This is a genomic window from Micromonospora sp. CNZ297, from assembly GCF_007827625.1.
Genome location: NZ_VISU01000016.1, coordinates 1 through 57,362, shown reverse-complemented (window position 1 = coordinate 57,362; position 57,362 = coordinate 1). Strand labels below are relative to the sequence as shown.

Sequence of the window (57,362 nt, the reverse complement as noted above, 5' to 3'; positions counted from 1 at the left end):
GTGGTCGTGGGGGAAGTAGTCCCACGCCGTGCCGTGTTCGCTGTAGTCCTCCCGGACCGTCCCCCACGCCCGCTCGGACAGATAGGGGCCCCATGCGCGCCAGTCCTGCTCCCCGGCGTCGGCCTGGGCGAGCCGGTGCCGCTCGGGGTCGGGGGACGCGGAGGTCGACCGGTCGGTGATCACTGGCACATCTTCGACGCCGCCGGGGTACATCTCCACAGCGGCCATTGTCGCCGTGGCATGTCACACCTCGCTGCCGGTGGAGGAAAGTTGATCGACATCCGTTTCGGGCCGCGGGTCTGCGGCGAGCTGTCCGCCGCCGCCGTGCGGGAATGGCTGGTCACGGACGGGCGCGGCGGGTACGCCATGGGCACCGTCGCCGGACTGCGTACCCGCCGGTATCACGGGCTGCTCGTGGTGGCCGGTGACACGCCGGCGTCCCGCAAGGTGGGACTCGTGAGCCTCGACCCGGCGGTCACACTGCCGTCGGGGCGGCAGGTCCGCCTCGGCGCGCACGAGTGGTCCTCCGGCGTGGTCGACCCGCGCGGCTTCGAGCTGCTGGAGCGCTTCGACCTGGCCGACGGGGTGCCCCGCTGGCGCTGGCGCATCGGCGACGTGGTGATCGAGCGGGAGATCGCCATGACGTACGGCCGTTCCTGCGTGGCGGTGGTGCACCGGCTGATCTCCGGCGGCCCGGTGCGGCTGGACCTGGCCGCGGCCTGCACCTGGCGCGACGCGCACGGCGAGCGGCGCGCCGACGGCCCGGCGCCCCGGCTGGAACCGGCGGCCGGCGGCGCGGTGATCGACGGCGCGTACCGCCTGGCCGGGCCGGACTGGACCCCGGAGGGGCAGTGGTGGCACGGGGTGCGCCACCGGACCGAGGCCGAGCGCGGCCTGCACCCGGACGAGGACCTCTGGTACGCGGGCCGGTTCACCGGCGCGCTCGACGAGCCGGGCGCGACCGTGTCGGTGCTGGCCTGGGCGGACGAGCTGGCCGAGGAGCCGCCACCGGCGACCGCCGTGGTCGAGGCGGCCCGGCGGCGCAGCCGTGCGGTGGTCGCGGCGGCGGAACCCGGCGACGCGGTCGAGGCGACGCTCGCGCTGGCCGCCGACGCGTTCGTGGTACGCACCGCCACCGGCCCGGACGTGGTCGCCGGCTACCCCTGGTTCGGGGCCTGGTCGCGGGACACGATGATCTCCTACGAGGGCCTGTTCCTGTGCACGAACCGGGCCGACGAGGGCCGGGACCTGCTGCGGGCGTACGCGGCCACGCTGAACGAGGGCATGCTGGCGAACACGGCCGACACCGGCCGGGTCGAGTACAACACCGTCGACGCGACGCTGTGGTTCCTGCACGCGGTGCACCGGCACGTCACAGTCACCGGCGACACCGACCTGGGCGACGAGCTGCTGCCCGCGCTGCACGGCGTGGTCGAGGCGCACGTGGCGGGCACCCGGTACGGCATCGGCGTCGACCCGGCCGACGGGCTGCTGGCCCAGGGCGGCCCGCCGGACGTGGCGCTCACCTGGATGGACGCCCGGGTGTACGGGGTGCCGGTGACCCCGCGTACCGGCAAGCCGGTCGAGGTCAACGCGCTGTGGATCAACGGGCTGGCCGGGCTCGCCGAGCTGACCGAGCTGGCCGGACGTGACGCCGCCGCGCTGCACGCCCTGCACCGCCGGGCCACCACCGCGTTCCGGGAGCGGTTCCCCGCCCCGGCCGGCTGGCTGCACGACGTGGTCGACGCCCCGGCGCCCGCGTACCCGCTCGGCGGGGCCGCGCACCACGACGACGACCTGCTGCGTCCCAACCAGCTGCTCGCCTGGTCGCTTCCGCACGCCCCGCTGGAGCCGGACGAGGCCACGCTACGACGGATCACCGAGGCGCTGTTCACCCCGCTCGGACCGCGCAGCCTCGCCCCGGACTCCCCCGGCTACACCGGACGGCACCGGGGCGGGCCCGCCGAGCGGGACTCCGCGTACCACCAGGGCACCGTCTGGCCGTGGCTGACCGGGCCGCTGCTGGACGCGTACCGCCGGGCCGGGCTGCCCACCGACGACCTGCTGGTGGGGCTCGTGGGCCACCTCGCCGAGGACGGCCTGGGCTCGGTGAGCGAGACAGCCGACGGCGCGGCGCCGCACGCGGCCACCGGATGCCCGTTCCAGGCGTGGTCGGTGGCCGAGCTGCTACGCGCCCGGCGGATGCGCCGGTAACGCGTTACAGACCGGCAACCGGCGCGTCGCCGCCGGTTATCGACCCCTCGGCAGGATGGGCGGCGACCCCACCCGGCACCGCGGCGACGCCGCCGGGGTGGGGACGCCACAACTCAAAGGGGGCCGCGTGTCAGCTGACGCCGAAGTGATCGACATCCAGCCCGCCCGGCGCCTGCGGGTGCTGCTGCTCTCCTGGGAGTACCCGCCGGTGCTCGTCGGTGGCCTCGGCCGCCACGTCCACGCGCTGTCAGTGGCGCTTGCCGCCGCCGGGCACGAGGTCACGGTCGTCACCCGCCACGCCGAGGGCGCTCCCCTGGAGGAGTACGCCGACGGCGTCCGCATCGTCCGGGCCGCCGAGGATCCGGTCCGGTTCCCGCTCGCCACCGATTCGCTGCTGGCCTGGACGATGGCGTTCAACCACACGCTGACCCGGGCCGCGCTGCGCGCCGCCTCGTCCGGCACCTACGACGTGATCCACGCCCACGACTGGCTGGTCGCGCACACCGCCGTCACGCTGGCCGAGCACCTGGACGTGCCGCTGGTGACCACCATCCACGCCACCGAGGCGGGCCGGCACCAGGGCTGGCTGCCGGAGGAGATGAACCGCACCATCCACGGCGTCGAGCACTGGCTGAGCAACGCCTCCGGCCGGGTGATCGCCTGCTCCGGGTACATGCGTGACCAGGTGGCCCGGCTGTTCGGCGTGCCGGCCGGACGCATCGACGTGGTCGCCAACGGCGTCGACGACCGGGCCTGGCGGGCGCGGCCGCACGCGGTCGCCTCCGCCAGGGCACGCTTCGCCGCGGGCGGGCCGCTCGTCGGGTACGCCGGCCGGCTGGTCTACGAGAAGGGCGTGCAGCACCTCGTGCACGCCGTGCCGCACCTGGCGAAGCGGCACCCCGGCCTGCGGGTGGTGATCGCCGGCGACGGGCCGTACCGCGACGAGCTGGTCGACCAGGCGCGGCGGCTGCACGTGGGAGACACGGTCCGGTTCGCCGGTTTCATGGACGCCACCCAGCTTCCCGCGGTGCTCGCCGCCACCGACGCCACGGTGATCCCCAGCCTCTACGAGCCGTTCGGCATGATCGCGCTGGAGGCGGCTGCGGCCGGAGCGCCGCTCGCTGTGGCGCGTACCGGCGGGCTGGCCGAGATCGTCGAGCCCGGTGTCACCGGGGTGACGTTCCCGCACGGCGACCCGGACGCGCTGGCCGGCGCCGTCGACCGGCTGCTCGGCGACGAGGTGTTCGCCCGGCGGGTGGCGCGTAAGGCGCGCAGCATGGTCAGCCGGCGCTACACCTGGTCGGCGATCGCCGCCCGGACCGCCGCCGCCTACGCCACCGCCCGCCGCGACCACGACGCGTTCCAGACCCGCCGGGCCACCGCCCTGCTGGCCGGTGACCGGTCCCCGATCGCCGTCCCGGAGGGGAACCTGCTCGCCGGCGCGGCGAGTTAGGAGCAGGACGCGCTGACATGCGATAGGTACCGTCCGATCCGTTGGCTATTGTGGACCACTGACCAGCGGTGAGGAGTGCGGTGCAGGAGGTAGTGATCGCCGGGCGGTACCGCCTGCTCGAACTGGTCGGCCGCGGCGGGATGGGCCAGGTCTGGCGGGCGCGCGACGAGGAGCTGCAACGCGAGGTCGCGGTGAAGCAGGTCGTGCCGCCGAACTGGCTCGCCGAGAACGAGCAGGACGAGCTGCGCGCCCGTACGCTGCGCGAGGCGCGGACGTCCGCGCGGCTCAACCACCCCAACGTGGTGCGGGTCTACGACGTGGTCCGGGTCCAGGGCGAACCCTGGCTGATCATGGAGTACGTCCCGTCCCGCTCGCTCCAGGAGATCATCGAGACCGACGGGCCGCTGCCGCCCGGCCGCGCCGCCGAGATCGGCCTGTCGGTGCTCGCCGCGCTGCGCGCCGCACACGACGCCGGGGTGCTGCACCGGGACGTGAAGCCCGCGAACGTGCTGCTGGCCCGGGACGGGCGGGTGCTGCTCACCGACTTCGGGCTGGCCGTGTTCCAGGGCGGTGACGGCGCGATGACCCGGCCCGGCCTGGTCCTCGGCTCCCCCCAGTACGTCGCACCGGAGCGGGCCGCCGAGGGCGTGTCGAGCGTCGAGGCGGACATGTGGTCGCTCGGCGCCACGCTGCACGCCGCGGTGGAGGGCCGCTCCCCGTACGCCCGCAGCACCGCGATGGCCACGCTCGCCGCACTCGCCACCCGGCCGCCCGACCCAGCGCCGCACGCCGGCCCGCTGGCGCCGGTGCTGGCCGGGCTGCTGCGGCGCGATCCGCGTACCCGCCTGGGGCACCGCGAGACGGCCCGCCTGCTCGGCGTCGCCGCGGTGTCGGAGGCCGACGCGGAGGCCGCCGGCTCTGCGGGCCGTACCACCGCTGCGTCGTCCGACCGGCCGGCCGGCGGCCGCGATGCCGACGTCCCGGCGGGTGACGAGCCGGGGTCACCGGGGAACCCGGCGGCTCCGGGCGGCATCTACCCGGACCTGATGCCGCCGGCCGCCGCCGCCCGCGCGTGGAGCCGGGCGGCGAAGCGCAGCGAGTGGGCCCCGCCCGCCGAGGGCGACCGCGCGCCACCATCCGGGGACGCGGCCGGCGCGGCTGGTCCGGCCGGTCCCTCCGGTACAGCCGGGCGCTCCGTCCCGGCCGCCCGCGCGGAAGCAGGGAGTCCGTCGTCCCCGGCCGGCGGCTCGGGGGCGGTCGGGCGCGCGGGCGCAGGCGGTCCCCCGTCCCCGGGCAGCCGGTCGGATGCGATCAGCCGTCCGGACGCGAACGGCGGCTCGGGTGCGGTCGGCGGCTCGGGTGTCATCGGCGGCCCGGCCGCGGCCGATGGCTCGGGTGCGGTCGGCGGCTCGGGTGCGGCCGGCGGCTCGGGTGCGGCCGGCGGCTCGGGTGCGGTCGGTCGCTCGGCAGCGGTGGGCCGGGCGGCGCCACCGGGCCGCGCCCGGACCGGTGACCCGGAGCGGAGCCGGACCGGTGACCCGGAGCGAGGCCGCACGGGTGAGCCGGAGCAGGGCGCCCCGGACGCGACCCCGGACCCGCCCCGCAGCGGGCCGGCCCGCCCAGGTCCGATCAGCCTCGGCCCCACCGTCCTCACCAGCTTCGTCGACCCGGGCAGCCCGGCCGGCCCCGAGTCGGCGCCCCGCGCCGACGCCCTCAGCCCGGTGCACATCGTCGGCCACGGCGCCGCGCCGGTCGCCAAGCCTCCGCCGGTCGCCCACAGCGGACCGGTCGACAGCGGCGCGGTACATCCCGCCCCGCCCCGGCCCGCCGGGGTTCCCCGCCCCGCCGATCCCCCGCTCACCTCCGGGGACGGGAACCCGCTGCACCGCTGGGGACTGGTGCTGGGAGCCGTGCTGCTGGCCGTGGTGACGGGTGTGGGCACCGCGCTGGCGATCACCAGTGGTCGCGACGAGACGCCGCAGGCGGGCAGTTCCACCGAGGCCGTCGCCCGCCCCTGGGACCGCCCGCCCGGGCCGGGCGTGCCGCCTCCGCCGTTCCCCTGCGTCCGGCCCGACGTGGCCGGCACGCCGGTCCGCAAGGGGCCGCCACCGGACGACCCGCCGGTGACCGTTCCGACCGGCTGGGTCTGGCCCGCCGACACCGGCGGCTTCCGCATCGCCCTGCCCGCCGGCTGGCTGCAACTGCGCTCCGGCGACACCACCTGCTTCCAGGACCCGGAGACGCGGCGCATCCTGGGCGTCGAGCCGTACCCGGGCGGTGATCCGGTGGGCCGGCTGAAGTCGTCCGAGCGGGATCTGACCTCGGCCGGCCGGCTGCCGCATTACCAGAAGGTCCGGCTGGAGTCCGACGGTCCCGGCGCGGCGTGGGAGTGCCGCTGGACCGCGCCCTACGGGGAACGGATGCGCGCGTTGCGTGTCCTGCCCGGCGAACGGGCCGGCTGGACGCTCGGCTGGACCACCTCCGACGCCGACTGGCCCGCCGCCTCGAAACAGTTCGCCGTCATCCGCGCGAGCCTCGGCACGGTCCGGCCCACCCGTACCGCGGGCTGATGCGGCGGCCGCGGCGCCCCTTCCCCAGTGGACCGTCCGGCTGATGCCCCGCTGTCACACGGGCTGACTACAGTGGCGTAGTTTTCTGGATCAAGATCTTCGGGAAGGGCGAGCCGAGATGATGGGACCGTCCCACGCGCTCTCGGGCGCGGCGGCGTGGCTGACCGGCTCCTGGGCGATGGCCCAGTTCGCGGACTACCACCAGACACCGCTGGCCCTGGCGGTGGGCACCGCGGTCTGCGCCGGTGGGGCGCTCTTCCCCGACCTCGACCTGTCCGGGAAGGTCACCCGCAACCAGGGCGGCGCCACCGTGGCACGCACGTTCGGCGTGGTCAGCCTCTTCGTCGCCGAGGTGATGGAGAAGATCTCGCTCGGCGTCTACTACGCCACCAAGCTCAGCAAGGATCCCCGCCGCAACAACGGGCACCGCACGCTGACCCACACCATCCCGTTCACCGTGCTCGTCGGCTGGGGCACCACCGCGCTCTGCGCCCACTACGGCAAGTGGGCGGTGGTCGGCATCCTCTTCTTCATGATCGGCCTGGCGCTGCGCGGGCTGTTCGACCAGTGGGCCGAGCGCGCCGGCTGGGTGGTGGTCACGCTGGTGTCCGCCGCCGCGGCCTGGTTCACGTTCGCCAACCTGCCCGGCGACCGGGGCTATCCGATGATCGGGCTCGCCGTCGGCGTGGGCTGTTTCGTGCACATCCTCGGCGACATGATCACCCGGGCCGGGGTGCCGATCCTGTGGCCCATCCCGATCAAACGCCGGATGTGGACGATGATCGGCCTGCCCAACAAGATCGCCCTGCGTACCGGCAGCAAGGCCGAGACGGTGGTGCTGCGCACCGCGATGACGATCCTGGCCGTGCTGGCCGCGGTGGGGCTGGTCGCCCCGTCGGTGCTGCAGCGCTTCGACATCCAGGTGTAGGTCAGCCCGCCTCGGCGCGTACCGGGCGGGCGGTGGCCGTCCGGCGCCGGATCAGGCGGGCGGTCCAGCCCACGCCGCGGGCGGTAAGCGCGTACGCCGCCGTCGGCGGGAGGGCCAGCAGCGCGGCGATCCCGGCCACCAGCGGCACCCGGGCGCCGGGCACGTCCGTGGCGACCGCCGTCGCGGCGGCGTACCCGGCGGCCAGCACGACCGCGACGAGCCCGGCGAACGCGAGCGCCGGACCGGTCCGCCGCCTGCCCGCCGCCTCACCGAGCGCGACGGCCGGCGCGAACAGCAGCGGCAGCGCGGCCACGCCGAGCAGCGCCGCGATCAGCACCAGCAGCGGCCCGGCCAGCGGGCCACCCGGGTCGGCGCCGGTGAGCAGCGCGTACGCCAGCAGGCCGAGGTAACCGGCGACCGCCTCCGCGACGACGACGAGCCAGGCCGCCGTGGCTCCCGCGAGATGACGAGCGACAGTGGTGCCCACGTTGTCCCCTCCCCCGTGCGGACGGCGCCACGACCGTCCCATGGGAACGGTAGCGCCCGGGGTGACAGCAGGAAGGGGCCACCCAGCATCACTCTGGGTAGGGAAGCAGGCATCGTCGATCGCCCGAGCGGACGATCGACGACACGCTAATGCGCATTAGTGCCGAGGTCCGCCTACTGTCGCTCGCCCGGTCGACCCTTGTCAAGATCCCCGCCCGAACAGCCGCCGGAGAGAGTCGAGCGCGGCTACTAATGCGCATTACTCCAGGGAGTTCATCGAACGGAAATCTTCCGGCCACCCCTTGACAGGACGCCGGGACAGCAGAGAGGCTCCATCCCGACCCGATCGCTAATACGCATTAGCGGAAGTGGAAGGACCGACGTGACCCCTCCCCCCAGGCGTGTCACCCAGCGTGACATCGCGCGAATGGCCGGCGTCAGCCAGGCGACCGTGTCGCTGGTGCTCAACAACCGCACCGACGCCGACGTCCGGATCGCGCCGGAGACACGGGACCGGGTGTTGCAGGTCATCGCCGAGACGGGGTACGCCGCCGACCCGGCCGCCCGCCGCCTCGCCTCCGGGTTCAACCGGATCATCGGCGTCTTCACCTACGAGCCGGCCTTCCCCAGCGGCAGCCGGGACTTCTTCCACCCGTTCCTGCTCGGCATCGAGGAGTACGCCGAACGGGTCGGCTGCGACCTGCTGCTGTTCACCAGCGCCCCGGTGGTGGACGGCCGGCGGCGCATCTTCCACCAGGACAACCGGCTGCGGCTGGCCGACGGATGCATCCTGCTCGGCCGGGAGATCGACGGCGCGGAGCTGCTCCGGCTCAACCGCGACGGGTTCCCCTACGTCGCCGTCGGGCGCCGCGACGACGCCGGCGGGCCGGTGCCCTACGTCGGCGCCGACTACGCCAGCGCGGTCCACCGGCTGGCGGAGCGGGCGCTGGACCTGGGGCACCGGCGCCTGACGTACGTGGGCATGGGCACCGCGGCCGAGTCCTCGCACGACCGGCGCAGCGGTTTCCACGCCGGCGCGGCCGGCGCGGAGAGCGCCCGCCAGATCACCGCGACGGCGGAGACCGCCGACGCCACAGTGGACGACCTGCGGGCCGACGGCAGCACCGTCGCCTTCGTGGAGGACTTCGCCACCGCTGTCGCGCTGGAGTCGGCCGCCCGCCGCAAGGGACTGACGGTGCCCGGTGGCCTGTCCGTCGTGACACTCGGCGACCCGACCGTCCCGGTGCCCACCGACATCACGTTCACCGGGTTCCGCATCCCGCGCGAGGAGATGGGCCGCCAGGCCGTCGAGGTGCTGACCGGCGTCATCGACGGCAGCGCCGGCGGCCTCCAGCAACGGCTCCTGCCCTGCGAACTCGTCGAGGGCGACACCCTCGGCGTCCCTGGATCGGCGGCCGACCGGCGCTGACACGCCCGGCCGCGCAACTGGAAGGAAGCAAGTGGTACTAATGCGTGCGGACGTCCTCGTCGTCGGGGGCGGACTGGGCGGTGTCGCCGCGGCGCTGGCCGCGGCCCGTGCCGGCCGGTCCGTCATCCTGACCGAGGAGTTCGACTGGCTCGGCGGGCAGCTCACCAGCCAGGCGGTCCCGCCGGACGAGCACTCCTGGATCGAGCAGTTCGGCGCCACCGCGAGCTACCGGGAGCTGCGCGACGGCATCCGCGACTACTACCGCCGCCACTACCCGCTGACCGAGCGGTCCCGGGCGTGGACCGACCTGAACCCGGGCGCCGGCTGGGTGAGCCGGCTCTGCCACGAGCCCCGCGTCGCGGTCGCCGTCCTGGAGCAGATGCTCGCGCCGTACCGGGGGTCCGGGCGGCTGACGGTGCTGCAGCCGTACCGGCCGGTCGCGGCCGAGACCGACGGCGACCGGGTCACCGGCGTGACGCTCGTCCACCGGGACCGCGACGAGCGGATCGAGGTGGAGGCGCCGTACGTCCTGGACGCCACCGAGACCGGTGAGCTGCTGCCGCTGACCGGCACCGAGTACGTGACCGGGTTCGAGTCGCAGGCGCAGACCGGTGAGCCGAGCGCGCCCGCCGAGGCGCAGCCGCTGAACATGCAGGCGGTGTCCGTCTGCTTCGCGCTGGACCACGTCGACGGCGACCACACCATCGACCGTCCCGCCGGATACGACTTCTGGCGCGACTACAAGCCGGACTTCTGGGGCGACCGGCTGCTGTCCTGGCGGTCGCCGCACCCGCGCACGCTGGAGATCGTGGAGCGCAGCTTCACGCCGAACCCGGACGACGACCCGCTGGGCGTCAACGCCGACCAGCGGCTCAACCCGGGCGACGGCAACCTGTGGACGTTCCGGCGCATCGCGGCGCGGCGCAACTTCGTCGACGGCGCGTACGGCAGCGACATCACGCTCGTCAACTGGCCGATGATCGACTACTTCGAGGGCCCGGTCATCGACGTGCCGAACGCGTCCTGGCACCTGTCCCAGGCGCGTGAGCTGTCGTACTCCGTCCTGTACTGGCTCCAGACCGAGGCGCCCCGCCCCGACGGCGGCACCGGCTACCCGGGGCTGCGGCTGCGCGGCGACGTGACCGGCAGCCCCGACGGGCTGGCGCAGGCGCCCTACATCCGGGAGTCGCGCCGCATCCGCGCCGAGTACACGGTGGTCGAGCAGGACCTCTCCCTCGCGGTACGCGGCGAGCACGGCGCGGTGAGCTACCCCGACTCGGTCGGCGTCGGCATGTACCGCATCGACCTGCACCCGTCGACCGGCGGTGACAACTACATCGACGTCGGCTCCTGCCCGTTCGAGATCCCGCTCGGCGCGCTCATCCCGCAGCGGATGGAGAACCTGCTGCCGGCCGGCAAGAACATCGGCACCACGCACGTCACCAACGGCAGCTACCGACTGCACCCGGTCGAGTGGAACGTCGGTGAGGTCGCCGGCCTGCTGGCCGACTTCTGCCTTGCGCGGGGCGAGTCCCCGCGCGCGGTCCGCGGCACCCCCCGCCTGCTGGCCGAATTCACGGACCGCATCTCGGCCGCCGGCGTGGAATGCCGCTGGCCGCAGATCGCGGGCTACTGAACCCCCGGTGAGGAGAAGAAAGTGAGATACGGAAGACTGTCCGGCCTGGTCGCGGCGACCATGACCGGTGTGCTCGCCCTGACCGCCTGCGGCGGTGGCGGCGACGCGAAGGACGACGGTCCGGCGAGCCTGCGGATGACCGTCTGGTCGGCGAACGAGGCGCACCTCAAGCTGTTCAACGAGATCGCCGACGAGTACCGCAAGAACAACCCGGACGTCGCGGAGATCAAGTTCGACCCGCTGCCGTTCGAGAACTACACCACGACGCTGACCACGCAGATCGCCGGCGGCAACGCGCCGGACCTCGCGTGGATCTTCGAGAACTCGGCTCCGGACTTCGTCGCCTCCGGCGCGCTGCGCCCGCTCGACGACACGCTGAAGAAGGCCGACGGCTACCAGTACGACGACCTCTCCCCCGCCACGCTGAAGCTCTGGCGAAACGACGGGAAGCTCTTCGCGTACCCGTTCTCGACCTCGCCGTTCGGCGTGTTCGTCAACAACGACATGCTCAAGAAGGCCGGGCAGAAGACCCCGGCCGAGCTGATCGCGGCCGGGCAGTGGAACTGGGACACCGCGCTCGCCGCGGCCGGCGCCACAGCGGCGAAGTCGGGCAAGGCCGGGCTCGTGGTCCGCGACTTCGACTACAAGGGCTGGGACAACCTGGCCACGTTCTGGACCGGCTGGGGCGCCCAGGCGTGGAGCGAGGACGGCCGCAGCTGCGGGTTCAACAGCCCGGAGATGGTCGAGGCGATGACCACGCTGCACAAGGCGATCTTCACCGGCAAGGCGCTGCCCGGTCCGGGCACGACCGCCGACTTCTTCGCCGGTGACGCCGCCATGACCGTCACCCAGATCTCCCGCGCCTCGCTGCTGAAGGAGAACGGCTTCGACTGGGACCTGGTCCCGCTGCCGGCCGGCCCGAAGGGCCCGTACGCGGTGGTCGGCCAGGCCGGCATCGGCGTGATGAAGAAGAGCCCGCACGCCGAGCAGGCCGCCGACTTCCTGGCCTTCTTCACCAACCCCGCCAACTCGGCGAAGCTGGCCCAGTTCTTCCCGCCGCCGCGGCAGTCCCAGCTGACCGCCGAGACGCTGGCCAAGACGAACCCGAAGCTCAAGCCGGAGCAGCTGCAGAAGGTCGTCATCGACGGCATCACCAACGGCACTGTCAAGCCCAGCCACTCCGGGCAGGCCGAGCTGAGCCAGCAGGTGCGCGCCGCGCTCGACCCGCTGTGGAAGGCGGACGCGGACGTCAAGGGCGTACTCGACGGCGTCTGCTCCAAGATCCAGCCGCTGCTGGCGAAGTAGGGCCGAGGATCATGACCCAGACGGACACCAGGGTGGGCCCGGCTGCTGCCGGGCCCGCCCCGGGCCGGGCCCGGCCGTTCTGGACCACCCGCCGCCGGGACCAGCTCACCGGATACCTGTTCATCACCCCGCAGCTGCTCGGCAGCGTGGTCTTCGTGATCCTGCCGCTGGTCCTCGTGGTCTGGTACAGCCTGCACGAGTGGAACGTGCTGGCCGGCAGCTTCGACTACATCGGCACCGACAACTACGCCGCGCTGGCCGACGACCCCAACCTGGGCCCGGTGCTGCGGTCGACCGGCCTGTTCTCGGTCGGCCTGGTCGTGTTCAACCTCGGCCTGGCGTTGCTGCTGGCCGTCCTGCTCAACCAGAAGCTGCGCGGGACCATCGTGTTCCGCACCCTGTTCTTCTCCCCCGTGGTGGTCTCGCTGGTCGCGTGGACCATCGTCTGGGGCTTCCTGCTGCAGGACAACGGCGGCATCAACGGCCTGCTCGACACCATCGGCGTCGACGGCCCCAACTGGCTGCGCGGCGAGGGCACGGCGATGCTGTCGGTGATCGTCGTGCAGGTGTTCAAGAACGTCGGCCTGAACATGGTGCTGTTCCTGGCCGCCCTCCAGGGCGTGCCGGCCGATCTGTACGAGGCCGCCGAGGTCGACGGCGCGAGCCGGATGCGCCAGTTCTGGCGCATCACCGTGCCCCTGATCAGCCCCACGATCATGCTCACGTCGATCATCACGGTGGTCGGCTCGCTGCAGGTCTTCGCGCAGATCGCGGTGCTCACCCAGGGTGGGCCCGGCACCTCGACCACTGTGCTCGTCTACTACCTCTACCAGCAGGCCTTCCAGTTCCATCACTTCGGCTACGGCGCGACGCTGTCGATCCTGCTGTTCGTCATCGTGCTCGCGCTGACAGTGCTGCAGTGGCAGATGCGCAAGAGGTGGGTCTTCCATGAATCGTGACCTGTCCCGGCGGACCAAGCTGGTGCTCTACGGGGTGCTGATGGTCCTGGCCGTCCCGTTCGTGTTCCCCACCTGGTGGATGGTCACCTCGTCGCTGAAGCCGGTGGCGGACATCTTCTCCTTCCCGCCGCAGCTGCTGCCGACCGATCCGCGGCTGGACGCGTACCAGCGGGTGTTCGAACTGCAGCCGTTCGGGCAGCAGTACCTGAACAGCCTCTACATCGCGCTGCTGGTCACCGTCGGCACGCTGGCCGTGGCGTCGCTGGCCGGGTACGCGTTCGCGCGGATCCGGTTCCGGGGACAGAACGTGCTGTTCCTGGTCGTCCTCGCGGGCCTGCTCATCCCGAGCGAGGTGACGATCGTGCCGCTGTTCCAGATGTTCTTCAAGCTCGGCCTGATCGACACCCACTGGCCGCTGATCCTGGTGCCGATCTTCGGGGCGCCGAGCGTGCTGGCGACGTTCATCATGCGGCAGTTCTTCATCAGCCTCCCCGGTGAGCTGGAGGAGGCGGCGCGGGTCGACGGGCTGGGACGCTTCGCCACGTTCTGGAAGATCGCGCTGCCGCTGTCCCGGCCCGCGCTCGGCGCGGTGGCCATCTTCACGTTCCTGCACAGCTGGAACCTGTACCTGGAACCGATCGTGTTCCTCTCCTCGCCGGACAAGTTCACCCTGCCGCAGGCGCTCACCCAGTTCGTCGACGCGTACGGCGGTCCGATGTGGGACGTCCAGCTCGCGGCGGCGTCGATGACCGCGCTGCCGGTGCTGGCGGTGTTCGTCATCGCGCAGAAGCAGTTCGTCGAGGGCCTCGCGCACACCGGTCTGAAGGGATGACCGGTCCGGTCGTCGGGATCGACATCGGCGGCACCAAGACCGCCGCCGCCCTCGTCGGTCCCGGTGCGCGGGTGCTCGGCCGCCGCGAGGCGCCCACCCCCGCGCGCGGCGGGCCGGCCGCGGTGCTGGACACCGCCGCCGGCCTGGCCGCGGACCTGCTCGCCGCCGCCGGCCCCGGGCCGGTCGGGGTGGGCACCGCGGGCACCGTCGACCCGGCGACCGGCGCCATCCGGTACGCGACCGACAGCCTGCCCGGATGGGCCGGCACCCCGGTCGCCGACGAGCTGGCCGCGCGGCTGGGCCGGCCGGTGCGCGTCACCAACGACGTCGCCGCGGCGGCGCTCGGCGAGTGCTGGGCCGGCGCCGGACAGGGCCTGGGGCACGTGCTGCTGGCCGCCGTCGGCACCGGCCTGGGCGGCGCGATCGTCAACGACGGGCGGGTCGAGGGCGGCGCCCGGGGCGCGGCCGGCCAGCTCGGGCACCTGCCGGCACCGGGCGCACAGCGGCTGCGCTGCGGCTGCGGCCGGTACGGGCACCTGGAGGCGATCGCCTCCGGCACCGGCCTGGCCGCCGCGTACGCGCTCGCCGGCGGTGACCCGGTCACCGGCCGGGAGGTGGCGCGGCGCGCGGCGGCCGGTGACGCGACCGCCCGGCAGGTCGTCGACCGGGCCGGCGCCGCGCTCGGCGCGGCCCTGGCCGGGCTCGTCGCCCTGCTCGACCCGGACGCGGTGGTGGTCGCCGGCGGCGCCGCCGCCACAGTGCTTCCCGCCGCGACGGCCGCCTACCGGGCGGAGCTACCAGGCGGCTGGGCGCACGTGCCGCTGCTTCCCGCGGCGCTGGGCGCCGACGCGGTGGTGGTCGGCGCCGCCCGGCTCGCCACCGCACCGATCCACCACGACGGAGGAACAAGCACGTGAGTGTCCTGGACGAACTGGCCGGCGGGCTGGTCGTGTCCTGTCAGCCCCTGCCCGACGACCCGGACGACCCGATGCGCGACCCGTACGTCCAGGCCCGCTTGGCGGCCGCCGTGGTCCGCGGCGGCGCGGTGGCGGTCCGGGTCAACGATCCCGACGACGTGCGGGCGGTACGCGCCGCCGTCGACGTGCCGGTGATCGGGTTGTACAAGCACGGCACGCAGGGCGTGTTCATCACCCCGACCGCCGGGCACGCGCTGGAGGCGGTGCGGGCCGGGTCGCACGTCGTCGCGGTGGACGCCACCGACCGCCCCCGGCCCGACGGGCGGACCTTCGCCGACACCGTCCGCGCGGTGCACGAGCAGAGCGACGCGCTGGTCCTGGCCGACGTCTCCACAGTGGCCGAGGGCGTCGCCGCCGTCGAGGCCGGCGCGGACGCGGTCGCCACCACGCTGTCCGGCTACACGCCGGCCGGCCCACCGATCGACGGGCCCGACCTCGGGCTCGTGGCGCGACTCGCCGCGCTGCTGCCCGTACCGGTGATCGCCGAAGGGCGCTACCGGACCACGGAGCAGATCAGCCGGGCCTTCGAGGCGGGCGCCCACGCGGTGGTGATGGGCAACGCCGTCACCTCGCCGCTGTGGATCACCCGCCGGCTGGTTCCGGCCACCCCCCGGGCGGCGAGCGCGCCGGAGAAAAGGGAGCATCGATGAAGAGAAGAACCCTTCTTGCGGCCACCGGCGCGGCCGGCCTGGCCACCGTCGCCCTCGGCGGCCCCGCCTTCGCCCGGCCCGCCGGCCGGCGACCGAGCGTGGCGCTGGTGCCGCTGGACGACCGGCCGGTCAACACGTACTGCGCCGAGATGACCGGTGCGAGCGCCGACGCCGAGGTGCTGCTGCCGCCGCGGAACCTGCTGGGCCGTTTCTTCACCCCCGGTGACGGCGCCGGCATCGCCCGCTGGCTCGACGGCACCGACGGCACCGACGGGTACGTGATCTCGGTGAGCATGCTCGCGTACGGAGGGCTGATCGCCTCGCGTACCGCCGCACCGGCCCTGGCCGACGCGTTGCGCAACCTGGAGGCGATCCGGCGGCTGCGCGCACGCCGGTCCGACGCGGTGATCGAGGTGCACGACACGATCCAGCGGCTCGCCATCACCAGCACCGGCACCGACCTGGACAACTACCGTGACCTGCTGGTCCAGTGGGCCAAGCTGTACGACCAGGTGGTCAACCTGGGCCAGGAGTCGCTGCGCGGCCAGCTCGACGCCGTGCGGGCGCGCATCCCGGACGCCGTGGTCGAGGACTACCTGGCCGCGCGGGCACGCAACCACCAGGTCAACCGGCTGATGGTGGAGTGGGTCGCGGACGGGACGATCAGCCACCTGGTGCTCTCCGAGGACGACACCGCGCCGGTCGGCCTGGCCCGCGCCGAGCGGGTCGAGCTGGAGGCGCTCGTGGCGCGGCTCGGCGTCGGCGACCGGGTGGAGATCTTCCCCGGCGCCGACGAGGTCAACGCGCTGCTCGTCGCGCGGGTCGTCGCCGCCGGCGCCACGCCCACCTACCGGGTGGAGTACGCCGGGGTGTCCGGCGAGGGCTGGACCGCAGCGCTGGAGGGCATCCCGTTCGCGGAGAACATCCGCCGGCACGTCACCTCGGTGGGCGGCCGGATGGTGACCGGCGACGCGGACATCGTCCTCGCGGTGAACACCCCCTCGGCGGCGGCCGGACAGCGGGCCGCCGACCTGGACGCCTTCGTCGGCCGCATCGGTGAGCTGCTGGCCGCCGGCACCCCGGTGATCGTGGTGGACCCGCTGATCGTCAACAAGGGCGACCACGACCTGGTGTCCCGGATGGAGGCCCGCCTGGACCTGCCGGCGCTGCTGTCGTACTCGGGATGGAACACCGGCGGCAACGCGCTCGGGCTGGCGCTCGCGCACGGCACCGCGCGGTGGGCGTACCTGCGCTCGTCCGGCAGCGGCTTCGGCGTGCCGGAGCTGCGCGGACCGGCCCAGGCGCACGCCGAGTACCTGCTCTACCGGTTCGTCAAGGACGACCCGTGGAAGAACGTGGTGCAGGTCGAGGCGTACGCGCACGCCCGCGCGCAGGGCTGGGATCCGCTGGCGCTGACCGCCGAGCAGAAGCGCTACTTCGACGGCTGGGTACGTGACCGGCTGGTACCGCTGACCGAACGGTACTTCGCCGACCACTTCGCCGGGCGCGAGCTGGTGCTCGGGGTACGCGGACGCAGGACGTTCACCGCGACGCTGGACCGGGTCACCGCGGTGCGGGTCGAGCTGCCGTGGGACCGGCTGTTCGAGGTCACGCTGGAGCCGAGCCTGCGACTGCGCTGATCGGTGCGGGTGCGGTCCCCCGGGGCCGCACCCGCCTCAGCGGGGCGTCAGGAGGCAGAACTCGGTGCCGTCCGGGTCGGCCAGCACCACGTCGTCAGCGGTGTGTTCTCCCGTACCGACCCGGGCCGCGCCGAGCGCCAGCAGCCGGTCGACCTCCGCGTCCCGGTCACCGTCCGCGACCAGATCCAGGTGTACGCGGTCCCGCCCGCCGCTGGGCATCAGCGGCGGGCCGCTCCAGGTGACCTTCGCGCCCCCGCGCGGCGACTGGATCGCTGTCTCCTCGTCCTGGTCCCAGACCAGCGGCCAGCCCAGCGCCTCGCTCCAGAAGAGGCCTGCCGCCCGGGTGCCGTCGCAGTTGACAGCGCCGACCGGGCCGCAGCCGGCGAGGAAGTTGTTGCCCGCCTCGATGACGCAGAACTCGTTGCCCTCCGGGTCGGCGAGCACCACCTGGTCGTCGTCCGGCCCCTGGCCGATGTCGATGTGCTGCCCGCCCAGCGTCAGCGCCCGGTCGACGGTGTCCCGCTGGGCCTGCGGCGACGCGCTGGTCAGGTCGAAGTGGATCCGGTTCTGCACTGTCTTCGGCGCAGTGCTGGGCAGGAACCGGATGCGGAAGTCGCTGTGGGCGTCGCCGCCCAGCGCCACGCCTTCGCGCGGGTCGTCGAGGATCTCCCGGCCGAGCACCCCGGACCAGAACCGCGCGAGCCGCCGCGGGTCGCCCGCGTCGAGGCTGACCGCGTAGAGGTGAACCGCCATCCGCCCGTCTCCGATCCGCCGCCGTCGTCGGCGGCAGGTCAGGAGCGTAGGCCGGGCGGCCCGGCCGCGCAGCCGGATTTCCCCGCTGTCGCGCTACTTCGCCGGGAGGGTGCGCGCGAAGCGGACGCCCCTGCCGACCCAGCGGGTCAGGTCCGGGTCGCGCTCGCAGGCATCGGGCGACACGGTGACCCAGCCCCGCATCTCCCGGCCCCGCATGACTGTCGCCTCGGCGCCGGGCTCGGCCAGCGCACGCTCGGCCTCGGCCGGGTCGACCCGGACCATCAGGCCGCCCGCGCCGCGCACGACCACCGCCATGTTGCCGCGCAGCATCATCGCCAGGCCGCCGAACATGCGCCGCTCGGTGATGCCGGGCTCGTGCCCGAGGGCTTCCCGTACCCGGTTCGCCAGGTCCTCGTCGTAGGCCATGACGGCATCGTGGCATCCGGGTCCGACAGCGGGGCGCGCCTCAGGCGCCCACGCGCTGTTCGGGGATGGACAGGCCGTACAGCGCCATCAGCTCCGGGCTGTCGATCCGGCTGCCGTCGGCCACCGCGTCGCAGGCGATGTCGACGATCTGGTCCTTGTGCGCCAGCAGGTACGGCCGCGCCCCCACGTCCGCGCTGGCCAGCGTGGCGATGCCGGACCAGTGCCGGCGGCCGAACAGCATCGGGTAGCCGCGCAGCCCGTCGTAGGTGGCGCAGACCAGCACGTCCGGGTACGGCAGCGCGGTGACCCGGCGGACCGCCGCCGCGGTGAGCCCGGGCATGTCCACAGGCACCACGACGACTGCCTCGATGTCGTCGTCGGTGAGCGCGGCGAGCCCGGCCCGGATCGAGGAGCCCACCCCGGTGCCCCAGGCGCGGTTGACCACCACAGTGGCGCCGGTCAGGTCGGTGGTCTGCCGCACCTGCTCGGCCGCCGCGCCCAGGACGACCACGACCTGTGCGCAGCCCGCCTCGGCCATCGTGTCGATCATCTGGCTGACCAGCGGCTTCTCGCCCTGGTGCAGCAGCGCTTCGGGTCCGCCGATGCGGCGGCCGCCACCGGCGGCGATGATCATTGCAGCGATCCGGTTCAGCGGTGCCCCCTCGATCAGGGGACGGACCGGGCACAGCCGCCCGGTCCGTCCCGTCGTACGCACACCGGGCCCAACGAGCGCGGCCGGGGGCGGGTAGCGGGGCAAAACGGAAAATTGCGTGACTATGCCGCGTCCGCGTAGCAGTCCACTGTCGACAGATCGAGCGGGAACCGGACCGGGGTGTCGCCGAACAGCAGCCGGGTGGCCCGCCCGCCGGCGGCGGTGACCGCCTCGGCGACGGTTGCCGCCTGCCCGGCCGGGCAGTGCACCATCACCTCGTCGTGCTGGAAGAAGACCAGCTCCGCCTCCGTGCCGGCCAGCTCGGTGCGCAACGTGGCCAGCAGCGTCGAGGCCCACTCGGCAGCAGTGGCCTGGATGACGAAGTTGCGGGTGAAGCGCCCCCGCGAGCGGGCCGCCCGGGCCGACGGGCTGTGCGGATCGGCCCCGCCGTCGGACATCGCCTCCTCCCCCTCGGCGAACCCCGCCGACCCGGGCGGGCAGGTGCGGCCCAGCCAGGACCGGACCAGCCCGCCCGCCTCACCGGTGCGCGCCGCCGCCTCGACGTAGCCGAACGCGGTCGGATAGTTCTTCCGCAGCACCGCCAGCGCCGGCACGGCCGCCCCGCCGGTCTGCCCGTACATCGCCCCGAGCAGGGCCACCTTGGCCTTCGCCCGGTCACCGGCGAACGCGTCCCGGGCCAGCGCGGCGTACAGGTCACCGGCGCCGCCCGCCGCCGCCAGCCGCTCGTCCTCGGAGACCGCCGCGAGCACACGCGGTTCGAGCTGACCCGCGTCTGCGACCACGAACGTCCAGCCCGGGTCCGCCACCACTGCCTGCCGGATCACCTTCGGGATCTGCAACGCCCCGCCGCCCCGGGTCGCCCACCGGCCGGACACCACGCCGCCCGGTACGTACTCCGGGTGGAACCGGCCGCCGGAGACCCAGGCGTCGCGCCAGGCCCAGCCGTGCGCCGTCCAGATCCGGTACAACTCCTTGTATTCGAGGACCAGCGGCGCCGCCGGGTGCTCCACCCCGCGCAGCACCCAGGCGCGCGTGTTCGGCAGGTCCACGCCCGCGCGGGCGAACGCCCGCAACAGCTCCGCGGGCGAGTCGGCGTGCACCTGGCGTACGCCGAACGCGTCAGCGATCCGGGCCTGCAACTCGGCCAGCCGGCGCGGTGGCCCGCCGACCGGGGACGGCTCGCCGAGCAGGTCGGCCAGGATGGCGTCGTGCACGTCGGCGCGCCAGGGCAGCCCGGCCGCGCCCATCTCGGCCGCCACCAGCGCGCCCGCCGACTCGGCGGCCACCAGGAGCCGGAACCGGCCGGGATGGGTGGTCGCGGCGATCCGGGCGAGCTGGTCTGCGTACACCCGGGTCAACGCCGTGATGCCCGGACCGGGCGGGCCCGACGGCGGCTCGAAGAGCGCGGCCTGGGCGTGGCCGGGCGGCTCGGGCGGGCGGGGCGCCGGGTCCGGCGGGACCGGCGCGCCGGTGACCCGGGCCCAGGCGGCTGGTAGCGCGCGGGGCTCGCCCCACCGGCCCGCGTGCCCGAGCAGCAGCGCCTCGGTCAGCTCGACGTCGTGGCAGCGGTCGAGGCGCACCCCGGCGCGCAGCAGCGCCGGGTAGACGCCCGCCCAGGCGGCCCAGACCCAGCGGGGGTGCCCGGCGGCCTCCCGGGCGGCCACGGCGGCGGCCAGGTCGGTGACCTCCTCGGCCGGGCCGGACGGGGTGCCGTCGGCGTGCAGCGGTTGCAGCACGCCGCCGCCCCGCTCGTCCGCCACCACCGCCACCAGCACGGACGCATTCTGCCCCCTCCCCCTGACACGCTCCGCGTGGAAGGAAGGGCCCCCTCTTAACGCCTGCGGTAGAGGAAGGGCCCCTTGTTAACGCTGCGCGTTAACAAGGGGCCCTTCCTTACACCCCGGAGGGTTACTTGCTGACGCCGGCGGTGAGGCCGGACTGCACCTGGCGCTGGAAGACGATGTACACGATCAGCACCGGAAGCATCGCCATGGTGACACCGGCGAAGAGTCCGCTCCAGTCGGACTTGTAGCCCTGGTTGACCGACAGCTCGATCAGCCCCTGGGCGATCACCTGGTTCTTCGGCTCGCCGGACACCGACTGCATGAGCAGCGTCGGCAGGTACCACTGGTTCCACTGGCCGAGCACGTTGAAGATGCCGATGCTGATCAGGCCCGGCTTGGCCATCGGCAGCATCACGCTGAAGAACGTGCGGGTGTGCGAGGCCCCGTCGACCTGGGCCGCCTCGGCGATCGAGTCGGGCAGCGTCCGGAAGAACGAGTGCATGAAGAAGATCGTGAACGACAGCGACCAGGCCACGTAGACCAGGATCAGCATGAGGTGCTTGTTCGGGCCGAGCAGCGGGAGGCTGACCCCGGTGTTGTAGACGCCCTTGAACAGCGGCACAGCGGCCAGGTAGATCGGCAGCGTAAGCCCGGACAGGAACATCCAGTAGATCAGCCGGTTGCCGCGGAACTCGTAGCGCGCCAGGGCGTACGCGGCCATCGAGCCCAGCAGCATCGTCAGCGTCACGCTGAACACGAGCACGAGCAGCGTGTTCAGGAAGAAGCTGTCGATCCCGGCGGTCCAGGCGCGGGCGAAGTTGTCCCACTGCAGGGCGTCGGGGATCAGCGACAGCGGCTCGCGGATCACCTCGGAGTCGGTCTTGAGCGCCGACATCACCACCCACAGCAGCGGGTAGACCACCATGATCGCCCAGACCGCGAGGAACAGGTGCGAGAAGCCGTTGAAGATCCGGCCGCCGAAGCCGTTGCCGACGTCCTTCGCGCGCCGGTCCGCCGGCGGCCGGTCCGGCGGCGCCGTGTCGGACCGGGCCGGGCCGGAGGTGTGGGTCACAGTACTCATCGTCCAGACCTCCTCAGTACTCGATCCGCTCACGGCGGGTGATCCTCAGCTGGAGCGCGGCCAGCAGGATGGTGAAGATGGCCAGCGCGACGGCGATCGCGCAGGCGTAACCGAACTGGCCCTTCTGGAACGCGTTGAACTGGATCACCGAGGCGAAGATCTCGCTGGCGTGGTTCGGCCCGCCCTGGCTCGGCGTCATGACGAAGACCAGCGCGTACATGTCCAGCGCGATGAAGCCCAGATAGACCCAGGCGACCGAGATGCTGTCCCGCAGCAGCGGCAGGGTCACCCGGAAGAACGTGTGGAACCGGCCCGCGCCGTCGAGGATCGCGGCCTCGTAGATGTCCTTCGGGATGGACTGCATCGCGGCGGAGAACAGCACCATGTAGAAGCCGGCGCCGCTCCACACCGCGATGAACAGCAGCCACCAGAGCACCGCCGGCACGCCGAGGAACGGCTCCGGATCGGCGGTGAAGGCGATCGGGTTGTCCGCGTCGACCAGCCCGATCTTGATGAGCAGGCCGTTGATCAGGCCCTGCCCGTCGGTGCGGTAGATCTGCTGCCACATGACGGCGATAACCACCAGCGACAGCACCTGCGGGAAGAAGAAAATGACCTTGTAGAGCCCGGAGCCGAACACCCCGCGGATGCCGGCCCTGTCCTCGCGTCCGCCCACGTTGAGCAGGAACGCGAGGAACAGGGCCAGCGCGATCGTGAACAGCGGCACGGTGACCAGGAAGAACACGTTGTGCCAGAACGCCTTCCGGATCAGCTCGTCGGAGAACAGCCGGACGTAGTTGTCCAGCCCGACGAAGCGCTGGGAATCGGAGTACCCGCCCCAGTCGGTCAGCGAGTACCCCGCCGCCTGGGCGAACGGCCACACCACGTAGAACAGGTACAGCGCGACGGGCAGGGCCAGGAAGCCCGTGACGAAACGCGCGACTCCGTGCCGCATTGGACTCACTTCCTCGCGGTGATCAGGCGGTGCGGGTCTGCTTCTTGATCGACGAGTCCTTGGCGACCTTGTCGGCGGCCGCCTGCATCTTGTCGACGAACTGCTGCGCGGTCAGGCGGCCGGCCATCAGCTCCTCAGAGAGGTTCTGGCTCTCCTTGTCCAGGTCGGCGTAGAAGTCCGGGAACTTCACCGAGATCAGGTCCGAGCTGCCGTTCTTCATCAGCGAGTTCGCCGACGCCAGCGCGGTGTCCTGGACGTTGTCGCCGGAGCCCTTGGTGGAGGCCAGCGACTTGGTCAGCTCGGCGAACTTCGCCGAACCGGCCTTGGAGAGGATGGCCCGCAGGAACTCCTTCGCGGCCTCCTTGTTCGGCGCCTTGCTCGGCACCACGAAGCCCTCGCCGGAGGAGGCGAAGACGTCCTTGGCGGCCTTGTCCCCGCTCTTGCTCCAGTAGTCGGAGATGGTCATCTCGAAGCCCGGCGGGATGGTCGCGGCCATCTCGTTCTTCAGCCAGGTGCCGACCTGGATGAAGGCCGCCTTGCCGTCCAGGAACGCCTGCTGCGACTGGGTGTGGTCGAGCTTGCCCGGCAGCAGCAGCTTGTCCTTGACCAGCTTCTCCCACGGCTCCAGCGCCGCGACGATGCCGTCGGCCTTCCAGGCGCCGTCCTTCAGGTTGTCGATGTCGACGACGGCCTGCTTGCCGACCGCCTTCCAGATGCTGGCGAACAGCGCCCAGCGCGGGTAGTAGCCGTGCACCGCGTCGTGCACGTACGGCGCCATGCCCTTGGCCTTGATCTTCGGCGCGAGCGCGAAGAACTCGTCCCAGGTGGTCGGCGCCGTCCAGCCCTCCTTCTTGAACAGCGCGGCGTTGTACCAGTTGCCCCACACCGTGTACGCGACGTTCACGACGTAGAACTTGCCGTTCTGCGTACCGTCGGCGACGGTGCCCGGCAGCAGGCTGTCGGCCACAGTCCCCTCGCTGTCCCAGGCCGGCGCGGTGAGCAGGTCGTCCAGCGGCTCGATCGCGCCCTCGTTGATCAGCGTGCTGCGGTCCATCATGTCGGCGCCCGAGTTCATCACCAGATCGCTCGGCTGCGTCGCCATCTTGGGCTGCTCTTCGGTCTTGATCTTCTGGGTCGAAGACATGTTGACCGTGATGTTCGGGTGCTTGGCGTTGAAGATGACCTTGTCTTCCTTGGCCCACTGGTCACCCAGGCCACCGTTGAAGACGACCACCTTGACCGCGCTGCCGTCCTTGACGCCGAACGGGTTGTCCTTGCTCTTGGCCGCGCCGCCGCCGTCGGACTTGCTCGGCTCGCTGCCGGCGCACGCGCTCAGCAGACCCGCCGCCGGTACGGCCAGCAGACCGGCCGCCGCGGCGCGCCGCAGCAGGGTCCGACGGCTGACGTCGCCGAACTTCTCGGGGGAAACCGACATCTTGTCTCTCCTTGTGGGTCGGGTCAGGCGGTCCGCCGGAGACGCCCGGCGTACCGCGACTCGAGGGCGAGGTTGTGCTCGTCCCCACCGGGGACGTTGGCGGAGAGGTAGACAGGGGGTACCTCTCCGGCCTGGTGGAACCGTCGTACGACCTCGGCGGTCAGCAGCTGCGCCAGCAGCGCCGCGGTGACCGACGAGACCGCACAGACCGCGCCGCCGCCCTCGAGCGGCAGCAGTGCGTCGCCGTACGGCGCGCCGTTGTCCAGCACGACGTCGGCGAGGTCGGCGAGCCGGTGCCCGGAGGGGTGCCGAGGAGCTACCCGGGCGGTGTGCTCGACCGAGGTGACAGCGATCAACGGATGGCCGCCGCGCTTGACCAGCGTCGCCAGCTCGACCACCGAGCCGTTGATGCCGGACTGCGAGGCGACCACGAACACGTCCCCCGGCTGCGGCGCCGCCAGGGCGTAGAGCTGGTGCGCCACGGCCGGGTCGCGTTCCAGCTTCGGGTCGGCGAGCACGTCGCGGGGCGCGTCGCCGTGCAACACGAGGTCGTGCAGGGAGAGCCGGTTGGCGGGGACCAGGCCACCGGCCCGGGCGACCAGCTCGGCGGCGAACGCCTCCGAGTGGCCGGCGCCGAACGCCTGGAGCACGCATCCTGCGCGCAGCCCGGAGGCGATCAGGTCGGCCGCGCGATCCACCGCCACGGCCTGGCTGTCCACCAGCCGGTCGAGCACCGGGCGGACCGCGTCGGCGTACCGCTGGGCACTGATCATGAGAGGGCCCCCTTCGCGGCCTTGTGCCCGTCGACGGCCTGGGCGGTACGCCGGAAGGCCGCGTGGGCGCGGTCGTGGGTGCGCTGCGCCACCGCGATGTAGAGCAGGTCGAGCACGACGAGCTGCGGGTGCCGGGCGGAGAGCGCGTCCGGCCGGAACGTGGTGGCCTGGCTCGCGGTCACCAGCACGATGTCGGCCAGCTCGGCCAGCGGCGAGCGGGGGAAGCCGGTCAGCGCGACTGTGGTGGCCCCGCGACTGCCGGCCTCGGCGAGCAGCTCGATCGTCTCCCGGGTCTGCCCGGTGTGCGAGATGCCGAGCGCCACGTCCCCGGCGCCCAGCAGCGCGGCACTGGCGAGTCCCTCGTGCACGTCGCTCCAGGCCCACGCGGCGACGCCGATGCGGTGCAGGCTGAACTGCATCTCCTCGCCGACGAGCGCGCTGCCGCTGGCCCCGAAGATGTTCACCCGGCTGGCCCCGGCGATGGCGACCGCCGCGCGTTCCACCTCGGCCAGGTCGAGCAGCGCGGCGGTGTCGTGCATGGCCCGCGTGTCGGCGGCCATGATCTGGTCGAGCACCCGGGACAGCGGGTCGCCGGGCTGGATCTCCCGTCCGATGTCGACGGTCCAGCCGGCCGAGCGGGCCCGCCCGGTCTCGGCGGCGATGCCGAGCCGCAGGTCGGCGTAGCCCTCGAAGCCCATCGCCCGGCAGAACCGGGTGATGGTCGCCGGTGACGTGCCGCTGCGCTCGGCCAGCTCGACGATGGTGGCCCGGGCCGCCGCCTCCGGGTCGCTGAGCACGTGCTCGGCGACCCGGCGCAGCGCCCCGGTCAACTCCCCCGTGCCGGCCCGGACCCTGGCCAGCACCCCGTCGGCGCCCAGCCGGTCGGCCGGACCGGCATCGACCACCGCGGTCGCCGCGGAAGTCTCCACCTCGTGCTCGACCATCGGCGGAAGCCTTTCGGAAAAGAGTGTTAACTGTTAGTGGTAAAAGTTCTTACTGAAGGGCCCTCCGTGTCAAGGGCGTGGGCGAAGTTTTCAAACTGTTACCTGGCGCACCGGCGCGATCTTGCGCCCGGCGACGCGGCCGACCAGCATGAGGACCATGTCGGACACCGTCGTGCTCGGCCTCGATGTCGGGGGCACGTCCACCCGCGCGACCGCGCTGAGCCTCGACGGCACGCGTCTGGGCGCCGGCCGGGCCGGCGGCGGCAACCCCACCAGCCACGGCGCCGAGCGGGCCGCCGCCGAACTGCTCGCCGCCCTGCGCGCGGCGCTCGCCGACATCGACCCCCATCGGGTACGCGCCGGCGTCATCGGCCTCGCGGGGGCCGGCCGCCTCCTGGCCGACCCGCGCGGCCGGGACGCGTTCGACCACGCGTGGGCCGAGGCGGGGCTGCGATGCCCGTACGCCGTGCACGGCGACGCGCTCGTCGCCTACGCCTCCGGCACCGCCGCCCCGGACGGCACGGTGCTCGTCGCCGGCACCGGCGCCATCGCCGCCCAGGTACGCGACCTGCGGCTGGACCGCACCGCCGACGGCCACGGCTGGCTGCTCGGCGACGCGGGTTCCGGGTTCTGGCTCGGCCGCGAGGCGGTCCGGCGGCTGCTGACCGACCTGGACCGCGCGGAGACCCCCGGTGAGCTGGGACGCCGGGTGCTGGCCGAGCTGACCGGCACGACCGCTGTGGACGCTCAGCCGCGCGCGACGGCCGGAGCCGTGGTGCAGGCGGTGACCCGGCGGCCGCCTGTGGAACTGGCCCGGCTCGCGCCGCTCGTGGTGTCGTCGGCACGGGACGGGGAGCCGGCAGCCGCCGCGCTGATCGCCGAGGCCGCCGCGCTGCTGGCGGAGAGCGTGTCCCGCATCCGCCCGCCGGGCGCGGCCGATCCGGTGGTGCTCGGCGGCGGGCTGCTCACCGGTGACACCCCGCTGGCCGGCGCGGTACGCGCGGAACTGGCCGAACGGTGGCCCGGCGCACCGTTGCACGGCGCCGGGGACGGCGCGGCCGCCGCGGCCTGGCTCGCCGCCCGCGACCTGCCCGAGGTGACCGACCCGGCGGCACTGCACACCCGCCTGGTGCCCCCGCCCACCTGACCCGCCCTGCTGGCCGCCCCGCCGCGCTGGCCCTGCCGCGCTGGCCGCCGCGCTGCGGCGGCCGCTGTTGGGTGGAACGTCATGGGTGTCAAAACGGCGGTTTGACACCCATGACGTTCCACTCGCGGCTTCCGGCAGTTCTCGGCGTGAGCCGGGGCGCTCCGGCTGATCAGTATCGGTCCTGCGAACCCGGCTGAGCCTGGTGCCAGCCCTGCGGCGCGGGCTGACCCGGGTGCCCCTGCGGCGCGGGGCCGTACTGCGTGGGCTGACCAGGGCGGCCCTGGGGCGCGCTGCCCTGAGGCGCGGGCGGATTCGGGTACCAGCCCTGCGGGGCGGGCTGACCCGGGTGCCCCTGCGGCGCGGCGCCGTACGGTGCGGGCTGACCCGGGGCGTGCTGGCCCTGGGCGGGCGGGAACGCCGGGGCGGGCTGACCGTGCCCCGCCGCCGGGTACGTGCCGGGCTGCTGCTGCCCACCCGGGTACTGCGGCGCGCCCGCGAACTGCTGCTGCCCGCCCGGGTGCTGCTGACCACCCGGGAACGACGGTCCGCCCGGGTACTGCTGGCCGCCCGCGAACTGCGGTCCGCCCGCGAACTGCTGCGCGGCGGCCTGCTCGCGGGCTTCCTTGCGTGCCTTCACCGCGCGCACGATCAGCAGGATCGGCAGCACGAAGACGTAGAAAAAAATCCGGTAGCTGTCGCCGTCGAAGAGGAACAGCAGATAGAAGCCGTACCCGAAGAAGGCCAGGCCGATCACCACGTTGAGGATCCGGGAGCCGGTCCCCTGTTCCTTGACCGCCACACCGACGGCGATCATCGCGATGCCACCGAGCAGCAGCAACAGCGTGTAGAGGAGGAAGAACATGAAATTCCTGTCGATAGATGAGCGTGCCGGCCCACCCTAGGTCAGCTCGATCTTCCCCACTGTCCCGTTGCCTGTGGCAACCACCTCACTTGAGCTGCCCGGCGGTCAGTCCGGACTGGACCTGACGCTGGAACGCGACGTACACCACGAGCACCGGCAGCACCGCGATGGTGAGGCCGGCGAACAACTGGGCGTAGTCACCGGCGTAGCCCTGGCTCACCGCGAGCGAACTCAGCCCCTGGGCGAGCATCCGGTCCTGGCCGTCGCCGGGCAGGAGCACCTGCGGCAGCAGGAACTGGTTCCAGTGGCTGAGGAAGTTGAAGATCCCGACACTGATCAGTCCCGGTCTCGCCATCGGCAGCATCACCCGGAAGAACAGCCGGAAGTGCCCGCATCCGTCGATCAGCGCGGCCTCCGCCACCGACGTCGGCAGCGTCCGGAAGAACGCGGTCAGGAAGAACACGGTGAACGGCAGCGAGTACGCGGTGTAGACCAGGATCAGGCCCGGCCAGGTGCCGAGCAGACCGACGCTGCGGACCACGAAGAACAGCGGCACCAACGCCAGGAAGACCGGGAACATCATGCCGCCGACGAACAGGTAGTAGACGACCTGCCGGCCGCGGAACTCGTACCGCGCGAAGACGTACGCGGCGGTGGCGCCGAGCAGCATGGTCAGGCTCAGCGAGCCGGCCACCACGACCAGGCTGTTGAAGAAGAACCGGCCGATGTGGGCGCTGGTCCAGGCGCGCGACCAGTTGTCGAACCGCAGCGCCTCGGGCAGCCCCCACGGCTCGGCGATGATCTCGCCGTTGCTCTTCAGCGAGCTGAGCACCATCCAGGCCAGCGGCAGGACGGTCATCGCCGCCCAGAGCAGCAGGAAGCCGTGCGAGAAGACGTTCGCCACGCCCAGCTCGCGGCGCGGCGGCCGGTCGGCGGATCGGCCCGCGCCGGCCGGGTGGGTCGCGTCGTCCGGGCGGGTCGTGCCGGCGGTCGTGGCGCCGGTCGCCGCACCGGGATCCACTGTGGTCACGAGTACTCGATCCGATCACGCCGGGCGGTGCGCAGCGCCAGCACCGCCACCGAGAGGGTCAGGAAGAACATCGCCACGCCGATCGCCGAGGCGTACCCGAACTTGTTTTCGCTGCCGAACGACGTGTCGTACATCCGCAGCCCGATCACGTCGGAGGAGAAGTTCGGTCCGCCGTTGGTCATGAGCTGGACCAGGATGAAGCCGTCCAGCGCGGCGATGGCGAGGTAGATCCAGGCCACCTGGATGGTGTCCCAGAGCAGCGGAATGGTGATCTTCCGCAGCATCGTGGTGCGGGACGCGCCGTCGAGCAGCACCGCCTCGTAGATGTCACGCGGGATGGCCTGCATGGCGGCGCCGAAGAGCACCACGTAGAAGCCGACGTTGCTCCACACCATCACCGCCAGCACGCACCAGAACGCGAAGCGCGGGTCGCCGAGCCAGGCCGGGGTGGCCAGCCCGACGGCGCGCAGGGCGCCGTTGAGCAGGCCACTCGTCGGACTGTAGATCTCCTTCCAGAGCAGCGCGATGATCACCACCGAGAGCACCTGGGGGAAGAAGTAGACGAGCCGGTAGACCGAGGTGCCGCGCACCCCGGTCACACCGGCCCGGCCCTTACGGCCGCCCATGGTGAGCATGCTGGCGAAGAACAGGCCCAGCCCGATCGTCACCACCGGCACCACGGCGAGCAGGATCGCGTTGTTCTTCAACGCGTTCCACACGTACCCGTCGTGCAGCAGCGTGCGGAAGTTCGCCATGCCGACCGGGTCGGCCTGCGCGGAGTAGCCCATCCAGTCGGTGGTGGAGATCTGAAAAGCCTGGAGGTACGGCGACAGCACGAAGATGCCGTACAACGCCAGTGGTGGCAGCAGGAACGTGAGGATCAGGGGGAGGCGGCCCTGTCGCATCACGCGGACCGCTTGTACTTCTTGACCGAGTTGTCCTGGGCGATCGAGTCGGCGCCCTTCTGGCACTGGTCGAGGAACTCGGCCGGGGAGATCCGGCCGCTGAAGAACTCGCCGCAGGCCGCGTCGACCAGGTTGCGCTCCAGCTTGCGGTAGTAGTTGTTGTAGACCCAGTTGAAGCCGTTGGACCCGGACGCGTCGAGCGCCTTGACCACGGTGCTGAGCCCGTACGGCAGGTCGATGCCCTCGGTGGCGCCGGCGACCACGGGCAGGCTGGCGACCTTCTTGGTGAAGTCCTGGGCGCCCTTGCGGGACAGCATGGTGCGGAAGTACTCCAGGCCGCCGGCGACGTTGCGCGCCTTCGCCGGCACCATGAACGGCTCGCCTGCGGTGCCGCGGATCGCCTCGTACGGCAGCTTGTCGCCGCTGCCCAGGCTCGGCGTCGGCGCGACCGTCATGTTGAAGCCGGCCGGCGTGACGTCCTTCTGCTCGCTCTCCAGCCAGGAGCCGCAGGAGATGAACGCGGCCTTGCCCTGGCACCACGCGGTCTGCGACTGCTTGTGGTCCAGGCCCGGGGATCCGTCGAGGATGAACTTGTCCTTGACGATCTGGTGCCAGGCGTCGGCGGCGGTCTTCATGGCGTCCGACTTCCAGGCGTTCGGCTCCAGGTTGTCGATCGCCAGCGCCACGGACGGGCCGCCGAGCTTGATCGCGGTGGAGATCAGCGGCCAGCTCATGTAGCGGGGGTGCACACCGGCGTACGTCCAGGGGGCGATGCCCGCGGCCTTGATCCGGCGGCAGAGCGCGATGTGGTCGTCCCAGGTCTTGGCGTCCTCCCAGCCACGGTCGGCGAACAGCTTGGTGGAGTGCCAGATGCCGTACACCGTGTAGGTGTAGTTGAGCACCAGGAACCGGCCGTCGTAGGAGCCGACCTCGACGGTGCCGGGCAGCAGCGTGTCCTTGACCGTCTTGCCGGGCGTGTCGAGGCTCGGCGCGGCGAGCAGCTCGCCCAGGTCGGCGAGCGCGTTCTGGGAGACCAGGCCGTTGAAGTCGATCTGGCCGGCGCCGGAGTTGTTGACCACGTCCGGCGGGCTGCCGTCGACGAAGCGGGGCTGGAGCGTCTTGCTGATCTCCGCGGTGGCCGAGTGCTTGATCTCCGCCTTCGGGTAGCGCTCCTTGTACATGGCCTCGTGGGCCTTGGCGTAGTCCTCCCCGAACCCGCCGTTGAAGATCACCACCTCCAGCGGGGCGTCCTCGGCCACGCCGAGCGGGTTCTGCTCGCTCTTGGTGCCCTTGTACGCGCCCTTGTCGCCCTCATCGCCCCCACCCGACGTGGCGCAGCCGGCGAGCAGCCCGGCGGCGGGGGTGGCCAGCAGACCGGCGGCGGCGCTGCGCCGTAGGATCTCACGCCTGTTCATCGCATCTCCTCGGTCCGGGTACGCGCGGTGAGCACCCTGTCGCTTGTCTTCACAAGACGCATTTCCAATGAAGAATTTCTACGACAGTGCGACGGGGACCACAAGACCTCTCGACCGATCCGTTATCCGTACCGGTCGGGCCCGGCTGGCCTAGCCTGAGCCCATGCGCCGCCTGCGGCAGCTCGCGCAACGCACGCCGCCGGGGCGGGAGCGCTACATCGACCTGCTCCGGGCGCTGGCCATCACCATGGTCGTGCTCGGCCACTGGGGTGTCACAGCCATCGGGTACGACAACGGCCGCCCCGCCGGCCACTCCGCGCTGGCCGACCTGCGCTGGGCCTGGCCGCTGACCTGGGTGGCCCAGGTGATGCCGGTGTTCTTCCTGGTCGGCGGCTACGCCAACGCCGCCTCGCTGGCCGCCCGCCGGCGCCGGGGCGGGTCGGCAGCCGGGTGGCTGGTGGACCGCAGCGCCCGGCTGATCCGCCCCACCACCGTGTTGCTGCTGGTCCTGTCAGCGGGCGCGGGGATCGCCACGCTGCGCGGCGCCGACGCGGGGCAGGTGCGCACAGTGGTCTGGTTCGCCACCATCCCGCTGTGGTTCCTGGTCGCCTACGTCGCGGTGGTGGCGCTGACCCCGCCGATGTACGCGCTGCACCGCCGGTTCGGGCTCGCCGTGCCGACGGCGCTCGTGGTGCTGGTCGCGCTCGGCGACCTCGGCCGGCTCCTCGGCCCGGCCGCGCTCGCCGACGGCAACTACCTGTTCGGCTGGCTGGCCGTCCATCAGGTCGGTTTCGCCTGGTACGACGCCGCCCGGGCGGACGCCCGCCGCACCGGCGACGCGGCCGGCGCCGACGCGGCCGATGCTGGTGAAGCCGGACCTCGGGGCCTGTTCCGCCGCGGGCTGCCGCTGTCCGGCCGGGCCGGCGCGGTCCTGCTGGGCGGTGGCCTGGTCGCGCTGGTGCTGCTCACGGTGGCCGGGCCGTACCCGGTGGCGATGCTCCACGTGCCGGGTGAGCGACTGGACAACGCGGCACCGCCGAGCCTGGCGCTGATGGCCGCGGCCGCCGCCCAGCTCGGCCTCATCCTGCTGCTGCGACGCCCGGCCGGGCGCTGGCTGCGCCGGTCCGGCCCCTGGCAGGCGGTGCTCGCGGTCAACGCCGTGGTGCTCACGCTGTTCCTCTGGCACCTGACCGCCGCGGTGCTGCTCGTCGGCCTGCTGGACGCGCTCGGCGTGCTGCCTGCTCCCCCGGTCGGTTCGGCGGCCTGGTGGGCGTGGCGCGTACCGTGGCTGCTCGCGCTGGCCGCGGTGCTGGCCGTGTTGGTCGCCGTCTTCGGTCCGGTCGAGGCCCGCACCCGCCGCCCGGCCGCGACCGGGCCGGCCGGGGCGGGTGGCCGGCGGCTGCGCGCCGGTCTGGCCGTCGCCGGGTACGCGGGCGTGCTGGTCGGCCTGCTGCTGAACAGCCTCGCGCCCAAGACGGCGCCGGAGCCGCTGGGCCTGCCCGCCCCGGCGCTGGTGGCGTATCTGGCCGGGGCGGGTCTGCTGCGGCTGCTCAGGTCCGGACGGGCGGGACCGCGCCGGCCGGGTTGACGCTCACGCCTCGATCGCGGCGCGGATCGCGTCGGCCATGATCGCCAGGCCCTCCCGGGCCTCGTCCTCGGTGAGCGTCAGCGGCGGGCCCATCCGGATCACGTTGCCGTACAGGCCGCCCTTGCCCACGAGCAGGCCGCCGGCCCGGCACGCCTCGAAGACGCGGGTGGTCAGCGCCGCGTCCGGCTCGACGGTGCCCGGGTGGACGAACTCGACGGCGAGCATCAGGCCCTTGCCGCGTACCTCGGCGACCTGGTCCAGTCCGGCGACGGCGGCGCGCAGGCCGTCGCCCAGGATCGCGCCGACCCGGGCGGCGTTGCCCTGCAGGTCGTGGTCGAGCAGGTAGTCGAGCACCGCGTTGCCGGCGGCGGTGGAGACCGGGTTGCCGCCGAACGTGGAGAAGCTGATCGCCGGCACCGACTCCAGCACCTCGGCCCGGCCGACCACCCCGGCGAGCGCGAACCCGTTGCCGATGCCCTTGGCGAAGGTGAGCAGGTCCGGCGTCACCCCGTGCGCCTGGTAGCCCCAGAAGTGCTCGCCGGTACGCCCCCACCCGGTCTGCACCTCGTCGCTGATCAGCAGGATGCCGTGCTCGTCGAGCACCTTCTTCCAGGCGGCGAAGAGCCCGTCCGGTCCGTGCACGAAGCCGCCGACACCCTGGACCGGCTCGGCGATCAGGCAGGCCACGTCGCCCGCGGTCTGGGTGGCGAGCACCTCGCGCAGGTCCTCGACCGCCGCGTCGACCCGGTCGGCGGCGTCGAGCCGGGCCAGCAGCCCGCGCAGCCGTTCACCGGAGTGCAGCCAGGCCACCTGCAACGGGTTGAGGGCGCTGGCCGACCAGCCGCGGTTGCCGGTGACGCCCATCGTCGCGTACGACCGGCCGTGGTAGCTGTTGCGCACCGCGAGGATCTGGTGCGAGCGCCGGTGGTTCGTGGCGACCAGCAGCGCGGCCTCGTTCGCCTCGGTGCCGGAGTTGGTGAAGAACACGCGGGCGTCCGGGATGCCGGAGAGCCGGGCGATCTTCTCGGCCAGCTCGACCTGCTGCCGGATCAGGTAGAGCGTCGAGGTGTGCACGAGCCCGGTCCGCAGCTGTTGTTCGACCGCCTCCCGGATCTCCGGGATGTCGTGGCCGACCATCGTGGTCAGCACCCCGCCGAAGAAGTCCAGATAGGTCCGGCCAGCCGCGTCGGTGACCCGGCGGCCGGAACCGGCGACGAGTTCCAGCGGTTCGGCATAGTAGAGCGGCATCCAGGAGGGGAGCACGGCCCGGTGCCGGGCCAGCAGGTCGTCGGAGGTCATCGGCGCACCCTTCAGCGGAGGTGGACCCCCGCACGCTCCCACCGCGACCGGGGCAGAAACAACTGTCCCGGGCGGTAGCATCCGCCGGGTGCGGACGGATCAGGTGACGCTGCCGGGCGGCGCGGCGGGCACGACGCGGGTGCAACTCCTGGCCGGGATCCGGTCCTGGGTGGAGTCGGCGCCGGTGCGGCGTCTCGTGGCGCACTTCGGCGGTGACTGGCCCGGCGGCGACCTGGCGGCGGTGCTGGCCGGGCTGGACGCGTTCTCCGCCCGCCGCTGGGACTTCCGGCAGGGACGGGAACGCCCGGACGCCCGGGAGCCGGCGTTCGACCCGGCCACCGCCGGACTGGTGCTGAGCGCCGCCGCCGCGCTGGGCCTGGTCCGCGCCGTCGCGCCGGCCCGATCCGGGTACGCGCACCTCCTGGTGCTCGGCGGGCTGGCGCACGCCTGCCTGCGGCGTACCGCGTACGCGGCGGTGCTGGCCCGGACGGCGGCCGAGGTGACCGGCGAGGTGGCCGTGCTCGGCAGCTACCGGCCGCTGTCAGCGGCCGAGTCCCGCACGCTCGACGCCGCCGGCCTGTCCGGCTGCGCCACCGAGGTGGACGTCCTCGACGCCGGGGTGCGGCTGGCGTTCGGGGTGGACGAGCCGGACGACGAGCGCGGCGAGCCGGCCGATCATCCGCATCGGGCCTGGTCCTCGCGCACCTACCGGCCGGCCGGGCTGCCCCCGGTACGGGTGCTCGCCGCGCCGTCGAGCGAACCGGACCGCCGTCGCGCGCACACCGCCGACACGCAGCGGTTCTGGGCCGAGCATGTGCGGCTGCGCGCGGACGACCCGGTGCTGATGGTGACCGCCCCGATCTACGTGCCGTTCCAGCACTGCGACGCGCTGCGGACGCTCGCCGTGCCGTACGGGTGCGGCATCGAGACGGTCGGGGTGGACCCGGCCGCGCGTGCCGCGGTGGCGGTACCGGAGCCGACCCTGACTCCGGGCCGCTACCTCCAGGAGATCCGGTCGGCGCTGCGGTCGATGCGCGCGCTGCACGCGACGCTGACGGCCGGCTGAACCGGCGTGCGGGCCGGCGCCCGGCGAATCGCCGCGCACCGGCCCGAGAGCCGGGTGTCAGTTGACGTAGACCGCCGGGCTGCCGGTCTTGCTGGTGTCCTTCACCGGCGAGTACGACGCGGTGAAGTACGCGGTGCCGAAGCACAGCGACGGGCCGGAGAACTTGGTCAGGGGCTGGTTGGTGAAGCTGATCGAGTTGGTGGCGTTGGACGCCGTGCCGGTCAGCGAGTTCGTGCTGGTGCGGTAGACGCAGGTGATCGTGCCGAGCAGCGAGTTGAGCACGACTGTGCTCTGGATCGGCGCCGCCGTCGTCCCGGAGATCTTGACCACGCCGGCGCTGGTCACCGAGGTGGTGTACGGCAGGTTGTTGACCGTGACGCTCTGCACGCCGGTGGTGCCGAAGACGTTCGTCGTGCAGCTGGTGAACGACTGCGCGGTGAGGCTCTCGGTCGCGGTTCCGGGTGCGGTCGGGTTGGTCAGCACCTTGGCGCTGAAGCTGGACGCGGCGCACTTGATGCCGGTGGTGCCGCTGGTCGAGGAGTAGAACGTGGCGTTAGTGCCGCTGCGCAGGCTGGCCTGGATGACGTCGCCCACCGACACGGCGGTGCCGGCGACGGTCGGGTAGGTCAGCACGGCGCTGGCGAGCGAGGTGGAGGGTGCGGCGGTGGCGGGGGCGGCGCCGACCAGACCGGTCAGCAGCGCCAGGGCGGCGAGGCCCGCGCCGATGCGTCCGTACCTGGGCATGGTTGTTCCTTCCGGCGGTGGGACAGGAAACGGTGCCGGCGGCGTCCGGCATGGACGGAGCCGGTGGGTGCGGCGGCCGGGATCGGGCCGCCGCAGGTGGTGGTGCGCCGCTGCGGCCTCAGCGGGCCGGGCGGCGTGGCGCAGTGCGGCGACGCCGCGTCACCTGGATCTCTCCGGCCTTGGGGGGACGGGTGCGCGCGGCGATAATGGCAGCCATCCGGCCCTCCTTCGACGCGTTCGGGTGACCGACGAGAAGAGATCACCAGCGGTGACGAGGTGTGAACTGAGCGTGTCGAAAGTTATAAACCTCGGAGGGTCGTAAAGTCAACGCATCAAGAAAGGTCGATGAGTGACAGTCCCGAGCCCGCCGTCGCCGGCGCCCGTACCCCTGCCGGGTGCCCGCCACGGCCGCGACCCGGACCGCGCCATCAAGCGCGGCCCGCGACGCGTGCCGGCCGAGGAGGTGGCGGCGACCCAGCGCGACCGCCTCTTCGACGGGCTGGTCCGGGAGGTCGCCACCCGGGGGTACGACAACGCCCGGGTCAGCGACATCTGCCACGCCGCCGGGGTCACCCGGCCCGCGTTCTACGCGCTGTTCAGCGGCAAGCAGGACGCGTTCCTGGCCGCGTACCGGCACGGCATCGCGGTGGTGTCGCACCTGATGGAGGACGCCTACCGCGACGCCGGCCCGGACTGGCCGGAGGCCGCCCGGGCGGCGCTGCGCACGCTGCTCGACGTGCTGGCGAGCGTGCCCGCCTTCGCCCGGATGGCGCTGGTCGAGGTGGACGCGGCCGGCCCCGACGCACGCCGGGAGCGCGACGCGCTGCTGAGCAGCTTCCGCCGGTTCTTCGCCGACGCCGGGCCGGATCCGGCCGGCGTGGACCGGGACGCACTGTTGTCCATTGTGGTCGGCGGCATCCACGCCACCATCCGTGAGCGGGTGGCGCAGGGGCGGGCCGAGGAGCTGCCGTTGCTGCTGCCGGCGCTCACGTACGCGGCCACCGCGCCGTTCCTCGGCCCGCGGGAGGCGGGCCGTGTCGCCCGGGCGGCCCGGGCGGACGACGGCCCGGCCGCGACCGCGCCCTGCGCGCCCATCCAGCCCTGAGCGGTGGAAAACCGCAGCGGTTTTTCACTTTGGCCGCTTTTGGCAAATGCCGCCCAACGATCTGCTACAGGCAGTTGACCGCCCCTTTACTCAGCGGTAACTTCGGCCTGCGCCCCTCGGCGCGCACATCCTGCGAAGCCAATTCACATCGTCGCAGATGAATTGATCTCGAAAGGGGCCGGCATGTCGGAGCAGATCGAGCAGATCGAGACCGATCAACCGAGAAGCGGCGTACGCTGGCGCCGGTTCGCTGTCACGTTCGGCGCCGTGGCGGCCGGCGCGGCCGGCATGGTGGTGCTGACCGCGCAGGGTGTGCTCGGCGCGCAGTTCGCCATCTCGGGCATGCCGTTCACTGTCACCGCCGACAAGCTGGAGGGCACCGGGTTCGAGCAGTTCGCCACGCTCGACCAGATGATCCCGGACAGCCCCAACCAGGGCGACACCGGCGGGCAGGTGCTCGTGATCGTCTCGGCGATCGACAAGGCCGAGCTGACCAATCTCTGCCAGAGCATCAACCTGGGCGGGACCAACCTGCGGATCACCGCCGGCAATTCCGGCAAGCCGGTGACCGCCCGCACGCTCGTGGTCGACGGCGACGAGATCGCCGGTAACGCCTCCTTCAAGAACATCGACGTCGGGCAGGACGCCAGCACCGTCGACAAGGTCCCCGGAGTCAAGGGCAACCCGGGCGTGTTCGCCCAGCAGGCCGACACCGTGACCATCACCAACCTGCGGCAGAACAACTACGCCACCACCGCCGCCGTCTTCACGCTGCCCAACCTGCGCATGGGCTTCAGCTCCGAAGGGTGCTGACGTGACCGCAGGACAGCACTCGGCGCCCGCCGCCGGCGTCCGTACACGCTGGCGGCGCTGGCGCCGGGCGCGGCCGTTCACCGCCGGGCTGCTCATCGCGCTCGGCGGCGCGGAGATGCTCGTGACGCTGCGCGCGCCGCTCGGGGTGCTGCTGCACGTCGGGCCGCAAGGGCTGGCCGCGTACCTGGTCCCCCTGGTCCTGGTGATCTGCGGCGTGCTGCTGATCACCACGCCGCAGCAACGCGTCTTCTACGCGGTGCTCTCCCTCGTGCTCGGGCTGGTCTCCTGGCTCACCTCGAACCTGGGCGGGTTCCTGATCGGCATGCTGCTGGCGCTCGTCGGCGGCGCGCTCGCGTTCGCGTGGACGCCGGTCAAGCGGCGGGCGACCGACGTCGGCCCGGCGGCCGCGCCCACCGAGGTCGCGCCGGCACCGCGCGAGCCGGTCGACAGCTCGGCGCCCACCGAGTCCCTCGACGCGATCCTGTCGGCCGAGCCGGGGCCGCCGCGGCACACGCGGGCGGAGCGCGGCTGACTCAGCGGGCGGTGTCGGCGACCGCCTGCGCGAACACCTCGGATCGGTGCTCGAAGTTGCGGAACCGGCCGTAGCTCGGCGCCGCCGGGGACAACAGCACCACCCCGCCGGCCGGGGTGAGCTTGCGGGACAGCCCGACGGCGGCGACCAGGTCGTCGGCCAGTTCGGTACGCACCGACGGCAGCCCGGACAGCGCCTCCACGATGCGGGGGCCGCTGTCCGGCACGCCGATCACTGTGATCTCCCGGCCGGCCAGGTGTGCACGCAGCGGGCTGTAGTCCAGCCCTCGGTCGGCCCCGCCGACGATCACGGTCAGCGGCCGTCCCTCGTACGCGTCGATCGCGTGCATGGCCGCGTACGGGCTGGTGGCGAGCGTGTCGTCGACGAACGTCAGCCCCGACGGATCGGCGATCTCGGTGAGCCGGTGCGCCAGGCCCTGGAACTCGGCGACCGCCACGGCGAGGCTGTCCTTGCGCGCCACCACGTCCACGCCGAGCGCGTCCAGCACTGCGAGCGCGACGCAGAGGTTGCCCTCGTTGTGCCGCCCGACCAGCGGCAGCACGGCGCGCGGGAACAGCGGCGTGTCCCGCAGGTGGAACCACTGCGTGCCGTCCGGCCCGGTGGCCACATGCGTGGTGTCCGGCGAGCCGGCGCGTACCGCCGCACGGTCGCCCAGCTCCGCCGCCAGCCGCGGGTCGGCGCCGTTGACCACCACGGCGTGCGGGCCGTGCGCGATCAGGTTCAGCTTGTCCCGGTAGTACTCCCGCTCACCGCCGTGCGCGTCCAGATGCTCCGGGAACAGCGCGGTCACCACCGCCACCCGCGGCGAGTCGGTCAGGTCGGAGCACTGGTAGCTGGACAGCTCCAGCACGTACAGCTCCGCCTCGGGCAGGTCCAGCAGCGGCACCCCGATGTTGCCGCCGAACACGTTCGGCCGGTCCATCGCGGTGAGCAGGTGACTGATCAGGCTGGACGTGGTGCTCTTGCCCTTGCTGCCGGTCACCCCGACGGTCCGGTCCGCGTGGTCGGCCATCCACAGCGCGCTGCCCTGCGTGACGGGCGCTGACCGGCGGCGCAGCTCCACCATCCACGGGTGGGTGTTCGGCACACCCGGCGAGCGGACCACCACGTCGGCGGCTGCGAGGCGTTCGAATCCCTCCTCGCCGGTGACGAGCGGCGCGGCGGCGGCCAGCGGACCGTCCCAGGGCAGGGTGAGGAAATTGGCGCTGTCGTCGACGACGACCAGGCCGGCCGGCCCGTGCGCGGCGATCGCGGTCACCGCGGCCCGGCCCTCGCGGCCGGCGCCCCAGACGGCGACATGACGTCCGCGCAGATCAGACAGGCGCACGGGCTCTCCTCGGACTCGGTCGACGGCGGGCAGGGTCCGGCCCAGCCGGACACGGACGGACGAACCAGGGCCTAGTATGGCGTGTGCCCAACGAGCAGCTGCGGCGGATGGACGCCTTCACCTTCCCGTCCTACTCGATCGACTTCGCCACCGGTGAGGTCCTGTTCGACTACGCCCTGACCGGTCCCGACGGCGAGCAGCGGTTCACCGAGGTGATCACGCTTCCGCTGCCGGCCGAGCCGGTCTCCGACGCCACAGCGGCCACCCTGGCCCGGGTGCTGGAGCTGCTGCACGTGGTCGCCGGCGTCAGCTACTACAAGGCCGCCGCGCCGCCCCGGCTGGTGCTGCCCGCACCGCTGGGCGCCGCCGCCGTCGCGCTGGTCACCGCCGTCTACACCAAGGGCCTCGCCGAGTACGCGTACCGCAACGAGCTGCCGCACGTGCTGGAACTGCGTCCCGAGGTGCCGTCGGGCACCGTGGACCCGGCGGTGCCGGTGGACAACTCCGACCGTCGTCCGCTGTCGGCGGTGGGCGGCGGCAAGGACTCCATCGTCACGCTGGAGGCGCTGCGCCGCGCCGGCCTCGACCCGGTGCCGTTCTCGGTCAACCCGAACCACGTGATCGTGTCGGTGAACGAGGCGTCCGACCTGGTGCCGCTGGCCGCCCGGCGGCGGCTCGACCCGGTGCTGTTCGAGCTGAACGCGGCAGGCGCGCGCAACGGGCACATCCCGGTCACCGCGATCAACTCGCTGATCGCCGTGGCCACCGCCGTCCTGCACGGGCTCGGTCCGGTGGTGATGTCGAACGAGCGTTCCGCGTCCGACCCGAACCTGATCTGGAACGGCCACGAGATCAACCACCAGTGGTCGAAGGGCGTCGAGGCGGAAGGGCTGCTGCGCGCGGCGCTGGCCGAGCACGCCGGGCTCACCGAGCCGTACTTCTCGTTGCTGCGCTCCCTGTCCGAGCTGCACATCGCCCGGCTGTTCGCCGAGATCGACCGGTACGACGCGGTGGTGACCAGCTGCAACGCGGCGTTCAAGTTGCGCGACGCGAGCGAGCGCTGGTGCCGCGACTGCCCGAAGTGCCGGTTCGTGTTCCTGGCCATGGCGCCGTTCATGCCCCGGGAGCGGCTGACCGGCATCTTCGGCGGTGACCTGCTGGCCGACGAGTCCCAGATCCCCGGCTACCGGGAGCTGCTCGGCATCGACGGGCACAAGCCGTTCGAGTGCGTGGGCGAGGTGGAGGAGTCGGTGGTCGCGCTGAGCCTGCTCGCCCAGCAGGACCAGTGGCTCGACGCCCCTGTGGTGCGCGCTCTGGTCGCGGCACTGCCCGACACCGCCTGGCAGGCGGCGGCCACCTCCGACGTGTTCACCCCCGGCGGCGACAACTACGTCCCCGCCCTCTACGCCAAGACCCTGACCGCCCTGACCTGACCGCCCACACGTCATCGATCTTGGAGTTGTGGCACCGCGCAGACCTCGCTTCAGGGGCATTACGGGCGCCGCAACTCCAAGATCGACGCGGGACAGCGCGGAGGGGCGGAGGGCGGGACGGGCAGGGTTTGGCCCGGGCGGCGTCAGGGGGTGCGGATGGCGTCCAGGGCGAGCAGGGCCACGTGCAGGGACAGGCACCTGTCCACCGAGTCGAGGTCGGCGTCGAGGATGCGGCCGATGCGGGCCAGCCGTTCGTAGAACGCCGGCCGGGACAGGTGCGCGGCGGCGGCGCCGGCCGACTTGTTGCGCCCCTGCTCCAGGTACGCCCGCAGCGTACCGAGCAACTGCTCCCGCGGGTGCTGGGCGTCGTAGGCGAGCAGCGGCCCGAGTTCACGCTCGACGAACGTCTGCAACCGGGGCTCGTCACGCAACAGGTGCAGCAGCCCGGCCAGCCCCACGTGCGGCAGCCGGTAGCAGGGCAGGTCCCGGGGATCCCGCCGCGCCGCCTCCGCCACCTGCCGCGCCTCGATCAGTGACCGGCGTGCCTCGCGCAGGCTGCCCACACCGGACCCGGCCGCCACCACGATCGCGGCTCGGGGCGGCGCGTCGACCGGCCGTGCGCTCCCCGATGTCACGGCCCGTCCTGCGGGCCGGTCAGGTGACTCCGACGGGCGGGACGCCGGGCGGGCGGCGGGGGCGGCGTCGAGGCGTACCCGGCGCAACGCCGCGGCGAACGCGGACAGTGCCTTCTCCTCGGCGGCCGGGTCGGGGAGCGCCAGCAGCGCGCCCACGGCCTGGTCGTCGAGCGGGCTGGTCAGCGCGGTGAGCTTGGCGTCCCGGACGGCCTGGCTGACCGCCTCGGCGAGGTCGCGCAGCCGGGCCGGGCCGGCTTCCGGGTCCTCGGCGTCGGTGTCGCGGCGCGCGCCCCGGCGGGCAGCCGGCTCGTCGTCGGGGGCGCCCGCGTCACCGGACGGCTCGTCGGCGCGGTGCCGGACCACGACGCCGACCAGGTGGCGGCGGTCCAGGACGACGCCGAGCGCCTTGGCGCGCAGCGCCACCTCGTCCACCGGACGGGTGTGGTCGATCAGGGCGGTCAGCAGCGTACGGTGGATCTGCCGTTCCAGGCCCTCGGCGTCGCGGCGGATCAGCCGGCCCAGCGCCAGCGTGGAGGCGGCCCGTTCGATCAGGATGGTCAGCCGGGTCGGCGGGGTGGACTCGGTCGCCGGCCAGCGCAGCAGCAGCCGTCCCCAGTCCTGTCCCCGCGCGCCCACTGTGGTGACGAGCCAGCCGCTGTCCGGGTCGTACGCGGTGCGCCCGGGCGGGCGGATCTGCCGCGAGTGCCGCTCCCAGCCGTCCAGCAGCAGTTGGGCGTTCTCCCCCGCCGGGTCGTACGCGAGCACCTGCCGGGACAGGTTCTCCAGCACCATCGGGCAGCCGGCCAGCTCGGCGGCCTGCCGCAGCACCTCAGCCGGTTCGGCGCCCTCCACCGACAGTTCGGTGAACCGCTGGTGGATCTCCTCGGTGGCGCGCAGCTCGGTGAGCTGGGCGTCCACGATCAGCGCGTGCACCGCCTCGGTGATCCGGACGAACGGTGTGCCCCGGCGCAGCTCGATCAGGGGCAGGCCACGTCGTTCGGCGGCGGCGGCCATCACGCGTGGCACTCCGCTGACGTAGCGGCGGCCCAGTTCGACCACCAGCCCGGAGACGCCGACGTCGGCCAGCGCGCCGATGAACTCGCGGAGCCCGGCGTCGTCGCCCGGCAGGCCGATCCCGGTGGTGAGGACCAGTTCCCCGCCGCCGAGCAGGGTGGCGATGTCGGGCACCTCGGCGATGTGCACCCAGCGCACCGACCGGTCCAGCCCGGCGTTCCCGGCGACCAGGCGCGGCGCGCCGTGGCGCACGGGCACCAGGTCCAGCACCTCACGCACGGTAGGGAACACGGGCGACACGCTACCCTGCGTCACCACCGTTGCCGAAAGCCACACCGCCCGCCGGCCCGCGGGGAGGCGGGACCGGCGGGCGGTCAGGTGAGACGAGCCGCGGACCGCTGCCCGGAGGGACGACGGTCCGCGGACGGCGGCGATCAGTCGACGCCGAACTCCATCGCGGCCCGGTCGAGCGCCTCGTCCTCGGCGGTGGGCACGCCCCGGGAGGCGATGGCCTCCGCGCCGCCCTGCGGCATGGCGCCGATCAGCCCGGTCGAGGCCGCCTGGGCGGCGCCGACGATCCGCTGCGGGGTGCCGCCGCCGACCATGCCGACGGAGGCGTACTGCTCCAGCTTGGCCCGGGAGTCGGCGATGTCGAGGTTGCGCATGGTGAGCTGGCCGATCCGGTCGGCCGGGCCGAACGCCGAGTCCTGGGTGCGCTCCATCGACAGCTTGTCCGGGTGGTAGCTGAACGCCGGGCCGGTGGTGTCGAGGATCGAGTAGTCCTCGCCCCGGCGCAGCCGCAGCGTGACCTCGCCGGTGACCGCCGTGCCGACCCAGCGCTGCAGCGACTCGCGCAGCATCAGCGCCTGCGGGTCCAGCCAGCGGCCCTCGTACATGAGGCGGCCGAGGCGGCGGCCCTCGTTGTGGTAGTTCGCGAGCGTGTCCTCGTTGTGGATCGCGTTGACGAGCCGCTCGTACGCGGCGTGCAGCAGTGCCATGCCGGGGGCCTCGTAGATGCCGCGGCTCTTGGCCTCGATGATCCGGTTCTCGATCTGGTCGGACATGCCCAGGCCGTGCCGGCCGCCGATGGCGTTGGCCTCCAGCACCAGGTCGACGGCGCTGCCGAACTCCTTGCCGTTGATCGTCACCGGGCGGCCCTGGTCGAAGCCGATGGTGACGTCCTCGGTGGGGATCTCCACGGACGGATCCCAGAACTTCACGCCCATGATCGGCTCGACGGTCTCGATGCCGGTGTCCAGGTGTTCGAGCGTCTTGGCCTCGTGGGTGGCGCCCCAGATGTTGGCGTCGGTGGAGTACGCCTTCTCGGTGCTGTCCCGGTAGGGCAGGCCGCGCTCCAGCAGCCACTCCGACATCTCGGTGCGGCCGCCCAGCTCGGTGACGAAGTCGGTGTCCAGCCACGGCTTGTAGATCCGCAGTTGCGGGTTCGCCAGCAGGCCGTACCGGTAGAACCGCTCGATGTCGTTGCCCTTGAACGTCGAGCCGTCGCCCCAGATCTGCACGTCGTCGGCGATCATCGCGCGGACCAGCAGCGTGCCGGTCACGGCCCGGCCCAGCGGCGTGGTGTTGAAGTAGGCCCGCCCGCCGGAGCGGATGTGGAAGGCGCCGCAGGTCAGCGCCGCCAGCCCTTCCTCGACCAGGGCGGCGCGGCAGTCGACGAGGCGGGCGACCTCGGCGCCGTAGCTGAGCGCGCGGCCGGGCACCGAGGCGATGTCGGGCTCGTCGTACTGGCCGATGTCAGCGGTGTAGGCGCAGGGGACGGCGCCCTTGTCGCGCATCCACGCGACGGCTACCGAGGTGTCGAGGCCGCCGGAGAAGGCGATGCCGACACGTTCGCCGATGGGCAGGGAGGTGAGAACCTTGGACACAAGGAAGATTATGCACGGTCTCGCATGGTCATGCAAGCCGTACGTCAGAGCGCGTCGTCCCGCCCCAGCTCCCAGAACGCCACCGCCGCGGCGGCCGCCACGTTCAGCGAATCCACACCGCGCCGCATCGGGATCACCACCCGCACGTCGCTGGCGGCCTGCGCCGCCGCGGTCAGCCCCGGCCCCTCCGCCCCGAGCAGCAACGCCGCCCGCTCGCGCTGCGCCGGGGTCAGCCGCTGCATCGGTACGGCATCAGGCGCCGGTGTCATCGCGAGCACTGTGAACCCGGCCGCCCGGACCTGGTCCAGCCCGCCGGGCCAGCTGTCGAGCTTGGCGTACGGCACCGCGAACACCTCGCCCATGCTGACCCGTACGCTGCGCCGGTAGAGCGGGTCGGCGCAGGTCGGGGACAGCAGCACCGCGTCGACGCCGAGCGCGGCGGCGCCCCGGAAGATCGCGCCCAGGTTCGTGTGGTTGTTGACGTCCTCCAGGATCACCACCCGCCGGGCGGCGGCGAGCACCTCGTCGGCGGAGCGCAGCGGCTTGCGGTGGAACGACGCGAGCACGCCCCGGTGCACGTGGAAACCGGTGGCGCGCTGGAGCACGTCCGGCGTCGCCGCGTACACCGGCGCGTCACCGGTGTCCAGGTCGGCGAGCTGGTCCACCCGCTTGGCGTCGACCAGGTACGACCGGGCCGGGTAGCCGGCCCGCAGCGCCCGCCGCAGCACCAGCTCCCCCTCGGCGATGAACAGCCCGTGCGGCGGTTCCCAGCGGGTACGCAGCTCCACGTCGGTGAGCGCGCGGTAGTCGGCGATCCGGTCGTCGTCGGGGTCGGTGATCTCGTGGACGGGCACCAGGCGATTCTGCCCGGCCCGCCCGGCCGCTCCGGCGCGGGCCGGGTTTCCGTCGTCCCGGGCGGGGAACGGAGCCGGAAGGCCGACGGTGACGGAGGGACCACGATGGGCGCGGATCACGACGGCAACCTCCCCCGCGACGCCACCGTCGCCGACTACCTGGTGGCCCGGCTCGCCGAGTGGGGCGTGCACCGCTACTACGGCTACCCGGGCGACGGGATCAACGGCATGACCTCGGCGTTGCAGCGGGCCGAGGGGCGGGCCCGGTTCATCCAGGTCCGGCACGAGGAGACGGCCGGTTTCGCGGCCGGCGCGCACGTCAAGTACGGCGGCGGCCCGCTCGGATGCGTGGTGGTGACCAGCGGCCCCGGCGCGATCCACGCCCTCAACGGCCTCTACGACGCGAAGCTCGACCACCAGCCGGTGGTGGCGCTGCTCGGGCACACCGCGCTGCCCGCCGAGGGCGGCGGCTACTACCAGGAGGTGGACCTGCTCTCCCTCTACAAGGACGTGGCGTCGGCGTTCCTGGCCCAGCTCGACGACCCGTCGCAGGCCCGGCACCTGGTCGACCGGGCCTGCCGGACGGCGCTGGCCCGGCGTACCGTGACCGCCCTGGTCCTGCCCTCCGACGTGCAGGACCTGCCGGCGGTGCCGCACCCGCCGCACGCCCACGGCTACTACCACACCAGCGCGGTGCCGAGCAGCGAGCCGACGGTGCCGCCGGAGGCCGACGTGCGCCGCGCCGCCGAGGTGCTGCGCGGCGGCGAGCGGGTGGCGATGCTGGTCGGGCAGGGCGCGCTGGGCGCCGAGGACGAGGTACGCCGGATCGCCGACCGGCTCGGCGCCGGGGTCGCCACCGCGCTGCTCGGCTTCACCGCCGTCGACCACCGGCAGCCCTGGGTGACGGGCGCGATCGGCCTGCTCGGCAGCCGCCCGAGCTGGCAGCTCATGCGCGAGTGCGACAGGCTGCTGATCGTCGGCAGCCAGATGCCGTACTCGGAGTTCTACCCGCCGGAGGGCCAGGCCCGGGCGGTGCAGATCGACATCGACGGCACCCGGATGGGGTTGCGTTACCCGACCGAGGTGAACCTGACCGGTGACGCCGGGCCGACGCTGCGCGCCCTGCTCAAGGAGCTGGGCCCGGGGCCGGGCCCGACCGCCTGGCGGGCCACCCTCGCCGACGCCACCGGCAAGTGGCGGGCCTCGCAACGCGAGGTCGCCGCCCAGCCGGCCGACCCGGTCAACCCGCAGTCGCTGTTCACCTCGCTCGACGACGCGCTGCCGGGCGACGCCATGCTCGCCGTGGACTGCGGCACCGCCACCGCCTGGTACGCCCGGCACGTGCGGGTCCGCCCCGGCATGCTGGCCAGCCTCTCCGGCACGCTGCTCTCAATGGGCGGCGGCATGCCGTACGCGCTGGCGGCGAAGTTCGCCCACCCGGACCGGCCGGTGATCGCGCTGCTCGGCGACGGCGCGATGCAGATGAACGGCGTCAACGAGCTGATCACGGTGGCGAGGTACTGGCGGGAGTGGGCCGACCCCCGGTTCGTGGTGCTGGTGCTCAACAACCGGGATCTGGCCTTCGTCAGCTGGGAGCAGCGGTCCGGCGAGGGCACGCCGATGTTCCCGGACAGCCAGGACCTGCCGGACGTCGCGTACCACAGGTGGGCCGAGGTGCTGGGCCTCGGCGGTGAGCTGGTCGACTCCCCCGACCGGGTGGACGGCCTGTGGCAGCGGGTGCTCGACGCGGACCGCCCGGTGGTGGTGAACGCCGTGGTGGACCCGGCCGAGCTGATGCTGCCGCCGCACTTCACCATCGAGCAGGCCCGCAAGACCGCCGCCGCGGTGCTGCGCGGGGACAGCGACCGGGCCGGCATCATGCGGCGCGGCGTGCCGGCCGCGCTCGCCACGTACCGGCCCCGCCGCCGGGGCCGCTGAGGCGTCAGGCCCGCCCGTAGCGCAGCAGCACCGACCGTCCGTCGAACCGGCGCGTCTCGACCAGCCGCAGGCTCTGCCGGGCCAGGCCGGGCAGCACCTGCCGTCCGCCGCCGAGCACCACCGGGTGCACGATCACCTCGTAGGTGTCGACGAGCCCGAGCGCGGCCAAGGCCGTCGCCGCGCCGGTGCCGCCGGTGACCAGCAGGTCGCCGGGGAACCGCTCGCGGACCTCGGCGAACTCCTTCGCCAGGTCGCCGCCGCCGACCACAACGGCGCCGTGGGGAGCCTCGGCGAGCGTGCGGGAGACCACGATCTTCGGGGTACGCCGCCAGATCGGCGCGAACGCCAGGTCGTGCGGGTGGTCGGAGATCGACTCGACCTGCGGCCAGTACGAGGACATCATCTCCCACACCCGCCGCCCGTAGACGAAGGCGTCGGCCCGCTCGGCCAGCCCGATCGAGTACGCGGACAGCTCCTCCCCCATCTCCGGCCAGTCGAACTCGCCGTTCGGGCCCTCGATGAAGCCGTCGACCGACGTGTGCACCCCGTAGACGACGTTGCCCATGCGCTGCTCCTCCGCGTTGCGGCGCGTCCCGGTCGGACACGCTCACCGGTGGGTCGGAGCCGCCCGGCCGGATCCGACACGTGCCGTGGAGAGTTGTCCGGGTGCGTTAGCGTCCGGGCCCATGGGCCGCCCCGTGATGATCGCGCTGATCGGCGTCGACGGCTCCGGCAAGACCACCCAGGCCAGGGCTTTGGCGGCGCGGCTGCGCGAGCAGGGCGTCCGGGCGCGGTACTTCGAGAACGCCGGTGGGCGGCCGCTGTGGAACCGGCTGGCGCGGGCGCTCGGCCGCGCCGACGGGACGGCGCTGTTCGGCCGTACCGTCTATCCGGCGCTGGAGGCGACGGTGCGCGCGGCGGCGATGGCCCGGACCGTCGCGGTGGCCCGCCTGACCGGACGGGTGGCGGTGCTGGACCGGTGGACCTGGTGCCAGGACGTGATCATGGCGGCCCGCGGCGACCGGGGACGGCGCGCGGTACGCGCCGTCTACGCGGTCTTCCCGCGCCCGGCGGTGGTGTGTTTCCTCGCCACCTCGCCCGGGGTGGCGCAGCGGCGGGTGGCCGCGCGGGGCATCGACACCGAGGAGCTGGCGCACCTGCGCGCGCTGGACGGTGCGTACCGGGCACTGCCGGAGTTCGGCTCGTTCGTCACGCTCGACGGCGACGGCACCCCGGACGAGGTGGCCGCCGCCCTCGACGCGGTCGTGGACGCGGCCGTCGACGCGGTTGCGGGTCCGGCGCCGCGGCGCGGCGTTAAGAAGGGGCCCTTCCTCTACCGGAGGCGTTAAGAAGGGGCCCTTCCTTACCCGCGGCCGCGCAGCCAGCGCAGCACGTCGGAGGGCAGCTCGCTGTCCTGGCGCTGCTCGCGGCGGTCCGGCTCGGTCCGGCGGGGCGGCTGTGGGCGCTGCGGGTCGCCGACCAGCGCCCGGCTCGGCGCGGTGAAGTCGGCCACCGGCTTGCCGGCGAGCGCCGTCTTGATGGTCCGGGCCACCGCGTCGATCACCTTGGCCTGCACGGCGGAGCCGACCAGGTCGGTGACGTCGTCCGGGTTGGCGGCGATGCCTGCCACCGCGACCTGCGGGGTGTAGCCGACGAACGTCTCGGTGGCGTTGCGCTCCGAGCTGCCGGTCTTGCCGGCCACCGGGCGGCCGACGATCCGGTCGACGGCGGTGGCGGTGCCGCCGTTGCACTGGTCGAACGCGGACTGCTGGCCGACCGGGCAGCGGGCCGCGTCGGTGGCGGCGCGGGCCACGTCCGGTTCGAGCACCCGCTTGCAGGACGGCTGCGCCACGTCGACGGCGCCGCCGTCCGGCGCGGTCACCGAGACCACCGGCAGCGGCGTGCAGTACGTGCCCTCGGCGGCCACCGTGGCGTACGCGTTCGCCAGGTCCAGCGGGGTGGTGGCGGCGACGCCGAGCGTGAACGCGCCCCAGTTGGCGGCGTTGTCGCGGGCGAACGCGGCGTCGGAGTCGGCCCGGAAGGTGATGCCGAGGCGCTGGGCCATCTCCACCACCTTGTCCTCGCCGACCTGCTCGGCCAGCCAGACGAAGTACGTGTTGACGGAGCGGCCGAAGCCGTCCCACATCATCCGGTAGCCGTCCATCCACTGCGGGTTGGCGTTCGCCGGGCACCACGTGCCGTCGCAGTTGCCCTCGTCGTCCGAGGCGTACCGGGTGGGCAGCCTGCTGGGGGCGTCGAAGCCGGTGGACAGCGGCTTGCCGGCCTCCAGCGCGGCCAGCATGGTGAACATCTTGAACGTCGAGCCGGCCTGGTAGCCGTCGACGCTGGCGCCGCCGGAGATCAGCGGGTTGACCGTGTTCGGGTGGTTGGCCTGCCCGTCCGGGTTGGCGTCGAGGCTGTAGTGCCGGTTCACCGCCATGGCGAGCACCCGGCCGGTGCCGGGCTCGACCGCCGCGATCGGCAGCGCCCGCTTGTTGCCGTACCCGTAGACCTTGGTGGCCTGCTCCTGCGCGGTCTGCTGGATCTCCGGGTCGAGCGTGGTGACGACGCGGTAACCGCCCCGGCGCAGTGCCTGCTCCCGCTCCTCGGGCGTGCTGCCGAAGGCCGGCTGGGTGAGCCACCAGCGGCGCAGGTAGTCGCAGAAGAAGCCCCAGTCGTCGTGCCCCTGGGCGGTGGCGGTGCAGCCGTTGGGCTGGGCGGTGGGGCGCAGCGTCAGCGCCTCGGTCTTCGCCGCGGCGGCCTGCTGCGCGGTGATCGCGCCGGTCTCGGCCATCGCGTCGAGCACGTACCCGCGCCGGGCCAGCGCCTGGTCCTTGTCGCCGTCGATCGGGCTGTACGCGTCGGGCGACTGGACCAGGCCGGCGAGCAGCGCCGCCTCGCCCAGCGTCAGGTCGGCCGGGGCCTTGCCGAAGTAGCGCTGGCTCGCGGCGGCGACGCCGTACGCGCCGGAGCCGAAGTACGCGATGTTGAGGTAGCGGTTGAGGATCTCGTCCTTTGAGAGCGACTGCTCCAGCGCGTTCGCGTACCGGATCTCCTGGAGCTTGCGCCCGACGGTCTGCTCGGTGGCGGCCTGCCGCTCCTCGGGGGTGCGGTTCGGGTCGGTCTTGAGCACGTTGCGGACGTACTGCATGGTCAGCGTGGACCCGCCCTGCTCGGTGCCGCCGCCCTTGACGTTCGCCACCAGCGCGCGGGCGATGCCGCGCAGGTCAGCGCCGCCGTGCGAGTAGAACCGCCGGTCCTCGGCCGCGATGATCGCCTGCCGCATCACCGGGGCGATCTCGTCCAGCGACACGTCGGTGCGGTTCACGTCGTAGAACGTGGTGATCAGGGTGGTGCCGTCGTTGGCGTAGAGGTAGGAGCGCTGCGGCTGCACGGGGGTGCGCAGCGCGTCGGGCAGGTCCGCGTACGCGCCGAGCGCGGCCCGCGCGGCGAACCCGCCGAGCAGGCCGCCGGGAAGCGCGGCGAGCGCGAGGACGAGCCCGGCGAGCAGGCCGGCCAGCAGCACGGTGAACAGCCGCGACAGCGGCGACCTGGGAGACGGCATGGACTCCAGGATTGCCACGAAAGCCGCCTACCGGCCACCTCGCCAGGCAACTGTCAGTTACCTCACGGCAACCGTTCAGCTCCCGGCGGCCGGACGAACCGGTCATCCGGCGCCGAGTGGGCCCTTCGGTGACGTCGGCGGCACCGGTGCGGCGGCGACGCTGGCGGCTGCGGCGTCCCGGGCGATGGTCTCGGGCACCAGGCGGCCGCTGCGGTAGCCGATGCCGATGCCGGCGACCAGCACGAAGATCGCGCCGAACGTCTGGAGCGAGCCGATCAGCGCGCCGCCCAGGCCGAGCAGCGGGGCGGCGATCATCAGCATGGTCCCGTCGCCGTAGGAGAACATCCCGGACCGGGCGACCGACCAGCCGGTCAGGAACCAGCCCACGCTGTAGAGGGTGGCGCCGAACAGCACGATGCCGCGCGCGGTCACGCCGAACACCGGCGTCTGCTCGGCCAGCCCGGCGAACGGCAGCATCAGCACCATCCCGCCGATGCTCGCCAGCAGCCCGGCCAGCGCGACGCGGCGGCAGCGGGTGGCGGCGAGCAGGCCGGTGAGCGCGAGCAGGGCGAGCAGCCCCAGCCACACCGAGGCGACCCAGCCGACCAGGTAGAGCGGCCGGCCGTCGGCCGGATACGGGTCGTTGCCCACACCGCCGTCGCTGGCCATCGCCACCAGGCCGTAGAGGACCGCGTACGCCGGGAGCAGCCAGACCGCCGCGCGGGCGAACCGGCGGATCGACCAGGCCCAGGTCGCGTCGGTCGCAGGCGCTCCCGGGCCGGGTTCGGAGACGAACGGCAGGACCCCGAAACCCCCTCCGGTACGCCGGGAGCCGATCGGACCGGCGGGGTCGTGCGCGCCGGGGACCGGGGTACGGGAGAACAGCCGGTTCGCCGGGTCCTTCATGCCTCACCTCGTTCGCGCCACGGGCGGCCCGGGACGCGCAAACGGCGCTCCGGCCCTGCTCACCACCCGTCCTGAAACCGATGGTGGCAGTCGCCGGAGCGCCGTATGAGGGATTCTCGGATTTGCCGGTCAGCCCCGCTCGCGCTGGTCCGCCGGGTCGTTCACCAGGCTGGCCGGGGACACCGGCTCCGGCGCGGGCAGACCCTTCGGGTTGTTGCCGCCGGTGGCCTGCGCCTCCGCCACGCGTACCTCGTCGTGGATCTCCTGGGCCGCGACGGCCGCGGCCTGGGCGGCCTCGGCGGCCTCCCGCTCGACCTCGCCGGCGCTCTTGGCGGCCTCCGGCGACGGCACGTCGCCGGCCATGTTCGCGAGCCCGCCCAGCGCGCCGCCCATGCCCTCCAGGGCCTTGGTCAGCTCGGTCGGGACGATCCAGACCTTGTTGGCGGTGCCGTTGGCGATCTGCGGCAGCGCCTGGAGGTACTGGTAGGCGAGCACCTTCTGGCTCGGGTTGGCGGTGTGGATCGCGTCGAAGACGGTACGGATCGCCTTGGCCTGGCCCTCCGCCTGGAGGATCCGGGCCTGCCGGTCACCGTCGGCACGCAGCACCGCGGCCTGCTTCTCACCCTCGGCGGTGAGGATCTGCGACTGCTTGTGCCCCTCGGCGTTGAGGATCGCGGCACGGCGGTCCCGCTCGGCGCGCATCTGCTTCTCCATCGAGTCGCGGATGCTCGGCGGCGGCTCGATCGCCTTGATCTCGACCCGGGTCACCTTGATGCCCCAGCGGCCGGTGGTCTCGTCCAGCACGCCGGACAGGTGCCGGTTGATCTCCTCGCGGCTGGTCAGCGCGCGCTCCAGGTCGAGCGAGCCGATCACGTTACGCAGCGTGGTGACGGTGAGCTGCTCGATGGCCTGGAGGAAGTTGGAGATCTCGTAGGTGGCGCGAACCGAGTCGACCACCTTGAAGTAGAGGACCGTGTCGATCGAGACGACCAGGTTGTCGGAGGTGATCACCGGCTGGGGCGGGAAGCTGACCACCTGCTCGCGCATGTCGACCTTGGTGCGCACCGCGTCGACGAACGGCACCAGCAGGTTAAGGCCCGGGTTCAGCGTGCGCTTGTACCGGCCCAGCCGCTCCACCACGTCCTGACGCTGCTGCGGCACGATCCGCACCGCCTTGAACAGCGTCACCACACCGATCAACGCCACCGCGATCATCAGGATCGCCAGAAACTCCATACCGTTCACCTTTTCGCTTCGGGCAGCTCACCCGGGGTGGAAATGTCGTCCTGCCATACCAGGGCGGTAGCGCCCCGGACCTTGATCACCTGCACCCGCTCACCCTCGGCGTACGTGCGCGTCGCGTCGTACGAGCGGGCCGTCCACAGCTCACCATCGATCTTGACCATGCCCCGGTCGGCGTCGACCGGCTCCAGGACCACGGCGGTGGCCCCCTCCAGCGCCTCGACCCCGAACGGCTGCTCCCCGGTCTCCAGCGTCGGCCGGGCGTGCCGCCGGACCACCGGACGGACCACCGCCACCGACAGCGCCGACACCGCCGCGAAGACCACCGCCTGGAGCGCCACCGGCGCACCGAGCGCCGCGGCGCCGGCGGCGGCGAACGCCCCGACCCCGAACATGATCAGGAAGAGCGTCGTCGTGAAGATCTCGGCGACCGCTAATACCACACCCAGAACGATCCAGAACACGGCGTCCACGAGAACAATCCTGACACGTCAACGCACGTGTCATCGAACTGTCATGATCGCTAGGCTCGGCACGGCGTACCGCGGCACCCGCCGACGAGGAGGACGACATGCCCCTGCTGCCCGAGACCGCGCGTCAGGTGGACCTGCTGGTCGCCCGGGCCCAGGCCGAGGGGCGCGGTCCCTCGCTCGCCCTCGGCGTGGTCCGCGACGGCCGGCTGGCGCACCTGGCGGTCGCCGGTGAGACGCCCCGCCCGGACGGCGACCTCCAGTACCGGGTCGGCTCGATCACCAAGACCATGACCGCGGTGCTGGTGATGCAGCAGCGCGACGCCGGCCGGCTGGCGCTCGACGACCCGCTCGACGCCCACCTGCCCGGCACCCCGGTCGGCACGGTGACGGTGCGCCACCTGCTCGGGCACGTCAGCGGCCTGCAACGCGAGCCGGACGGCGACTGGTGGGAGCGCGCCGAGGGCACGGACCTGGACACGCTGCTGGCCGGGCTGACGCCGGACAAGATCGCTCATCCGCCGCACTTCGTCTACCACTACTCGAACCTGGCGTACGGGCTGCTCGGCGCCGTGCTGGAACGGATCACCGGCACCCCGTGGGCGGACCTGCTGACCGAGCGGCTGCTGACACCGCTGGGCATGCGCCGCACCACGTACCACCCCACCGAGCCGTACGCCCCCGGTTACGTCGTCCACCCCTGGCACGAGACGCTGCGGGAGGAGCCGCGTACCGACACCGGGGCGATGGCCCCGGCCGGGCAGCTCTGGTCGACGGTCGAGGACCTGGGCCGCTGGGCGGCGTTCCTGGCCGACCCGGACCCGGCGGTGCTCTCCCCCGCCACGCTCACCGAGATGTGCGCCCCAGTGGTGATCAACGACCTGGACTCGTGGACCGGCGGCCACGGCCTCGGCGTGGAGCTCTACCGGGTCGGCGACCGGGTGTACGTCGGGCACGGCGGCTCCATGCCCGGGTACGTCGCCGGCCTGGCCGTGCACCGGCCCACCCGCACCGCAGTGGTCAACTTCGCCAACGCGTACGGGCTGCGCGGCCACCACGTCGGCGCGCTCGGCCGGGAGGCGCTCACGCTGGTGCTGGACGCCGAACCGGCCGCGCCCGCCCCCTGGCGCCCGGCCGGCCCGCCCGCCGCCGACGTGGCCGCGCTGACCGGCCGCTGGTGGTGGATGGGCGGCGAGTACGAGTTCCGCGTCGACGCCGCCGGTGACCTGGTCGGCGGTCAGGTGGGCAGGCCGGTGCTCCGGTTCACCCCGGAGGGCCCGGACCGGTGGCGGGGCCGATCCGGCTCCCAGGACGGCGAGATCCTCACCGTCATCCGAGACGGTTCCGGCACCCCGACAGCCCTGGACATAGCCACATTCGTCCTGACCCGCACCCCCGACGAACTCCCCTGACAGCCCCACCCGCCCCCGCCCCGCCCCGCCCCGCCCCCGTCGATCTTGCACTTGCGGCCCGCACTTCGCCCCATATGCCCGATCCACGCGGACCACAACTGCAAGATCGACGCACACTCCGGCCACCCTCACCCCGGTGATCAAGGAGTTTGTGTCGGCGTTGATCTCCGATACGCCCACAAACTCCTTGATCAACCAGGCGAGGGCGCCCGGGACCGGGGGACGGGGACGGGGGCGGGGCGGGCGGGGTCGGTGCACGGCGGGTCCGGGGGCGACCGTGACCGGCGCAGGGATCAAGCCTGACCGCCCGGAGCCGGGCACGGTCGCCCCCGGACCCCAACCGCAACCACAGCCCTGACAGCAACCGCGACCGGGCAGCGACTAATCACCCGGGCTCGGTGACGAAATCGATCAGGCGCTCCATCGCGTTGATCAGCGGCGTCTCCACGTCGGCGAAACTGTCCACCCGGGACAGGATGTGCCGCCACATGTCGGCCGGCTCGCCCACTCCGAGCGCCGCGCAGACGCCCTCCTTCCAGGGCTGCCCCGGAGGCACCACTGGCCACGCCGCGATACCCAGCGCCGCCGGGCGTACCGCCTGCCACACGTCGACGTACGGGTGCCCGGTGACCAGCACGTGCGGCGAGTTGACGCGGGCCACGATCCGGCTCTCCTTCGAGCCGGGCACGAGGTGGTCGACGAGCACGCCGAGCCGGTGCCCCGGGCCGGGGCCGAACGCGCGCACCTCGTCGGCGAGCGCGTCGATGCCGTCCAGCGGTTCCACCACCACGCCCTCGATGCGCAGGTCGTCACCCCAGATCCGCTCGACCAGCGCGGCGTCGTGCACGCCCTCCACCCAGATCCGGCTGGCCTTGGCGACCTGCGCCCGTACGCCGTCCACAGCGATCGACCCGGACGCGGTACGCCGGCGCGCGGCGGGCACCGGGACGCGGACCGGCCGTCGTAGCGTGACCGGCTTGCCGTCGAGCAGGAACGCGGCGGGCAGCAGCGGGAAGTTGCGCCGCCGGCCGTGCCGGTCCTCCAGCACCACCGCGCCGGAGTCGAAGCCGACGACGGCGCCGCAGAATCCGGAGTCGGCGTCCTCGACCACCAGGTCGGGTTCGGCGTCGACCTCGGGGGTCACCTTCCGTCGTCGCCAGTCGCCGGCCAGCACGTCCCCGTCGTATCGCCCCGCCATGCCGCTGACGCTAACCAGTGCCCCGGCGTGTCGCCCGGCGACGCGCCGACCGGGCCGTCATCCGTCGGCACGAAACGGTGCGAAGGGGGTAGTTGGGGCCAGGTCGCGCCGCCGGTGCGGCAGCCGAGACAGCAGCGGCGCGGAGCACGTACCCTTTCCGCATGTCCTCCCCCGCAACGGGCGCGGCCACGCTGGCTGCGCGCCGGTCGAGCCGGTTCGTCGCCTGGGTGCGTGCCTGGCGAGCCGGCCTGGTGCCGTTCGACGAGGTGGCCGACGCCGTCGCCGGCGACGAGGAGCACCTCGTCGCCGACGCCCCCGGCACCTGGACCGACGTGTCGCTGCGGGAGGCCCTGCCCAGCCTCGCCAAGCATTCACCCGACGACATCCGCCTGGTGCTGCCCGCGCCCGGCGACCCGCGCGGCCTGCCCGGCCCGGGCGCATTCGCCGGGGCGGCGCTGGTGGCGGGCGAGGCGGTGGTGGCGAGCGGGATGGGGCTGGTGCCCGAGGTCCGTACGCACACGTCCGGCTCGGGGATGACCTGGGAGACGGTGCTCTGGCGGGTCCATCCGCTGCCGGCGGACGCACCGAAGGCGTCGCTCGCCACCCCGGGTGCGGCGGAGGCCGAGGCCGAACTCGCCGCCGTGCTGGCCGAGACCACCGCGACGCTGACCCGGCTGGACGTCGCGCAGTGGCGGCCGGAGCTGGCCGGTGCGCTCGCCGCGCTGCGCCGCCCGGACGGCGCCACCGACCTGCCGCCCGGCTTCGATCCGCGGGCCCGCCGCCTGTTCGCCCGCGCCGCGGTGCTGGACCGGGTGCTCGCGCTGGCCGGGGAGAGCGCACCGGGCGGCGCGGTCAACACCTACGAGGCGCAGCAGCGGGACGCGGCGCTGCGTCCGCTCACCACCGCGTGCCGGCAGGCCCTGGTGGCCGCCTGCAACGCGCCGCTGCGGCTCTAGCTGTAATGCCCAGCAGCGTTGTTGACGCGGCTGATGGGTGGTTTGCCGCCGAGCGAGGTGTGGTTGCGGTGGTGGTTGTAGGTGTGCAGCCAGGCG

At 73.1% G+C, this 57,362-nt stretch carries 50 protein-coding genes (1 of these 50 running past the window's edge); 23 read left to right on the top strand and 27 right to left on the bottom strand.

The genetic code is table 11. The features are described from left to right. Positions 1-228: the start of an MGH1-like glycoside hydrolase domain-containing protein gene (locus tag FB454_RS24355; protein WP_145823535.1), read on the bottom strand. Its footprint begins 2,493 nt before the window's first position; 228 of the gene's 2,721 nt are visible here — the first part of the coding sequence; its start codon is at positions 226-228; the stop codon falls past the left edge of the window. A gap of 42 nt (positions 229-270) precedes the next feature. Between FB454_RS24355 and FB454_RS24350 the strand changes: the two genes are divergently transcribed. The 4 genes from FB454_RS24350 (at position 271) to FB454_RS24335 (ending at position 7,165) form a co-directional block, all read left to right on the top strand. Beyond that, positions 271-2,214, top strand: coding sequence for a glycogen debranching enzyme family protein (locus tag FB454_RS24350; RefSeq protein WP_145823534.1), 1,944 nt, complete (start codon positions 271-273; stop codon positions 2,212-2,214). Between the two features lie 127 nt (positions 2,215-2,341). Beyond that, a complete protein-coding gene (locus tag FB454_RS24345; RefSeq protein WP_435055650.1) occupies positions 2,342-3,667 on the top strand; it encodes a glycosyltransferase family 4 protein in 1,326 nt (441 codons plus the stop codon). An 80-nt stretch (positions 3,668-3,747) separates the two neighbouring features. After that, positions 3,748-6,237, top strand: coding sequence for a serine/threonine protein kinase (locus FB454_RS24340; protein WP_145823532.1), 2,490 nt, complete (start codon positions 3,748-3,750; stop codon positions 6,235-6,237). Positions 6,238-6,355: 118 nt separating this feature from the next. Further along, positions 6,356-7,165, top strand: a complete 810-nt coding sequence (locus FB454_RS24335; protein ID WP_013287322.1) for a metal-dependent hydrolase — start codon at positions 6,356-6,358, stop codon at positions 7,163-7,165. A gap of 1 nt (position 7,166) precedes the next feature. Here FB454_RS24335 and FB454_RS24330 read toward each other — a convergent pair whose 3' ends face one another. After that, positions 7,167-7,652, bottom strand: a complete 486-nt coding sequence (locus FB454_RS24330) for a hypothetical protein (RefSeq protein WP_145823531.1) — start codon at positions 7,650-7,652, stop codon at positions 7,167-7,169. Positions 7,653-8,033: 381 nt separating this feature from the next. On the opposite strand from FB454_RS24330, the gene FB454_RS24325 reads away from it, so the two are divergent. Genes FB454_RS24325 through FB454_RS24290 form a run of 8 tightly spaced genes read left to right on the top strand, consistent with a single transcriptional unit; the run spans position 8,034 to position 17,079 of the window. After that, the gene (locus tag FB454_RS24325; protein WP_013287324.1) at positions 8,034-9,080 is read left to right on the top strand and encodes a LacI family DNA-binding transcriptional regulator; all 1,047 of its coding nucleotides are present in this window, start codon (positions 8,034-8,036) and stop codon (positions 9,078-9,080) included. Between the two features lie 40 nt (positions 9,081-9,120). Continuing rightward, entirely contained in the window at positions 9,121-10,716 is a 1,596-nt protein-coding gene (locus tag FB454_RS24320) for an FAD-dependent oxidoreductase (RefSeq protein ID WP_145823530.1), read from the top strand. Between the two features lie 21 nt (positions 10,717-10,737). Further along, on the top strand, positions 10,738-12,021 hold the full coding sequence (locus FB454_RS24315) for an ABC transporter substrate-binding protein (protein ID WP_013287326.1): 1,284 nt from the start codon (positions 10,738-10,740) through the stop codon (positions 12,019-12,021). Between the two features lie 11 nt (positions 12,022-12,032). Continuing rightward, the gene (locus tag FB454_RS24310; RefSeq protein ID WP_013475969.1) at positions 12,033-12,980 is read left to right on the top strand and encodes a carbohydrate ABC transporter permease; all 948 of its coding nucleotides are present in this window, start codon (positions 12,033-12,035) and stop codon (positions 12,978-12,980) included. Further along, complete coding sequence (locus tag FB454_RS24305) at positions 12,970-13,812, top strand: carbohydrate ABC transporter permease (protein WP_071098494.1); 843 nt, start codon at positions 12,970-12,972, stop codon at positions 13,810-13,812. The genes FB454_RS24310 and FB454_RS24305 overlap by 11 nt, the downstream gene beginning before the upstream one ends. Then, positions 13,809-14,729 carry an ROK family protein gene (locus FB454_RS24300; RefSeq protein ID WP_071098492.1) on the top strand — a complete coding sequence of 307 codons (921 nt, stop codon included), beginning with the start codon at positions 13,809-13,811 and terminating at the stop codon, positions 14,727-14,729. The genes FB454_RS24305 and FB454_RS24300 overlap by 4 nt, the downstream gene beginning before the upstream one ends. Then, a complete protein-coding gene (locus FB454_RS24295; protein WP_071098490.1) occupies positions 14,726-15,439 on the top strand; it encodes an N-acetylmannosamine-6-phosphate 2-epimerase in 714 nt (237 codons plus the stop codon). The genes FB454_RS24300 and FB454_RS24295 overlap by 4 nt, the downstream gene beginning before the upstream one ends. Then, positions 15,436-17,079 carry a DUF4127 family protein gene (locus tag FB454_RS24290; protein WP_013287331.1) on the top strand — a complete coding sequence of 548 codons (1,644 nt, stop codon included), beginning with the start codon at positions 15,436-15,438 and terminating at the stop codon, positions 17,077-17,079. The genes FB454_RS24295 and FB454_RS24290 overlap by 4 nt, the downstream gene beginning before the upstream one ends. A gap of 36 nt (positions 17,080-17,115) precedes the next feature. On the opposite strand, the gene FB454_RS24285 is transcribed toward FB454_RS24290, so the two are convergent. The 9 genes from FB454_RS24285 to FB454_RS24245 all read right to left on the bottom strand — a co-directional run bounded on the left by FB454_RS24285 (position 17,116) and on the right by FB454_RS24245 (position 25,903). Beyond that, on the bottom strand, positions 17,116-17,832 hold the full coding sequence (locus FB454_RS24285; RefSeq protein WP_071098486.1) for a VOC family protein: 717 nt from the start codon (positions 17,830-17,832) through the stop codon (positions 17,116-17,118). A 93-nt stretch (positions 17,833-17,925) separates the two neighbouring features. Next, entirely contained in the window at positions 17,926-18,258 is a 333-nt protein-coding gene (locus tag FB454_RS24280; protein ID WP_013287333.1) for a TfoX/Sxy family protein, read from the bottom strand. 40 nt (positions 18,259-18,298) lie between these two features. Next, positions 18,299-18,892: a nucleotidyltransferase family protein gene (locus FB454_RS24275; protein ID WP_091331223.1), complete on the bottom strand. Its 594-nt coding sequence runs from the start codon at positions 18,890-18,892 to the stop codon at positions 18,299-18,301. 140 nt (positions 18,893-19,032) lie between these two features. After that, positions 19,033-20,706 (bottom strand): bifunctional 3'-5' exonuclease/DNA polymerase, encoded by a 1,674-nt coding sequence (locus tag FB454_RS24270; protein ID WP_486485448.1) that lies wholly within the window; start codon positions 20,704-20,706, stop codon positions 19,033-19,035. A 133-nt stretch (positions 20,707-20,839) separates the two neighbouring features. Next, positions 20,840-21,796: a carbohydrate ABC transporter permease gene (locus tag FB454_RS24265; RefSeq protein ID WP_030272735.1), complete on the bottom strand. Its 957-nt coding sequence runs from the start codon at positions 21,794-21,796 to the stop codon at positions 20,840-20,842. Positions 21,797-21,809: 13 nt separating this feature from the next. Continuing rightward, on the bottom strand, positions 21,810-22,751 hold the full coding sequence (locus tag FB454_RS24260; protein WP_013287337.1) for a carbohydrate ABC transporter permease: 942 nt from the start codon (positions 22,749-22,751) through the stop codon (positions 21,810-21,812). Between the two features lie 22 nt (positions 22,752-22,773). Further along, positions 22,774-24,186, bottom strand: coding sequence for an N-acetylglucosamine/diacetylchitobiose ABC transporter substrate-binding protein (gene ngcE / locus FB454_RS24255; RefSeq protein ID WP_013287338.1), 1,413 nt, complete (start codon positions 24,184-24,186; stop codon positions 22,774-22,776). Between the two features lie 23 nt (positions 24,187-24,209). After that, positions 24,210-24,959 carry an SIS domain-containing protein gene (locus FB454_RS24250; protein ID WP_013287339.1) on the bottom strand — a complete coding sequence of 250 codons (750 nt, stop codon included), beginning with the start codon at positions 24,957-24,959 and terminating at the stop codon, positions 24,210-24,212. Beyond that, entirely contained in the window at positions 24,956-25,903 is a 948-nt protein-coding gene (locus FB454_RS24245; protein ID WP_013287340.1) for a MurR/RpiR family transcriptional regulator, read from the bottom strand. Before FB454_RS24245 ends, FB454_RS24250 begins: the two co-directional genes overlap by 4 nt. 157 nt (positions 25,904-26,060) lie before the next feature. On the opposite strand from FB454_RS24245, the gene FB454_RS24240 reads away from it, so the two are divergent. Then, positions 26,061-27,050 carry an N-acetylglucosamine kinase gene (locus FB454_RS24240; protein WP_145823529.1) on the top strand — a complete coding sequence of 330 codons (990 nt, stop codon included), beginning with the start codon at positions 26,061-26,063 and terminating at the stop codon, positions 27,048-27,050. Positions 27,051-27,219: 169 nt separating this feature from the next. Here FB454_RS24240 and FB454_RS24235 read toward each other — a convergent pair whose 3' ends face one another. The 4 genes from FB454_RS24235 to ngcE (FB454_RS24220) form a co-directional block, all read right to left on the bottom strand. Then, positions 27,220-27,912, bottom strand: a complete 693-nt coding sequence (locus FB454_RS24235) for a cell wall-binding repeat-containing protein (RefSeq protein ID WP_145823528.1) — start codon at positions 27,910-27,912, stop codon at positions 27,220-27,222. Positions 27,913-27,997: 85 nt separating this feature from the next. Then, a complete protein-coding gene (locus tag FB454_RS24230) occupies positions 27,998-28,942 on the bottom strand; it encodes a carbohydrate ABC transporter permease (RefSeq protein ID WP_013287343.1) in 945 nt (314 codons plus the stop codon). Continuing rightward, a complete protein-coding gene (locus FB454_RS24225; protein ID WP_013287344.1) occupies positions 28,939-29,847 on the bottom strand; it encodes a carbohydrate ABC transporter permease in 909 nt (302 codons plus the stop codon). Before FB454_RS24225 ends, FB454_RS24230 begins: the two co-directional genes overlap by 4 nt. Then, positions 29,847-31,262 carry an N-acetylglucosamine/diacetylchitobiose ABC transporter substrate-binding protein gene (ngcE, locus tag FB454_RS24220; protein WP_013287345.1) on the bottom strand — a complete coding sequence of 472 codons (1,416 nt, stop codon included), beginning with the start codon at positions 31,260-31,262 and terminating at the stop codon, positions 29,847-29,849. Before ngcE (FB454_RS24220) ends, FB454_RS24225 begins: the two co-directional genes overlap by 1 nt. A 163-nt stretch (positions 31,263-31,425) precedes the next feature. On the opposite strand from ngcE (FB454_RS24220), the gene FB454_RS24215 reads away from it, so the two are divergent. Then, positions 31,426-32,850, top strand: a complete 1,425-nt coding sequence (locus tag FB454_RS24215) for an acyltransferase family protein (RefSeq protein WP_013287346.1) — start codon at positions 31,426-31,428, stop codon at positions 32,848-32,850. 3 nt (positions 32,851-32,853) lie between these two features. On the opposite strand, the gene FB454_RS24210 is transcribed toward FB454_RS24215, so the two are convergent. Then, the gene (locus FB454_RS24210; protein ID WP_145823527.1) at positions 32,854-34,149 is read right to left on the bottom strand and encodes an aspartate aminotransferase family protein; all 1,296 of its coding nucleotides are present in this window, start codon (positions 34,147-34,149) and stop codon (positions 32,854-32,856) included. A gap of 103 nt (positions 34,150-34,252) precedes the next feature. Here FB454_RS24210 and FB454_RS24205 point away from each other — a divergent pair, with 103 nt between their 5' ends. Beyond that, entirely contained in the window at positions 34,253-35,215 is a 963-nt protein-coding gene (locus FB454_RS24205) for a hypothetical protein (protein ID WP_145823612.1), read from the top strand. Positions 35,216-35,272: 57 nt separating this feature from the next. Here the strand turns inward: FB454_RS24205 and FB454_RS24200 are convergent, their stop codons facing one another. Then, complete coding sequence (locus FB454_RS24200; RefSeq protein WP_030272723.1) at positions 35,273-35,959, bottom strand: hypothetical protein; 687 nt, start codon at positions 35,957-35,959, stop codon at positions 35,273-35,275. 349 nt (positions 35,960-36,308) lie between these two features. Between FB454_RS24200 and FB454_RS24195 the strand changes: the two genes are divergently transcribed. The 3 genes from FB454_RS24195 to FB454_RS24185 all read left to right on the top strand — a co-directional run bounded on the left by FB454_RS24195 (position 36,309) and on the right by FB454_RS24185 (position 38,409). Further along, positions 36,309-37,064, top strand: coding sequence for a TetR/AcrR family transcriptional regulator (locus FB454_RS24195; protein WP_145823526.1), 756 nt, complete (start codon positions 36,309-36,311; stop codon positions 37,062-37,064). Positions 37,065-37,247: 183 nt separating this feature from the next. Next, complete coding sequence (locus tag FB454_RS24190; RefSeq protein ID WP_013287351.1) at positions 37,248-37,877, top strand: DUF6230 family protein; 630 nt, start codon at positions 37,248-37,250, stop codon at positions 37,875-37,877. Position 37,878: 1 nt separating this feature from the next. Then, on the top strand, positions 37,879-38,409 hold the full coding sequence (locus FB454_RS24185; protein ID WP_013287352.1) for a DUF6114 domain-containing protein: 531 nt from the start codon (positions 37,879-37,881) through the stop codon (positions 38,407-38,409). Position 38,410: 1 nt separating this feature from the next. On the opposite strand, the gene murD is transcribed toward FB454_RS24185, so the two are convergent. Next, positions 38,411-39,757 carry a UDP-N-acetylmuramoyl-L-alanine--D-glutamate ligase gene (gene murD / locus FB454_RS24180; RefSeq protein WP_145823525.1) on the bottom strand — a complete coding sequence of 449 codons (1,347 nt, stop codon included), beginning with the start codon at positions 39,755-39,757 and terminating at the stop codon, positions 38,411-38,413. Positions 39,758-39,840: 83 nt separating this feature from the next. On the opposite strand from murD, the gene FB454_RS24175 reads away from it, so the two are divergent. Then, a complete protein-coding gene (locus tag FB454_RS24175; RefSeq protein ID WP_145823524.1) occupies positions 39,841-41,190 on the top strand; it encodes a MurL-like N-terminal domain-containing in 1,350 nt (449 codons plus the stop codon). Positions 41,191-41,333: 143 nt separating this feature from the next. Here FB454_RS24175 and FB454_RS24170 read toward each other — a convergent pair whose 3' ends face one another. The 3 genes from FB454_RS24170 to FB454_RS24160 form a co-directional block, all read right to left on the bottom strand. Beyond that, positions 41,334-43,130 (bottom strand): PucR family transcriptional regulator, encoded by a 1,797-nt coding sequence (locus tag FB454_RS24170; RefSeq protein ID WP_486485447.1) that lies wholly within the window; start codon positions 43,128-43,130, stop codon positions 41,334-41,336. A gap of 143 nt (positions 43,131-43,273) precedes the next feature. Continuing rightward, the gene (gene argG / locus FB454_RS24165; protein ID WP_041799074.1) at positions 43,274-44,725 is read right to left on the bottom strand and encodes an argininosuccinate synthase; all 1,452 of its coding nucleotides are present in this window, start codon (positions 44,723-44,725) and stop codon (positions 43,274-43,276) included. Between the two features lie 44 nt (positions 44,726-44,769). Next, positions 44,770-45,582 (bottom strand): TrmH family RNA methyltransferase, encoded by an 813-nt coding sequence (locus tag FB454_RS24160; RefSeq protein ID WP_221488565.1) that lies wholly within the window; start codon positions 45,580-45,582, stop codon positions 44,770-44,772. Positions 45,583-45,684: 102 nt separating this feature from the next. Here FB454_RS24160 and FB454_RS24155 point away from each other — a divergent pair, with 102 nt between their 5' ends. Beyond that, positions 45,685-47,517 (top strand): thiamine pyrophosphate-requiring protein, encoded by a 1,833-nt coding sequence (locus tag FB454_RS24155; RefSeq protein ID WP_145823522.1) that lies wholly within the window; start codon positions 45,685-45,687, stop codon positions 47,515-47,517. A gap of 4 nt (positions 47,518-47,521) precedes the next feature. On the opposite strand, the gene FB454_RS24150 is transcribed toward FB454_RS24155, so the two are convergent. Further along, a complete protein-coding gene (locus FB454_RS24150; RefSeq protein WP_145823521.1) occupies positions 47,522-48,082 on the bottom strand; it encodes a dihydrofolate reductase family protein in 561 nt (186 codons plus the stop codon). A 121-nt stretch (positions 48,083-48,203) separates the two neighbouring features. On the opposite strand from FB454_RS24150, the gene FB454_RS24145 reads away from it, so the two are divergent. Further along, positions 48,204-48,866: a nucleoside/nucleotide kinase family protein gene (locus FB454_RS24145; protein ID WP_145823520.1), complete on the top strand. Its 663-nt coding sequence runs from the start codon at positions 48,204-48,206 to the stop codon at positions 48,864-48,866. A gap of 14 nt (positions 48,867-48,880) precedes the next feature. On the opposite strand, the gene FB454_RS24140 is transcribed toward FB454_RS24145, so the two are convergent. The 4 genes from FB454_RS24140 to FB454_RS24125 all read right to left on the bottom strand — a co-directional run bounded on the left by FB454_RS24140 (position 48,881) and on the right by FB454_RS24125 (position 53,703). Next, positions 48,881-51,082: a transglycosylase domain-containing protein gene (locus FB454_RS24140; RefSeq protein WP_030272709.1), complete on the bottom strand. Its 2,202-nt coding sequence runs from the start codon at positions 51,080-51,082 to the stop codon at positions 48,881-48,883. Between the two features lie 102 nt (positions 51,083-51,184). Further along, complete coding sequence (locus tag FB454_RS24135) at positions 51,185-51,988, bottom strand: hypothetical protein (RefSeq protein ID WP_013475946.1); 804 nt, start codon at positions 51,986-51,988, stop codon at positions 51,185-51,187. A gap of 129 nt (positions 51,989-52,117) precedes the next feature. Then, on the bottom strand, positions 52,118-53,224 hold the full coding sequence (locus tag FB454_RS24130; RefSeq protein WP_013287363.1) for an SPFH domain-containing protein: 1,107 nt from the start codon (positions 53,222-53,224) through the stop codon (positions 52,118-52,120). 5 nt (positions 53,225-53,229) lie between these two features. Beyond that, a complete protein-coding gene (locus tag FB454_RS24125) occupies positions 53,230-53,703 on the bottom strand; it encodes an NfeD family protein (RefSeq protein ID WP_013287364.1) in 474 nt (157 codons plus the stop codon). Positions 53,704-53,801: 98 nt separating this feature from the next. On the opposite strand from FB454_RS24125, the gene FB454_RS24120 reads away from it, so the two are divergent. Next, complete coding sequence (locus tag FB454_RS24120) at positions 53,802-55,112, top strand: serine hydrolase domain-containing protein (protein WP_071098461.1); 1,311 nt, start codon at positions 53,802-53,804, stop codon at positions 55,110-55,112. Between the two features lie 385 nt (positions 55,113-55,497). Here FB454_RS24120 and FB454_RS24115 read toward each other — a convergent pair whose 3' ends face one another. Continuing rightward, positions 55,498-56,310, bottom strand: a complete 813-nt coding sequence (locus FB454_RS24115; RefSeq protein WP_091331214.1) for a DUF3097 domain-containing protein — start codon at positions 56,308-56,310, stop codon at positions 55,498-55,500. 161 nt (positions 56,311-56,471) lie between these two features. On the opposite strand from FB454_RS24115, the gene FB454_RS24110 reads away from it, so the two are divergent. Beyond that, positions 56,472-57,266, top strand: a complete 795-nt coding sequence (locus FB454_RS24110) for a hypothetical protein (protein ID WP_013287367.1) — start codon at positions 56,472-56,474, stop codon at positions 57,264-57,266. Positions 57,267-57,362 lie beyond the last annotated feature (96 nt).

Bases quoted from the DNA above. Each gene is read 5' to 3' on its own strand.
- FB454_RS24335 (WP_013287322.1), top strand. From the start codon at position 6,356: ATGATGGGACCGTCCCACGCGCTCTCGGGCGCGGCGGCGTGGCTGACC.
- FB454_RS24320 (WP_145823530.1), top strand. From the start codon at position 9,121: ATGCGTGCGGACGTCCTCGTCGTCGGGGGCGGACTGGGCGGTGTCGCC.
- FB454_RS24310 (WP_013475969.1), top strand. From the start codon at position 12,033: ATGACCCAGACGGACACCAGGGTGGGCCCGGCTGCTGCCGGGCCCGCC.
- FB454_RS24305 (WP_071098494.1), top strand. From the start codon at position 12,970: ATGAATCGTGACCTGTCCCGGCGGACCAAGCTGGTGCTCTACGGGGTG.
- FB454_RS24300 (WP_071098492.1), top strand. From the start codon at position 13,809: ATGACCGGTCCGGTCGTCGGGATCGACATCGGCGGCACCAAGACCGCC.
- FB454_RS24290 (WP_013287331.1), top strand. From the start codon at position 15,436: ATGAAGAGAAGAACCCTTCTTGCGGCCACCGGCGCGGCCGGCCTGGCC.
- FB454_RS24285 (WP_071098486.1), bottom strand. From the start codon at position 17,832: ATGGCGGTTCACCTCTACGCGGTCAGCCTCGACGCGGGCGACCCGCGG.
- FB454_RS24280 (WP_013287333.1), bottom strand. From the start codon at position 18,258: ATGGCCTACGACGAGGACCTGGCGAACCGGGTACGGGAAGCCCTCGGG.
- FB454_RS24275 (WP_091331223.1), bottom strand. From the start codon at position 18,892: ATGATCATCGCCGCCGGTGGCGGCCGCCGCATCGGCGGACCCGAAGCG.
- FB454_RS24265 (WP_030272735.1), bottom strand. From the start codon at position 21,796: ATGAGTACTGTGACCCACACCTCCGGCCCGGCCCGGTCCGACACGGCG.
- FB454_RS24260 (WP_013287337.1), bottom strand. From the start codon at position 22,751: ATGCGGCACGGAGTCGCGCGTTTCGTCACGGGCTTCCTGGCCCTGCCC.
- ngcE (WP_013287338.1), bottom strand. From the start codon at position 24,186: ATGTCGGTTTCCCCCGAGAAGTTCGGCGACGTCAGCCGTCGGACCCTG.
- FB454_RS24250 (WP_013287339.1), bottom strand. From the start codon at position 24,959: ATGATCAGTGCCCAGCGGTACGCCGACGCGGTCCGCCCGGTGCTCGAC.
- FB454_RS24245 (WP_013287340.1), bottom strand. From the start codon at position 25,903: ATGGTCGAGCACGAGGTGGAGACTTCCGCGGCGACCGCGGTGGTCGAT.
- FB454_RS24240 (WP_145823529.1), top strand. From the start codon at position 26,061: ATGTCGGACACCGTCGTGCTCGGCCTCGATGTCGGGGGCACGTCCACC.
- FB454_RS24235 (WP_145823528.1), bottom strand. From the start codon at position 27,912: ATGTTCTTCCTCCTCTACACGCTGTTGCTGCTGCTCGGTGGCATCGCG.
- FB454_RS24225 (WP_013287344.1), bottom strand. From the start codon at position 29,847: ATGCGACAGGGCCGCCTCCCCCTGATCCTCACGTTCCTGCTGCCACCA.
- ngcE (WP_013287345.1), bottom strand. From the start codon at position 31,262: ATGAACAGGCGTGAGATCCTACGGCGCAGCGCCGCCGCCGGTCTGCTG.
- FB454_RS24215 (WP_013287346.1), top strand. From the start codon at position 31,426: ATGCGCCGCCTGCGGCAGCTCGCGCAACGCACGCCGCCGGGGCGGGAG.
- FB454_RS24210 (WP_145823527.1), bottom strand. From the start codon at position 34,149: ATGACCTCCGACGACCTGCTGGCCCGGCACCGGGCCGTGCTCCCCTCC.
- FB454_RS24200 (WP_030272723.1), bottom strand. From the start codon at position 35,959: ATGCCCAGGTACGGACGCATCGGCGCGGGCCTCGCCGCCCTGGCGCTG.
- FB454_RS24190 (WP_013287351.1), top strand. From the start codon at position 37,248: ATGTCGGAGCAGATCGAGCAGATCGAGACCGATCAACCGAGAAGCGGC.
- FB454_RS24155 (WP_145823522.1), top strand. From the start codon at position 45,685: ATGGGCGCGGATCACGACGGCAACCTCCCCCGCGACGCCACCGTCGCC.
- FB454_RS24150 (WP_145823521.1), bottom strand. From the start codon at position 48,082: ATGGGCAACGTCGTCTACGGGGTGCACACGTCGGTCGACGGCTTCATC.
- FB454_RS24145 (WP_145823520.1), top strand. From the start codon at position 48,204: ATGGGCCGCCCCGTGATGATCGCGCTGATCGGCGTCGACGGCTCCGGC.
- FB454_RS24140 (WP_030272709.1), bottom strand. From the start codon at position 51,082: ATGCCGTCTCCCAGGTCGCCGCTGTCGCGGCTGTTCACCGTGCTGCTG.
- FB454_RS24135 (WP_013475946.1), bottom strand. From the start codon at position 51,988: ATGAAGGACCCGGCGAACCGGCTGTTCTCCCGTACCCCGGTCCCCGGC.
- FB454_RS24130 (WP_013287363.1), bottom strand. From the start codon at position 53,224: ATGGAGTTTCTGGCGATCCTGATGATCGCGGTGGCGTTGATCGGTGTG.
- FB454_RS24120 (WP_071098461.1), top strand. From the start codon at position 53,802: ATGCCCCTGCTGCCCGAGACCGCGCGTCAGGTGGACCTGCTGGTCGCC.
- FB454_RS24115 (WP_091331214.1), bottom strand. From the start codon at position 56,310: ATGGCGGGGCGATACGACGGGGACGTGCTGGCCGGCGACTGGCGACGA.
- FB454_RS24110 (WP_013287367.1), top strand. From the start codon at position 56,472: ATGTCCTCCCCCGCAACGGGCGCGGCCACGCTGGCTGCGCGCCGGTCG.